General features: G+C 65.3%; 52 protein-coding genes and 2 tRNA genes. 33 read left to right on the top strand and 21 right to left on the bottom strand.

The genetic code is table 11. From position 1 onward, the window contains the following. Positions 1–631: c-type cytochrome (locus F7R19_RS25735; RefSeq protein ID WP_150982465.1), on the bottom strand; the 631-nt coding region annotated here is incomplete at its 3' end. 324 nt (positions 632–955) lie between these two features. Here F7R19_RS25735 and F7R19_RS25730 point away from each other — a divergent pair. The 5 genes from F7R19_RS25730 (at position 956) to F7R19_RS25710 (ending at position 7,419) form a co-directional block, all read left to right on the top strand. Continuing rightward, a tRNA-Arg gene (locus F7R19_RS25730) sits at positions 956–1,031 on the top strand. A gap of 182 nt (positions 1,032–1,213) precedes the next feature. Then, the gene (locus F7R19_RS25725) at positions 1,214–2,014 is read left to right on the top strand and encodes an enoyl-CoA hydratase (RefSeq protein WP_150982464.1); all 801 of its coding nucleotides are present in this window, start codon (positions 1,214–1,216) and stop codon (positions 2,012–2,014) included. A 197-nt stretch (positions 2,015–2,211) separates the two neighbouring features. Then, a complete protein-coding gene (locus tag F7R19_RS25720) occupies positions 2,212–3,603 on the top strand; it encodes an FAD-binding oxidoreductase (RefSeq protein WP_150982463.1) in 1,392 nt (463 codons plus the stop codon). Between the two features lie 49 nt (positions 3,604–3,652). Then, positions 3,653–4,057, top strand: coding sequence for an alternative ribosome rescue aminoacyl-tRNA hydrolase ArfB (gene arfB, locus F7R19_RS25715; RefSeq protein ID WP_167585401.1), 405 nt, complete (start codon positions 3,653–3,655; stop codon positions 4,055–4,057). A 167-nt stretch (positions 4,058–4,224) separates the two neighbouring features. Next, positions 4,225–7,419 (top strand): bifunctional cytochrome P450/NADPH--P450 reductase, encoded by a 3,195-nt coding sequence (locus F7R19_RS25710; protein ID WP_150982462.1) that lies wholly within the window; start codon positions 4,225–4,227, stop codon positions 7,417–7,419. A 46-nt stretch (positions 7,420–7,465) separates the two neighbouring features. On the opposite strand, the gene htpX is transcribed toward F7R19_RS25710, so the two are convergent. Then, the gene (gene htpX / locus F7R19_RS25705; protein WP_061953468.1) at positions 7,466–8,344 is read right to left on the bottom strand and encodes a protease HtpX; all 879 of its coding nucleotides are present in this window, start codon (positions 8,342–8,344) and stop codon (positions 7,466–7,468) included. Between the two features lie 112 nt (positions 8,345–8,456). Then, positions 8,457–8,882 (bottom strand): hypothetical protein, encoded by a 426-nt coding sequence (locus F7R19_RS25700; RefSeq protein ID WP_223505866.1) that lies wholly within the window; start codon positions 8,880–8,882, stop codon positions 8,457–8,459. Between the two features lie 251 nt (positions 8,883–9,133). On the opposite strand from F7R19_RS25700, the gene F7R19_RS25695 reads away from it, so the two are divergent. The 3 genes from F7R19_RS25695 (at position 9,134) to F7R19_RS25685 (ending at position 11,081) form a co-directional block, all read left to right on the top strand. Next, on the top strand, positions 9,134–9,568 hold the full coding sequence (locus F7R19_RS25695) for a Cd(II)/Pb(II)-responsive transcriptional regulator (protein ID WP_061953472.1): 435 nt from the start codon (positions 9,134–9,136) through the stop codon (positions 9,566–9,568). A 444-nt stretch (positions 9,569–10,012) separates the two neighbouring features. Further along, on the top strand, positions 10,013–10,426 hold the full coding sequence (gene rnk / locus F7R19_RS25690; RefSeq protein WP_061953589.1) for a nucleoside diphosphate kinase regulator: 414 nt from the start codon (positions 10,013–10,015) through the stop codon (positions 10,424–10,426). A 310-nt stretch (positions 10,427–10,736) separates the two neighbouring features. Then, positions 10,737–11,081 carry a hypothetical protein gene (locus F7R19_RS25685; RefSeq protein ID WP_061953474.1) on the top strand — a complete coding sequence of 115 codons (345 nt, stop codon included), beginning with the start codon at positions 10,737–10,739 and terminating at the stop codon, positions 11,079–11,081. A 198-nt stretch (positions 11,082–11,279) separates the two neighbouring features. On the opposite strand, the gene ypfJ is transcribed toward F7R19_RS25685, so the two are convergent. The 6 genes from ypfJ to gcl form a co-directional block, all read right to left on the bottom strand. Next, positions 11,280–12,173, bottom strand: a complete 894-nt coding sequence (gene ypfJ, locus F7R19_RS25680) for a KPN_02809 family neutral zinc metallopeptidase (RefSeq protein ID WP_061953476.1) — start codon at positions 12,171–12,173, stop codon at positions 11,280–11,282. Between the two features lie 222 nt (positions 12,174–12,395). Then, positions 12,396–13,862, bottom strand: coding sequence for a pyruvate kinase (gene pyk, locus F7R19_RS25675; protein ID WP_061953591.1), 1,467 nt, complete (start codon positions 13,860–13,862; stop codon positions 12,396–12,398). A 50-nt stretch (positions 13,863–13,912) separates the two neighbouring features. Beyond that, on the bottom strand, positions 13,913–15,244 hold the full coding sequence (locus F7R19_RS25670; RefSeq protein WP_150982461.1) for a glycerate kinase type-2 family protein: 1,332 nt from the start codon (positions 15,242–15,244) through the stop codon (positions 13,913–13,915). A gap of 149 nt (positions 15,245–15,393) precedes the next feature. Then, entirely contained in the window at positions 15,394–16,317 is a 924-nt protein-coding gene (gene glxR / locus F7R19_RS25665) for a 2-hydroxy-3-oxopropionate reductase (RefSeq protein WP_061953480.1), read from the bottom strand. A 116-nt stretch (positions 16,318–16,433) separates the two neighbouring features. Then, a complete protein-coding gene (gene hyi / locus F7R19_RS25660) occupies positions 16,434–17,213 on the bottom strand; it encodes a hydroxypyruvate isomerase (RefSeq protein WP_150982460.1) in 780 nt (259 codons plus the stop codon). 103 nt (positions 17,214–17,316) lie between these two features. After that, on the bottom strand, positions 17,317–19,101 hold the full coding sequence (gcl, locus tag F7R19_RS25655) for a glyoxylate carboligase (protein WP_150982459.1): 1,785 nt from the start codon (positions 19,099–19,101) through the stop codon (positions 17,317–17,319). Between the two features lie 391 nt (positions 19,102–19,492). Here gcl and F7R19_RS25650 point away from each other — a divergent pair, with 391 nt between their 5' ends. Both F7R19_RS25650 and F7R19_RS25645 read left to right on the top strand, forming a co-directional pair. Continuing rightward, entirely contained in the window at positions 19,493–20,140 is a 648-nt protein-coding gene (locus F7R19_RS25650; RefSeq protein WP_317851312.1) for a hypothetical protein, read from the top strand. A gap of 115 nt (positions 20,141–20,255) precedes the next feature. Further along, entirely contained in the window at positions 20,256–21,212 is a 957-nt protein-coding gene (locus tag F7R19_RS25645; RefSeq protein WP_150982457.1) for a LysR family transcriptional regulator, read from the top strand. Between the two features lie 198 nt (positions 21,213–21,410). Here F7R19_RS25645 and F7R19_RS25640 read toward each other — a convergent pair whose 3' ends face one another. Then, complete coding sequence (locus F7R19_RS25640; RefSeq protein ID WP_150982456.1) at positions 21,411–22,103, bottom strand: GntR family transcriptional regulator; 693 nt, start codon at positions 22,101–22,103, stop codon at positions 21,411–21,413. 52 nt (positions 22,104–22,155) lie between these two features. After that, on the bottom strand, positions 22,156–23,559 hold the full coding sequence (locus tag F7R19_RS25635) for a C4-dicarboxylate transporter DctA (protein WP_061953593.1): 1,404 nt from the start codon (positions 23,557–23,559) through the stop codon (positions 22,156–22,158). Positions 23,560–23,958: 399 nt separating this feature from the next. Here F7R19_RS25635 and F7R19_RS25630 point away from each other — a divergent pair, with 399 nt between their 5' ends. Together F7R19_RS25630 and F7R19_RS25625 are read left to right on the top strand one after the other, a co-directional pair. Continuing rightward, positions 23,959–25,215, top strand: coding sequence for an allantoate amidohydrolase (locus F7R19_RS25630; RefSeq protein WP_061953493.1), 1,257 nt, complete (start codon positions 23,959–23,961; stop codon positions 25,213–25,215). A gap of 64 nt (positions 25,216–25,279) precedes the next feature. Continuing rightward, positions 25,280–26,530, top strand: coding sequence for a M20/M25/M40 family metallo-hydrolase (locus tag F7R19_RS25625; protein ID WP_407648849.1), 1,251 nt, complete (start codon positions 25,280–25,282; stop codon positions 26,528–26,530). A gap of 139 nt (positions 26,531–26,669) precedes the next feature. Here F7R19_RS25625 and F7R19_RS25620 read toward each other — a convergent pair whose 3' ends face one another. Next, positions 26,670–27,185, bottom strand: coding sequence for a MarR family winged helix-turn-helix transcriptional regulator (locus F7R19_RS25620; protein ID WP_150982454.1), 516 nt, complete (start codon positions 27,183–27,185; stop codon positions 26,670–26,672). 59 nt (positions 27,186–27,244) lie between these two features. On the opposite strand from F7R19_RS25620, the gene F7R19_RS25615 reads away from it, so the two are divergent. From F7R19_RS25615 to F7R19_RS25605, 3 genes are read left to right on the top strand one after another with little or no spacing between them, the layout of a single operon-like run. Next, the gene (locus F7R19_RS25615) at positions 27,245–27,706 is read left to right on the top strand and encodes a carboxymuconolactone decarboxylase family protein (RefSeq protein ID WP_150982453.1); all 462 of its coding nucleotides are present in this window, start codon (positions 27,245–27,247) and stop codon (positions 27,704–27,706) included. Beyond that, on the top strand, positions 27,706–28,155 hold the full coding sequence (locus F7R19_RS25610; protein ID WP_061953501.1) for a GNAT family N-acetyltransferase: 450 nt from the start codon (positions 27,706–27,708) through the stop codon (positions 28,153–28,155). Before F7R19_RS25615 ends, F7R19_RS25610 begins: the two co-directional genes overlap by 1 nt. Positions 28,156–28,170: 15 nt before the next feature. After that, on the top strand, positions 28,171–28,794 hold the full coding sequence (locus F7R19_RS25605) for an FMN-dependent NADH-azoreductase (RefSeq protein WP_150982452.1): 624 nt from the start codon (positions 28,171–28,173) through the stop codon (positions 28,792–28,794). On the opposite strand, the gene F7R19_RS25600 is transcribed toward F7R19_RS25605, so the two are convergent. After that, positions 28,783–29,409, bottom strand: a complete 627-nt coding sequence (locus F7R19_RS25600) for a GNAT family N-acetyltransferase (RefSeq protein WP_223505864.1) — start codon at positions 29,407–29,409, stop codon at positions 28,783–28,785. The genes F7R19_RS25605 and F7R19_RS25600 overlap by 12 nt on opposite strands. A 278-nt stretch (positions 29,410–29,687) precedes the next feature. Here F7R19_RS25600 and arsC point away from each other — a divergent pair, with 278 nt between their 5' ends. After that, a complete protein-coding gene (gene arsC, locus F7R19_RS25595; RefSeq protein WP_150982451.1) occupies positions 29,688–30,047 on the top strand; it encodes an arsenate reductase (glutaredoxin) in 360 nt (119 codons plus the stop codon). Between the two features lie 102 nt (positions 30,048–30,149). On the opposite strand, the gene F7R19_RS25590 is transcribed toward arsC, so the two are convergent. From F7R19_RS25590 to F7R19_RS25580, 3 genes are all read right to left on the bottom strand, one after another. Further along, complete coding sequence (locus F7R19_RS25590; protein WP_061953509.1) at positions 30,150–30,380, bottom strand: hypothetical protein; 231 nt, start codon at positions 30,378–30,380, stop codon at positions 30,150–30,152. A 178-nt stretch (positions 30,381–30,558) separates the two neighbouring features. Beyond that, on the bottom strand, positions 30,559–31,203 hold the full coding sequence (locus F7R19_RS25585; protein WP_061953511.1) for a 3'-5' exonuclease family protein: 645 nt from the start codon (positions 31,201–31,203) through the stop codon (positions 30,559–30,561). A gap of 4 nt (positions 31,204–31,207) precedes the next feature. Continuing rightward, a complete protein-coding gene (locus F7R19_RS25580; protein WP_150982450.1) occupies positions 31,208–31,858 on the bottom strand; it encodes an MBL fold metallo-hydrolase in 651 nt (216 codons plus the stop codon). Between the two features lie 284 nt (positions 31,859–32,142). On the opposite strand from F7R19_RS25580, the gene F7R19_RS25575 reads away from it, so the two are divergent. After that, positions 32,143–32,919 carry a septal ring lytic transglycosylase RlpA family protein gene (locus F7R19_RS25575; RefSeq protein WP_211922793.1) on the top strand — a complete coding sequence of 259 codons (777 nt, stop codon included), beginning with the start codon at positions 32,143–32,145 and terminating at the stop codon, positions 32,917–32,919. A 121-nt stretch (positions 32,920–33,040) separates the two neighbouring features. Here the strand turns inward: F7R19_RS25575 and rsmI are convergent, their stop codons facing one another. Continuing rightward, positions 33,041–33,964, bottom strand: a complete 924-nt coding sequence (gene rsmI, locus F7R19_RS25570) for a 16S rRNA (cytidine(1402)-2'-O)-methyltransferase (RefSeq protein WP_061953513.1) — start codon at positions 33,962–33,964, stop codon at positions 33,041–33,043. Between the two features lie 15 nt (positions 33,965–33,979). On the opposite strand from rsmI, the gene F7R19_RS25565 reads away from it, so the two are divergent. From F7R19_RS25565 to F7R19_RS25490, 16 genes are all read left to right on the top strand, one after another. Next, positions 33,980–34,387: a YraN family protein gene (locus F7R19_RS25565; RefSeq protein WP_061953515.1), complete on the top strand. Its 408-nt coding sequence runs from the start codon at positions 33,980–33,982 to the stop codon at positions 34,385–34,387. 30 nt (positions 34,388–34,417) lie between these two features. Continuing rightward, positions 34,418–35,005 carry a phosphoheptose isomerase gene (locus tag F7R19_RS25560; RefSeq protein ID WP_061953517.1) on the top strand — a complete coding sequence of 196 codons (588 nt, stop codon included), beginning with the start codon at positions 34,418–34,420 and terminating at the stop codon, positions 35,003–35,005. 190 nt (positions 35,006–35,195) lie between these two features. Beyond that, complete coding sequence (locus F7R19_RS25555; RefSeq protein ID WP_061953519.1) at positions 35,196–36,041, top strand: BON domain-containing protein; 846 nt, start codon at positions 35,196–35,198, stop codon at positions 36,039–36,041. Between the two features lie 22 nt (positions 36,042–36,063). Then, a complete protein-coding gene (locus tag F7R19_RS25550) occupies positions 36,064–36,462 on the top strand; it encodes a c-type cytochrome (protein ID WP_084003811.1) in 399 nt (132 codons plus the stop codon). 7 nt (positions 36,463–36,469) lie between these two features. After that, positions 36,470–37,744, top strand: coding sequence for an NAD(P)/FAD-dependent oxidoreductase (locus F7R19_RS25545; RefSeq protein WP_150982449.1), 1,275 nt, complete (start codon positions 36,470–36,472; stop codon positions 37,742–37,744). Between the two features lie 249 nt (positions 37,745–37,993). Next, on the top strand, positions 37,994–38,887 hold the full coding sequence (locus F7R19_RS25540) for an EamA family transporter (RefSeq protein ID WP_150982448.1): 894 nt from the start codon (positions 37,994–37,996) through the stop codon (positions 38,885–38,887). A 286-nt stretch (positions 38,888–39,173) separates the two neighbouring features. Further along, complete coding sequence (locus F7R19_RS25535) at positions 39,174–39,500, top strand: c-type cytochrome (protein ID WP_061953525.1); 327 nt, start codon at positions 39,174–39,176, stop codon at positions 39,498–39,500. A 158-nt stretch (positions 39,501–39,658) separates the two neighbouring features. Further along, on the top strand, positions 39,659–40,114 hold the full coding sequence (gene soxY, locus F7R19_RS25530) for a thiosulfate oxidation carrier protein SoxY (RefSeq protein ID WP_061953527.1): 456 nt from the start codon (positions 39,659–39,661) through the stop codon (positions 40,112–40,114). Between the two features lie 64 nt (positions 40,115–40,178). Next, a complete protein-coding gene (gene soxZ / locus F7R19_RS25525; RefSeq protein ID WP_061953529.1) occupies positions 40,179–40,490 on the top strand; it encodes a thiosulfate oxidation carrier complex protein SoxZ in 312 nt (103 codons plus the stop codon). 22 nt (positions 40,491–40,512) lie between these two features. Further along, entirely contained in the window at positions 40,513–40,971 is a 459-nt protein-coding gene (locus F7R19_RS25520; RefSeq protein ID WP_061953531.1) for a DsrE family protein, read from the top strand. A gap of 132 nt (positions 40,972–41,103) precedes the next feature. Further along, positions 41,104–41,970 carry a sulfur oxidation c-type cytochrome SoxA gene (soxA, locus tag F7R19_RS25515; RefSeq protein ID WP_211922792.1) on the top strand — a complete coding sequence of 289 codons (867 nt, stop codon included), beginning with the start codon at positions 41,104–41,106 and terminating at the stop codon, positions 41,968–41,970. 16 nt (positions 41,971–41,986) lie between these two features. Next, the gene (soxX, locus tag F7R19_RS25510) at positions 41,987–42,631 is read left to right on the top strand and encodes a sulfur oxidation c-type cytochrome SoxX (protein WP_061953533.1); all 645 of its coding nucleotides are present in this window, start codon (positions 41,987–41,989) and stop codon (positions 42,629–42,631) included. Positions 42,632–42,637: 6 nt separating this feature from the next. After that, positions 42,638–43,159 (top strand): TlpA disulfide reductase family protein, encoded by a 522-nt coding sequence (locus tag F7R19_RS25505; RefSeq protein WP_150982447.1) that lies wholly within the window; start codon positions 42,638–42,640, stop codon positions 43,157–43,159. A 31-nt stretch (positions 43,160–43,190) separates the two neighbouring features. Further along, positions 43,191–44,915, top strand: coding sequence for a thiosulfohydrolase SoxB (soxB, locus tag F7R19_RS25500; protein ID WP_150982446.1), 1,725 nt, complete (start codon positions 43,191–43,193; stop codon positions 44,913–44,915). Positions 44,916–44,982: 67 nt separating this feature from the next. Next, a tRNA-Ala gene (locus tag F7R19_RS25495) sits at positions 44,983–45,058 on the top strand. Positions 45,059–45,320: 262 nt separating this feature from the next. Next, positions 45,321–46,304: a cation diffusion facilitator family transporter gene (locus tag F7R19_RS25490; RefSeq protein ID WP_150982445.1), complete on the top strand. Its 984-nt coding sequence runs from the start codon at positions 45,321–45,323 to the stop codon at positions 46,302–46,304. Here F7R19_RS25490 and F7R19_RS25485 read toward each other — a convergent pair. From F7R19_RS25485 to F7R19_RS30535, 4 genes are all read right to left on the bottom strand, one after another. Then, positions 46,296–46,925 carry a LysE family translocator gene (locus F7R19_RS25485; RefSeq protein ID WP_150982444.1) on the bottom strand — a complete coding sequence of 210 codons (630 nt, stop codon included), beginning with the start codon at positions 46,923–46,925 and terminating at the stop codon, positions 46,296–46,298. The genes F7R19_RS25490 and F7R19_RS25485 overlap by 9 nt on opposite strands. A 450-nt stretch (positions 46,926–47,375) precedes the next feature. Next, on the bottom strand, positions 47,376–47,999 hold the full coding sequence (locus F7R19_RS25480; protein WP_061953551.1) for a DNA-3-methyladenine glycosylase I: 624 nt from the start codon (positions 47,997–47,999) through the stop codon (positions 47,376–47,378). A 124-nt stretch (positions 48,000–48,123) separates the two neighbouring features. After that, a complete protein-coding gene (locus F7R19_RS25475) occupies positions 48,124–49,920 on the bottom strand; it encodes a carbohydrate-binding protein (protein ID WP_150982443.1) in 1,797 nt (598 codons plus the stop codon). 250 nt (positions 49,921–50,170) lie between these two features. Continuing rightward, a complete protein-coding gene (locus F7R19_RS30535; RefSeq protein WP_150982442.1) occupies positions 50,171–51,904 on the bottom strand; it encodes a zinc-dependent metalloprotease family protein in 1,734 nt (577 codons plus the stop codon). Positions 51,905–51,924 lie beyond the last annotated feature (20 nt).

The raw sequence follows: 51,924 nt of genomic DNA, 5'->3' as shown, positions 1-51,924 counted from the left end.
CGGGTGCCGGAGCCGGTGCTGCAGCGGCCACAGGCGCTGCTGGCGCGGCGGCAGCCGCAGCGGCCGCTTCAGGCGCTGCCGGAGCCGAGGCCGCGGCCTGCGTGGCTGCGCCAGCCGCCGGGGCGGGCGGTTCGGGGAACTTGGCGCCGCCGGCGTCGGCCATGTAGACCACCGCGCGACCGAGTTCGTAGTCGCTCAGATCGTCCGGCGACGTGCCGGCGCGCGCGGGCATTGCGCCCTTGCCGTTCAGCACCGACTTCATCAGCCCGTCGAAACCCTGGCCGATCCGTGCCGTCCAGTCAGCAGCCGTGCCGTATTTCGGCGCACCGGCCGCGCCCGTGGCGTGGCATGCCGCGCAAACTTCCTTGTACACCTGCTCGCCCGTCTTGAAGACGCGCGGCGCGTTGGGATCCTTGATTTCGAGCGAGGCCACCGGCGCGATGCGCGTGTTGACCGCTTCCAGCGACTGGGTTGAGCCGGCGCCCTCGCGGCTGCCGTGTCCGACAAAATTGACCAGCAGGATAATGACGATGATCGGCACCAGAAAGGCGGCGATCACTACGGCGATCAGTTGCTTCGGGGTCTTGATTGGCGACTCGTGGTGGTCGTTTTCTTGATGGACGTCACTCATACAGAACTCTCGATTTTGCGGGAAACCTTATGCACAGCACGTGGGGGCGGCTTGCTTGTCTGGCCCTGTTTCGGGGGTGAATTTCTGTCGGTCTCTGCGCCCGGGGCTGTCTCCTGCCCGGCTACGTCTCTGTTACGGCGCAAATAGCTGCCGATTATAGACCCAACACCCGCCCAGAGGGACTAAAAGCGACGGTTCAGAGACCCGTACTAACCCCGGCCCGAGGCGCTTCGGCGCAACCCGCATGGACGGGCCCGCGCAAACCGGGTATCCTATGCGACTTTCCGGCGACGGCGTCCGTCCGTTGCCAGTCAGCCTCACATCGCGCCCGTAGCTCAATGGATAGAGTACTGCCCTCCGAAGGCAGGGGTTGCTGGTTCGATCCCAGCCGGGCGCGCCAATCGCCATAACGGTTTCCCGCTTTTCCCACCACCGCCGCGAAGGGCGACTTCCGACGACCGAGCCACGCCGGCCGCGTCGATCCCGTCCCCGCATCCGGACCCCAATTCGCCCCCCGCGCAGCGCCAAACCATCGCCGGAACGCGCGATGATTGCGGTCACACGCCACTACGGAGCGCCGCCATGACGATGGAATCCAATAGCCATACCGAACCGCCGCTGGTCTTGCGCGAGTCGCGCGATGGGGTGGTCACGTTGTGCCTGAACCGGCCGGCGCAGTTCAACGCGCTGTCCGAAGCGATGCTTGGCGCGTTGCACGAAGCGCTGCAACAGGTTGCCGCCGATGAGGCTGTGCGGTGCGTGATCCTGGCCGGCGCGGGCAAGGCGTTTTGCGCGGGGCATGATCTGCGCGAGATGCGCGGTCATCCCGATCTGGCCTACTACCGGTCGCTGTTTGCGCAGTGCAGTGTCGTCATGCAGGCGATCCAGGCATTGCCAGTACCGGTGATCGCGCGGGTTCACGGCATCGCCACGGCCGCTGGCTGCCAACTGGTGGCCAGCTGTGATCTTGCGATGGCCTCCACGGTGGCGAAATTTGCGGTGTCCGGCATCAACGTCGGATTGTTTTGCGCAACGCCGTCGGTCGCACTGTCGCGCAACGTCTCGGCCAAACGCGCCTTCGACCTGCTCGTGACCGGTCGATTCATCGACGCGGCCACGGCGGCCGACTGGGGGCTGGTCAATGAAGCCGTGCCCGATGCGGAACTGGACGCCGCCATCGCGCGCAAGGTCGACGCGATCCGCGCCAAGAGTCGCGTCGCAATCCGGTATGGCAAGTCGATGTTCTACCGCCAGCGGCAGATGGAACTGGCCAGCGCCTATGCCTACGCGGGCGATGTCATGGCGCGCAACATGATGGAAGAAGACGCCGGTGAGGGCATCGACGCATTCCTGCAGAAACGCACGCCGCGCTGGCAGTCGTAAGTGTTGCGACCTGCACGCAGGCGCGATGTCTGCGCTGCGCCGCCTCAGCAATGAAACCGATCGTAGCGCCGCGGGATGGCCGGATAGGCGCATCGCCGCCGCGAGCCGCGTCGCGGCGCGGTCTGCGGGCGTTGGCGCGTGCTTTGCATGGTCAATGACTCCGGAATCCGCATCCGATGCGGAAGGGAGGATTCATCATGACCACGCTTGCTGCCGATCACATCGACATGTTGCGCAAATCGGTGCGCGGCAGGGTGCTGTTGCCGGCCGATGCCGGGTACGACGTCGCGCGCACGGTCTGGAACGCCACCGTGGACCGCAAGCCGGCGGTCATCGTGCAATGCACGGGGACGGCCGATGTGATGCAGGCCGTCAACTTCGCGCGCGATCATCGCCTGGTGCTGGCCGTGCGAGGCGGCGGTCACAATATCGCGGGCAGCGCGATCTGCAATGCCGGGCTGGTGATCGACCTTTCGGCGCTGCGCGGCGTGCATGTCGATCCGCACGATCATGTGGCGTGGGTGAGTCCGGGTGCCACGCTTGGCGATTTCGATCACGAAGCCCAGGCGCTGGGACTGGCCACGCCGCTGGGCATCAATTCGACCACCGGCGTCGCTGGCCTGACGCTGGGCGGCGGCTTTGGGTGGCTCACGCGCCAGTACGGCATGACGGTCGATAACCTGCTCGGCTGCGAAGTGGTGACCGCCGACGGTCAGCGACATTGGGCCGATGCCCAGCATGAGCCGGAACTGTTCTGGGCGTTGCGCGGCGGCGGCGGAAATTTCGGGGTGGTCACGCTGTTCCAGTTCCGCCTGCATCCGGTCGGCCCGATGGTCACCGCCGGTCTGCTGGTGTTTCCAGGCGTGGAAGCCAAGTCGGTGCTGCGCCAGTATCGTGCTTTCACCGAAACCGCGATGCCTGACGATCTCAACGTGTGGGCCGTGCTGCGCCGCGCACCGCCGTTGCCGTTCCTGCCGGCGTCGGCGCACGGCACCAATGTGGTGGTGCTGGCAGCGTTCAGCACGGCTGATGCGGCCGCGGCCGAACGTGCGATCGACCCGTTGCGGTCTTTTGGCCAGACCGTTGGCGAACATGTCGGCCTGCTGCCATACACGGCATGGCAGCAGGCGTTCGATCCGCTGCTGACGCCGGGTGCGCGCAACTATTGGAAGTCCCACAATTTTTCCCGGCTCGACGACGCGGCGATCGACATGATGGTGGATTACGCGGCGCGCGGGCCGTCGGCGCATGCCGAGATCTTTGTCGGTCAAGTCGGCGGCGTCGCCAATCGCGTGCCGCCCGACGCGACGGCATACAGCCATCGCGATGCGCGTTACGTCGTCAACGTGCATTCGCGTTGGGACCGCGCCGACGAGGACGCCGCCTGCATCGCCTGGGCGCGCGATTTCTTCAACGCAGCGGCGCCCTACGCCACGGGCGGCGTCTATGTGAACTTCATGACCGAGGACGAATCTGCGCGAGTGGGCGCCGCATACGGCCCGAACTACGATCGCCTGGCGCGCGCCAAGCGCACCTACGATCCGCAGAATCTGTTCTGCACCAACCAGAACATCGCACCGGCCCCGTAGCGTGCTGGCGATGCCCCTCGGAACGCCATGCGTTGCTATGATGCGGCGCATGGCCGACGACCTGTTCATCCCCCATTACGAATACGAGATCACCGCGATCCGCGCCCAGGGTGCGGGCGGTCAGAACATCAACAAGGTGTCCAACGCGGTGCATCTGCGCTACGACGTGCGCGCATCGTCGCTCGCGCCCGATCACAAGGAACGGCTGCTGGCGCTGCACGACCATCGCATCACGCGCGACGGCGTGGTGGTGATCAAGGCGCAGCAGCATCGCAGCCTGGAACTCAACCGCGAAGAAGCGGTGCGCCGTCTGCACGAACTGGTCCAGAGCGTGGCCACGCCGCCGCGCGTGCGCCGGCCCACCCGCCCGACGCGCGCGTCGCGTACCCGCCGGCTGGAAGCCAAGACGCAGCGCGGGCAGGTCAAGGCGCTGCGCGGCAAAGTGGTCGACTAGCCGCGCATCTTTGGTCCGAACAAACATTTCAAACGCTCGGATCAGGGATGGGACAACGCGGCCGTTGGCAGGCATGCTCTGGTGTCCCGCATTGACTTTGCCGATCCCATGCCCGGCCGCGCCGGCATGGGCCGGCGGTCCACCATAACCACAGGCGCCCTCCATCCATGTCATCCGCCATTCCTGCCGCTGTCCTCGAGCCGATTCCGCGCGATCCGGGCTGGCCTATCGTCGGCAACCTGTTCCAGATCACCCCGGGAGAAGTTGGTCAGCATCTGCTGGCGCGCAGCCGCCATCACGACGGCATTTTCGAACTCGACTTCGCTGGCCGGCGCGTGCCGTTTGTGTCGTCGGTGGCGCTGGCGGCCGAGGTGTGCGATCCGGCGCGCTTCCGCAAGATCATCGGCCCGCCGCTGTCCTATTTGCGCGACATGGCGGGCGACGGCCTGTTCACCGCGCACAGCGACGAACCGAACTGGGGTTGCGCGCATCGCATCCTGATGCCCGCCTTCAGCCAGCGCGCGATGAAAGGTTATTTCGACGTCATGCTGCGCGTGGCCAACCGCCTGGTCGATAAATGGGATCGCAACGGCCCCGACGCCGATATTGCCGTGGCCGACGACATGACGCGCCTGACGCTGGATACGATCGCGCTGGCCGGCTTCGGCTACGATTTCGAATCGTTCGCCAGCGATCAGCTCGATCCGTTTATCACGGCGATGGTCGGCGCGCTCGAGGAAGCCATGCGCAAGCTCACGCGGCTGCCGATCCAGGACCGCTTCATGGGCCGTGCTCACCGGCAGTTTGCCGACGATGTGGCCTATATGCGCAATCTGGTCGACGACGTGATTCGCAAACGCCGCGCCGCGCCCACGCAGGGCATGGATCTGCTGAACCTCATGCTCGACGCGCGCGATCCGGAAACCGACCAGCGCCTCGATGACGCCAACATCCGCAACCAGGTCATCACGTTCCTGATCGCGGGCCACGAAACCACTAGCGGACTGCTGACGTTCACGTTGTACGAACTGCTACGCAATCCCGGCGTGCTGGCGCAGGCCTATGCCGAAGTGGACGCGGTGCTGCCCGGCGACGCGCCGCCGGTGTATGCCGATCTGGCGCGCATGCCGGTGCTCGATCGCGTGCTCAAGGAAACGCTGCGGCTGTGGCCCACCGCGCCGGCCTTCGCGGTCGCGCCGTTCGACGATGTGGTGATCGGCGGCCGCTATCGGCTGCGCAAGAATCGCCGGATTTCGGTGGTGCTGACCGCATTGCATCGCGATCCGAAGGTGTGGGCCCATCCCGAGCGTTTCGACATCGATCGCTTTCTGCCCGAGAACGAAGCAAAGCTGCCGGCGCACGCCTATATGCCGTTCGGTCATGGCGAGCGCGCCTGCATCGGCCGCCAGTTCGCGCTCACCGAGGCCAAGCTGGCCCTGGCGTTGATGCTGCGGAACTTTGCCTTTCATGATCCGTTCGACTACCAGTTCCGGCTCAAGGAAACGCTGACCATCAAGCCCGATAACTTCGTGCTGCGCGCGCGGCGTCGACGCCCGCATGAACGGCTGCTTGCCCAAGCGGCCGCGCCGGCGGCGCTCGATAGCGCGCAGGCCGAGGTGCGCGGACATGGCCAGGCGATGACGGTGCTGTGCGCTTCGAGTCTTGGCACGGCGCGCGAACTGGCCGAGCAGATCCATGCGGGCGCCGTGGGCGCGGGTTTCGACGCCAGACTTGCGGATCTCGACGACAGCATCGACGCGCTGCCGACATCGGGCCTGTTGGTGGTGGTGGCGGCAACCTACAACGGGCGCGCGCCCGATTCGGGACGCAAGTTCGAAGCGATGCTGGACGCCGGCGGTGCACACGGCTATCGCGCCGACGGCCTGAGGCTGGCGCTGCTGGGCTGCGGCAATTCGCAATGGGCTACCTATCAGGCGTTCCCACGGCGTGTGTTCGACTTCTTCACCGCGGCGGGTGCGGTCCCCTTGCTGCCGCGTGGCGAAGCCGACGGCAATGCCGATTTCGACCAGGCCGCGGAGCGCTGGCTGGCGCAATTGTGGCAGGCGTTGCAGGCCGACGGCGCCAGCGAGCGCGGCCTAGGCGTCGACGTGCAATTGCGCAGCGTCGATGCGATGCGCGCGCAAACGTTGCCGGCCGGCACGCAGTCGTTCTCGGTGATCGCCAACGAGGAACTGGTGGCCGATCCCACCGGCCTGTGGGATTTTTCGATCGAGGCGCCGCGCACCTCCACGCGGGCGATCCGGTTGCAGTTGCCGCCCGGTGTCACATACCAGACCGGCGACCACCTCGCGGTGTGGCCACGCAACGAGCCGCGCCTGGTTGGCGACCTGTGCGAGCGGCTCGACCTCGATGCTGGCGCGATGGTCACGCTGAGTGCGCCACACGGCGCGGGCCGCGGCCTGCCCATAGGCGAGGCATTGCCGCTGCGCGAGCTGTTGACCCATTTCGTCGAACTGCAGGATGTGGTGTCGCGCCAGACCTTGCGCGCGCTGGCGCAAACGACGCGCTGTCCGTTCACGCGGCAGTCGCTCGAAACCATGGCATCGGACGATGCGCAGCACGGTTATGCCACGCAGGTGGCGGCGCGCCGGCTGGGCGTGCTCGATGTACTGGCGGCCTATCCGGCGCTCGCGCCGACGCTGCAGCAACTATTGGCATGCACGGTGCCGATGCGCCCGCGTTTCTATTCGATTGCGTCCTCGCCGCGGGTGGCGCCCGATGTGGCGACGCTGCTGGTGGGGACCGTCTGGGCACCGGCGTTGTCGGGTCGCGGCCAGTTCCGTGGCGTGGCGTCGACGTGGCTGCAGGCGCTGGCGCCAGGCGCGCGCGTATCGGCGTCGATCCGCACCCCGAATCCATCGTTCGCGCCCGTAGTCGACGCGACGGCGCCGATGCTGCTAATCGGACCGGGCACCGGCATCGCGCCATTCCGTGGCTTTATCGAGGAACGCGCGGCTCAGCGCGCAGCCGGACAGGCAGTGACGCCGGTGCAGCTGTACTTCGGCTGTCGCCATCCGCAGCATGACTGGTTGTTCCACGACGACTTTGCCCGCTGGGCGCAAGCCGGCGTGGTGGCGCTTCACACCGCGTTCTCCGTGCTGCCCGACACGCCCCGCTATGTGCAGGATCTGCTGTGGCAGCGCCGCGCACACGTCTGGTCGCTGTTGCAGGCGGGCGCAACCGTCTATGTGTGCGGCGACGGGCGCCGCATGGCGCCAGCGGTGCGTCAGACGCTGATCGACATCGCCGCGGAGCAGGGCGGGATGACGGCCGACGCGGCTTCGGACTGGTTCGCCGGTCTGATGGCCGCCGCAAGGTATCGACAGGACGTCTTCAACTGATCGTGCCGATGCCGCGCGGCGTCTGGGCCGGAAGCCGGGGCAGGTTTCAGCGCGCGCCCTGTAAGGCGGCGATGCGCGATTCGATCGGCGGGTGGCTGGAGAACAGCGCCAGCCACGACTTGCCGCCCGAAATCCCCATCGCCTGCATGTTCTGCGGCAAGCCGTCGGCGTCCAGGCCGCCCAGGCGGCGCAACGCGGCGACCATCGGCGTGGGCGTACCCATCAATCCGGCCGCGCCTGCATCGGCGCGATATTCGCGATGGCGCGAGAACGCGGCGACGATGATGCTGGCCAGGATGCCGAACACGATTTCGCAAACGACCACCGTGATCATGTAGCCGATGCCTGGGCCGCTCGACTCCTCGTCGTTGCGACGCAGCCAGGAATCGACGAAGTAGCCGACCACGCGGGCCATAAAGATCACGAACGTGTTGACCACGCCCTGGATCAGCGTCAGCGTGACCATGTCGCCATTGGCAATGTGCGCCACTTCGTGCGCCAGCACGGCTTCGACTTCGTCGTGCGACATCGATTGCAGCAAACCGGTAGAGACCGCCACCAGCGAGTTTTTCTTCGACGCTCCCGTGGCAAACGCGTTGGGCTCGCCGTCGTAGATCGCCACTTCGGGCATCGGCAGGCCAGCGCGCGTGGCCAGCTTCTGCACCGTCTGCACCAGCCAAAGTTCTGTGCTGGTGCTCGGATGCGTGATGACCTGCGCGCCAGTGGACCATTTCGCAATGGTCTTGGACATCAGCAGCGAGATGAACGAACCGCCAAAACCCATCAGCGCCGCAAACGCCAGTAGCGTACCGAGGTTCAGCCCGTTGGCGGTAAGGAAGCGATTCACGCCCAGCAGGCTGGCCGTAAAGCTGAGGACGAGCATGACGGCGAGGTTGGTCGCCAGGAACAGAAAGATACGTTTCATGGTTGTGGGACAAGACTTGAAAAGACGCGGACAAGCCGCAAGCGCGCGCGACACGATCAGACGTGCCGGGCGACAGGGGGACGTGCGAAATCACTTCCGCACGAATCGGGGATCAGCCGCGTGGAGGACGCGGCAGTAAAGGCAGATGAGGGTCCGGCAGCGCGGCGACGGCGTAGTGGGGCACCACACTGGGCGCCACGGCAATCGACACGCGCGGCATTGGCGCGGGAAGCAGCTGTTCGGCGAAATCGGCGCCGGGGGACGAGGGGTCCGCGCTGTCGCAGGGGTGCGACGAATCCGACGCCGGCAGCGACGGCGTGGCGAAATCGGCCTGATCGGCCGCCAACCCGACATGACGCTGTGCGCCGATCCGGCTATCGCCTTGCGCCGCGAGCGGGCTATCGGACGCCTGCGCCTTGTCCATCTGTGCCGCCTGGAGCGGACCGGCCACCGACGCGGACGTGTTGAAGCCGGCCCATGCCTGGAAAGGCAGGAAGGCCAGCAAAACCACCATCAGCAGGAACCGGATTGGGAGCACGGGGCGCGCGACGCAAGGGTCAAAAACGATGGCAACGATTCTACAGGATGGCGTCCGCCGGCGTTGTCAGCCTACTGCACTATCCGATTATTCTCACTGCATTGGCGATGGACAGGCCGACCGGCCGCGCGCCCTCGGATCGCAACATGGCCGCATCCCGCTTCCGGCAGGATTCGCCCGATTGGACTACACTTCGCTTTAACCCTGTAATGACTACAGGGATTTGTTGCCCAATCACGGAGGCCACGACCATGCGTATCGGCGAACTCTCGCGCCATAGCGGCTGCGATGTGGAAACCATCCGATATTACGAACGCGAGGGGCTGCTCGATGCGCCCCAGCGCGAGGACAACGGCTATCGCCGATATGGCGATGGCCATCTCGTCCAACTCAATTTCGTGCGGCATTGCCGTTCGCTTGGCATGAGCCTGGCCGATGTGCGCAGGTTGCGCGATTTTCAGCGCAATCCGTTGCTGGCGTGCGACGATATCGACACGCTGCTGGACCGCCAGATCGAACAGATTCACGCGCAGCGCGTGGCGCTGGAAGCGCTGGAAGGGCAGTTGCGGGCGCTGCGGCACACCTGCGGGAAACCCAATCCCCATCCGGCCAGCGAATGCGGCATCCTGCAGAACCTGCAGCAGGCCGCCGAAGGCGCGGCTTGCGAATGCCATCCGAAGCACTGAACTCGCCACTGCGGCCGCGTGCCCACGGCGCCGCGCGGACGGCGGCCAGTTGCGCGCCGTGTGCTAGCATCACCGTTCGCGTCCCACCCGACGCGCTTTTTCACCGGATTTCCTTTGACGATGTCTCGCTACCTTGCCCTCGCCGTCCTTGCCATGGTTCGCCCCGCGCGACCGGCACGCGCGCGCATGGTGGCGCCGACCATTCCCGCCAGCCGCCGGATCAACGCCCCGCTTGATCCCGCCCGGTTCCCGGCCTGACCGACCCCCACTCCTGAGCAGCACGGGTCCGGCGCCGAACCGGGCCTGAGGCACCACGCTTTTTTCGCTGTAGCACGCCCGGCATGTCTGATCGCGCCGGCCCCCAATCGATTTCCCTGGCTGCCGTCCCGGCGTCGCACCAACGTGTCGACGCTCGCGGCCGCCGCTTTTGCGAAAGGCAACGCCATGGCAAAGACCAAGAACCCAACCCTGTATCTGACCGAACTCGACGTGACGCGGCTCGAGGCGATTGCCAGCCGCGCCGGTACCGCCGAGCTGGACGAAATGCTCGACGCGCTGCTCGAACGCGCGGCCATCGTCATGCCAAGTGCCATTCCGAAAGACGTGGTGACGATGAACTCGCGCGTGGTCTGCGCGCTGGAAGGCGAAGCCGCGCCCCGTGAGTGGACACTGGCTTACCCGGACGAGGCCGACCTCTCGGCGGGCCGCCTGTCGGTGCTGTCGCCAATCGGCCAGGCATTGCTGGGCGCCCGTGCGGGCAAGACGGTCGATTACCGGCTGCCCAACGGCGCCGCGCAGCGCGTGACCATCGTCGATATTGCGTTTCAGCCTGAGGCCAACGGCCAGTACACGCTCTGATCCAGTTGCGGCATCGCGCCGCCTGAGGCTTCTACGCGCCCAGTCATCGGCCCTGCCGTACCGCAGGGTAGGTGACTGGTTCCGCTCTGCAGCATTCCCTCCTGGCTGCCATTCGGCGGCCGATCTGCGCCATTCATCCACAGACCCAGCGTTTCACGGCGTGCAACGCACCATTCGTCGCAGCGGTATTTCTCGTAGATCTACTACCCACTAACCTTCAGTCCGTGCTCGCATCGCTACGAAGATGGCGCATCGGGCAGCTGTCAGCTGTATCCAAAAAAAGGTTGTGAATCAGTTGAAGGAGTCCCAGATGAACGCCAGACGTATCCTTGGCGGTGCCCTCGTGCTCGCCGCGTTTGCCGCGTCGGCAGCGATTGCCGCACCGGCCGCGACCAAAAAGGTCGGCAAGTTCGACGTGTATGCCGATGCCGCGCGCACAGGCAAGTTCGACACCTATAGTGAAGGCTCGAAGATGGGGAAGTACGACACCTTTACCGATGGCGCCCGTCAGGGCAAGTTCGACACGTTCAGTGAAGGTTCGCGCACCGGCAAGTTCGACAGCTTCAGCGAAGGCTCGCGCGCATTTGGCGGCGAGATCTCCGCCTCGGCGCTCGACAACTCGCGCAACGGCGATCTGTACGGCTACAAGGTCTGATAGCCCGCAGAACGCCAATCGGCGGCCGATGGATCCACCGGCCGCCGATCTCGTTTCAGTTTCTCTCCCACCTGCGCGACCGACCTCCTCCTTCTCTCTCCGTCGCGCAGGTGATTTTTCCCCGCAGAATTCCGTTCCGTTTCCTGTCGCTTCCTGGCTTTGGCAGTTGCCGCTGCGTGCCGTGATGAGACACGCCGGCTAGAGTTGCCGCGCGGCAAATGTATCGCACTTGCGCATATCGCCGGTCGTCAGGCCCTGGCGCAGCCATCGCACGCGCTGTTCACTGGTGCCATGCGTGAACGCCTCGGGCACCACGTAGCCTTGCGATTGCTTTTGCAGACGATCGTCGCCAATCGCGGCCGCTGCTTTGAGCCCTTGCTCGACGTCACCCGGTTCCAGCAGTTGCTGGTTCATCTTGCCGGCCGTGGCGGCCCACACACCGGCCAGACAATCGGCCTGCAATTCCATCCGCACCGACAGCTGATTGGCCTGCGCCTCGCTCATGCGGCGGCGCGCCGCATCGACCTTGTTCGATACGCCCAGCAGATTCTGGACGTGATGGCCGACTTCGTGCGCGATCACATACGCCTGCGCAAAATCGCCGCCTGCGCCAAAACGCTGGCGCAGTTCGTCATAAAACGACAGGTCGATATAAACCTTCTGGTCGCCGGGGCAATAGAACGGGCCCATCGCCGACTGGCCTGTGCCACATGCGGTGGGCGTCGCACCCGAGAACATCACCAGCGTGGGCGGCGCATAGCGGCGGTTCAGGTCGGTCTCAAAGATGTGTTCCCACGTGCGCTCGGTGTTGCCGAGCACCTTGCGTGTGAAAACCGAGAGCTGGTCGTTGGCGGCCGGACGATGCGCCTGCGATTGCGGCGCCGGCTGCTGCTGGCCCTGGATCACCGAAGCGCCCTGGAAAATCAGCGAGGGGTCGATGCCAAAAAAGTACGATGCGGCCAGTGCGATGATGACCGTGCCGATGCCGATGGATTTTCCGCCGATCGGCAGGCCGAATCCGCCGCCTCCGCCGTAGCCATCGCCGCGGCGATCTTCTACGTTCTGGCTTTCGGCTTCGTCATCGAGACGCATGTTGGGGGCTCCGTCGGGGATTCTGATATGCCGATGGAGTATAGCAACGGCGCTTGACGCCCAGTGACGCGTGCGCAATTGGTTACCTTGTGCCGCACCCGCCCCGGCGCAAAAAGGAGCCGTCCGCGACACCGGGCTGGTGGGTGCGGACGGCCGGCAGGGCAGGGGGTCAACCTGCTCTGCCTCAGGAAATGCAACGCGCGGGCGGCAACGCCGCCGGCCTCAGACGGCCTCGGCGGCGGGCAGCTTGCCGATCTGCAGGCCGCCAACTTCGGTGCCCACTTCGGCCACGCGCAGAAGGTTGGTGGTGCCGCCCTGGCCGAACGGCATGCCGGCTGCGATCGTGATCTGGTCGCCCGGCGCGGCGTAGCCTTCCACCAGCGCGGCGCGCGCGGCTGCCTCGACCATTTCGTCGACGCTTTGCACATCCGGGCTGACCGTCGAATGCACGCCCCAGGCGATGGCCAGGCGCCGCGCGATATCGAGGTTCGGCGTGATGCTGACGATCGGCGCGCACGGCCGCTCGCGCGCCGCGCGCAGCGCCGTGGCGCCCGACGACGTGTAGGTGACCGTCGCCTTGGCGCCGATGATGTGGGTGACCTCGCGCAGGGCCGCGCAGATGGCGTCCTGGCGCGTGGAAAGCGGCGCCTCGTGCTGCGCGTCGAGCATGTTGCGATAGAGCGGATCGCGTTCCACCTCGTTGATGATGCGGTCCATCATCGATACGGCCGGCACCGGATGACGTCCATTGGCGGACTCGGCCGACAGCATCACCGCGTCGGCGCCGTCGTAGATCGCGCTTGCCACGTCGGACGCCTCGGCGCGCGTCGGCACCGGCGAGTCGATCATCGATTCCAGCATCTGCGTGGCGATCACGATCGGCTTGCCCAGCTGGCGGCAGATGCGCAGGATGCGCTTCTGCACGCCGGGCACGCGCTCCGGCGGCAGTTCCACGCCAAGGTCGCCGCGCGCCACCATCACTGCATCGGACACGCGCACGATCTCTTCCAGCTGCTGCAGCGCGGCCGGCTTTTCGATCTTCGACAGCACGCCGGCACGCGTGCCGATGATCTCGCGCGCTTCGACGATATCGGAGGCACGCTGCACGAATGACAGCGCGATCCAGTCCGCGCCCAACTCCAACGCGAAGTCGAGGTCCTTGCGGTCCTTCTCGGTCAGGGCCGGGATCGGAATCACCGCGTCGGGCACGTTCACGCCCTTGCGGTCCGACAGCGTGCCGTGGTTGGCCACGCGCGTGGTGATGCTGCCGCTGGAAACGGATTCGATATTGAGGCGCACCTTGCCGTCGTCGATCAGCAAAGACTGGCCCGCGTTGGCGGCCTTGAACAGTTCCGGGTGCGGCAGGTACACGCGCGTGCCGTCGCCGGGCGTCGGGTCGCTGTCGAGCACGAACACGTCGCCCGCGCGCACCGCCACCTTGCCGGCGGCGAACGTTCCGATGCGCAGCTTCGGGCCTTGCAGATCGGCCAGGATCGCGATCGGGCGGCCCGTTTCGGCCTCCACCTGGCGCACCGCGTCGTAGCGCGCGCGATGGTCGTCATGCGTGCCGTGGCTGAAGTTCAGGCGGAACACATCGGCCCCGGCGTCGAACAATTGGCGGATGACCGCGATGTCGCTGCTTGCGGGCCCCAGGGTGGCCACGATCTTCGCTTTGCGCTGGCGTCTCATGAAAGTCTCCTTCTCCATCCTCGTTATGCTGCCGTGTCGAACCGTTCGCCTCAGGCGATCAGGATCGCGCGGAAATCGTTCACGTTGGTGCGGGTCGGGCCGGTGACGATCAGATCGTCGATGCCCGCAAAGAAACCGTACCCGTCGTTGTTGTCCAGATGGGCGCGCGCCGACAGGCCGCGTGCCGCCGCGCGCGTCAGTGTGTCGGGGTCGAGCAGCGCGCCGGCGTTGTCTTCCGATCCGTCGATGCCGTCGGTATCGCACGCAATCGCGTGCACGCCGGGCAGGCCATCGAGCGCCACCGCCAGCGACAGCAGGAATTCGGCGTTGCGGCCGCCGCGGCCGTTGCCGCGTACCGTGACCGTGGTTTCGCCGCCGGAAAGGATCACGCACGGCTTCTGGAACGGCTGGCCGTGCGCGACGATCTGCCGCGCGATCGCGGCGTGCACTTCGGCCACATCGCGCGCCTCGCCCTCGATGCTGTCGGACAGGATGTATGCGGCCAGGCCAAGCTCGCGGGCGCGCGCGGCGGCGGCCTCCAGCGATTGCTGCGCGCTGGCCAGCGTCACGCTGCGATGGCCGTCGAATCGACTGTCGCCGGGTTTGGGCGTCTCGCCCGCGCCGCTTGCCAGGTGCGCGCGCACATTGGCCGGCACGTCGATGCCGTACTTGGCGATGACCGCGAGCGCGTCGGCGCAAGTGGTGCTGTCGGGCAGCGTCGGCCCGCTGGCGATCAGCGTGGGATCGTCGCCGGGGATATCGGAAATCAGCAGCGTTTCCACGCGGGCCGGCGCGCACAGCAACGCCAGGCGCCCGCCCTTGAGCGCCGACAGATGCTTGCGCACGCAGTTCATCTCGCCGATGCTGGCGCCGCTGCGCAGCAGCGCCTTGTTCACGGCCTGCTTGTCGGCCAGTGAGATGCCCGGCGCGGGCGCGGCCAGCAGCGCCGACCCGCCGCCCGATATCAGGCACAGCACGAGATCGTCGGCGGTCAACCCCTGCACCAGCTCCACCATGCGCTGCGCGGCCTGCTGGCCGGCTGCGTCGGGCACCGGATGCGCGGCCTCGACGACTTCGATGCGCTGGCACGGCGCGCCGTGCCCGTAGCGCGTCACCACCAGCCCCGACAGTTCGCCTTGCCAGTGCGCTTCCACGGCCTGCGCCATGGCCGCGGCGGCCTTGCCCGCGCCGATCACCACGGTGCGGCCCCGCGGCGGCTGCGGCAAATGCGGCGGCAGGCAATGCGCGGCGCTGACGGCAGCCACCGCCGTATCGAACAGGTCGCGCAACAACTCGCGCGCCTGCGCGGGGTTGCGGCAATCGGGTGCGCCGGCCTTGCGCTGGGGCGACAGCAGGACGGCAGTGGCGTCGGTGGCGAACATGAAAATCCTGTTGAAAATACGGAATACCGAAAAAACGGAATGCAAGCAGCGGGCGGTGAATTCACCGGGCGTCGGGCGCGGCGCATGCAGCGCGCGCCACGCCGCCGCCTTCGCAGGCCGGAAGGCCGGAAGGCGGCCCGATCGCGCAGTTACTTCGCGGCCTTGGCGATGTCGTGGTTCGACATGATCTCGATCGCGCGGCACAGCGCCGAGTGATCGAGCTTGCCGAAGCCGTTGGCGGCGCAGGCGTTGAACAGTTCCTGCGCGGTGGCCGTGTTCGGCAGCGACACGCCCAGCGCCTTCGCGCCCTGCAGCGCCAGGTTCAGATCCTTCTGATGGAGTTCGATGCGGAAGCCCGGATCGAACGTGCGCTTGACCATGCGCTCGCCGTGCACTTCCAGAATGCGCGACGCGGCAAATCCGCCCATCAGCGCCTGGCGCACCTTGGCCGGATCGGCGCCGGCCTTGGAGGCAAACAGCAGCGCTTCCGACACGGCCTGGATGTTCAGGGCCACGATGATCTGGTTGGCCACCTTGGTGGTCTGCCCGTCGCCGTTGCCGCCGACCAGCGTGATGTTCTTGCCCATCAGGTCGAACAACGGCTTGACCTCGTCGAACGCTTCGGACGGGCCGCCCACCATGATCGTCAGCGACGCCGCCTTGGCGCCAACTTCGCCGCCCGAGACCGGCGCATCGAGGTAGGAAGCGCCCAGCTTGTTGATGCGCGCGGCGAAATCCTTGGTGGCGATCGGCGAAATCGAGCTCATGTCGACCACGATCTTGCCGTACGTGGCTTCCTTGCCGGCGCTCTTGTAGGCCGCTGCGACGCCCTTTTCGCCGAACAGCACGGCTTCGACGTGCGGGGTGTCCGGCACCATGACGATCACGATGTCGGCGCGCTTGGCCACTTCCTCGGCGCTGGTGCAGACCGTGACGCCGGCATCGACCAGCACCTGCGGAGCAGGGTTGACGTCGTGTACGAACAGCGTGTGTCCGGCCGCGCGCAGATGTCCGGCCATCGGCGCACCCATGATGCCCAGGCCGATAAAGCCGACGTTACGTTGATTTGCCATGATGATGTCTCCAGTCGTTTGGAATGATGTCGATGATGTGTGGGCCGAAGTCGGCACGCTGCCGCGGCGTCAGTACGCTGGCGCGGGCGTATCGCTTCGGCACGAAGGGCGGGGCGTCAGACGCCGTGGGCGGCGCGCCAGCCCAGGCCTTCCTCGGTCGTCGTCCTGGGCTTGTATTCGCAGCCGATCCAGCCCTGGTAGCCGATCTCGTCGAGCAGGCCGAACAGGTAGCGGTAGTTGATCTCGCCCGTACCCGGTTCGTTGCGGCCAGGGTTGTCGGCCAGCTGCACGTGGCGGATCTTCGGAAGATTCGCCTTGATCGTGTTGGCGATTTCGCCTTCCATGCGCTGCATGTGATAGATGTCGTACTGCACGTACAGATTGGGCGCGTTGACCTGTCCGATCAGGTCGATCGCCTGCTGCGTGCGCGACAGGAAAAAGCCCGGAATGTCGAACGTGTTGATCGGCTCGATCAGCAGGTCGATCTGCTCGCCGGCCAGCGCGTTGGCTGCGAAGCGCAGGTTTTCCACCAGGGTTTCGTTGGCCTGCTCGGGCCGGACGTTCTGCGGCAGGATGCCAACCAGGCAGTTGAGCTGGCGCACGCCCAGGACTTTCGCGTACTTGATCGCCTCGCCCACGCCGTCCTGGAATTCACCGACGCGGTCGGGATGGCAGGCGATCCCGCGCTCACCGGCATCCCACTTGCCCGCGGGCAGGTTGTGAAGCACCAGGTCCAGTTGGAAGCGATTCAGGCGATCGGCAATCTGGTCGGCATGAAATGCGTAGGGGAACAGGAATTCCACGCCGCGAAAGCCGGCGCGTGCGGCGGCTTCGAAGCGGTCCAGAAAACCCACCTCGTTGAACAGCATCGTCAGATTGGCTGCGAGCTTTGGCATTGTGATGTCTCTCTCGGTGTTGGGGAAAACCGGCCACGCCCGCCGCGCCGGCGCGCGCGGGGTGGCCTGTCCGCGGACGTGCCGCGGGACTCTCGCGAAGTGATCAGGCGGTGACGGTTTCTTCAACCAGAATGGCCTGCTCGGCGTCGTCCAGGTCCTCGATCGGCTCGAACTCGTTGATGTTGTCGATCTCGGTGCCCATCGCGATGTTGGTCACGCGCTCCAGAATCACCTCGACCACCACCGGCACCGAGAACTCGGCCATCAGGTCGCGCGCTTCGGCAAACGCCGGGGCGATGTCTTCGGGCTTGAACACGCGGATCGCCTTGCAGCCCAGGCCTTCCACCACCTTGACGTGGTCCACGCCATAGCCTTCCAGCTCCGGCGCGTTGACGTTGTCGAACGCCAGCTGCACGCAGTAGTCCATCTCGAAATTGCGCTGCGCCTGGCGGATCAGCCCGAGGTACGAGTTGTTTACCACAACGTGGATATACGGCACCTTGAACTGCGCGGCCACGGCCAGCTCTTCGATCATGAACTGGAAGTCGTAGTCGCCCGAAATGGCCACCACGTCCGATTGCGGCGATGCGGTTTTCACGCCGATCGCGGCGGGAATCGTCCAGCCCAGCGGGCCGGCCTGGCCGCAGTTGATCCAGTGGCGCGGCTGGTTCACCGACAGGAATTGCGCCGCGGCGATCTGCGACAGGCCGATGGTGGTGACGTAGCGGACATCGCGCGGGAAGTACTGGTTCATCTCGCGATACACGCGCTGCGGCTTGACCGGCACGTTGTCGAAATCGCTCTTGCGCTTCATGGTGCGGCGGCGCTTCTGCACATCGGCCACCCACGCCTTGCGGCATGGCAAGCGGCCCGCCATCTTCATTTCGCGCGCCACTTCGACGAACAGTTCCAGCGCCGCGCGGGCGTCGGAAACGATGCCGAGGTCCGGGCCGAACACGCGGCCGATCTGCGTTGGCTCGATATCGACGTGCACGAACTTGCGGCCCTTGGTGTACACGTCGACGCTGCCGGTGTGTCGATTGGCCCAGCGATTGCCGATGCCCATCACGAAGTCGGACGCCAGCAGCGTGGCATTGCCATAGCGATGCGAGGTCTGCAGCCCCACCATGCCTGCCTGCAGCGGATGGTCGTCGGCCAGCACGCCCCAGCCCATCAGCGTCGGCACCACCGGCACGTTCACCAGTTCGGCGAATTCCACCAGCAGCTCATTGGCGTTGGCGTTGATCACGCCGCCGCCGCAGACGATCAGCGGACGCTCGGCCTGGTTCAGCATCGCGATGGCCTTTTCGATCTGCGCGCGCGACGCCGCCGGCTTGTACGGCTGCAGCGGCTGGTACGTTTCCGGATCGAATTCGATCTCTGCCACTTGTACGTCGAACGGCAGGTCGATCAGCACCGGACCGGGGCGGCCCGAGCGCATCAGGTGAAACGCCTGCTGGAACACCTGCGGCACCAGCGCGGGCTCGCGCACGGTCACGGCCCACTTGGTAACGGGCTTGGCGATCGATTCGATATCGACGGCCTGGAAATCCTCCTTGTAGAGGCGCGCGCGCGGCGCCTGGCCCGTGACGCACAGGATGGGAATCGAATCGGCCCAGGCCGAGTACAGGCCCGTGATCATGTCCGTGCCGGCCGGCCCGGAGGTGCCCACGCACAGACCGATGTTGCCCGGCTCTGCGCGGGTGTAGCCCTCGGCCATGTGCGAGGCGCCTTCCACGTGGCGCGCCAGCAGGTGACGGATCGAGCCGGCCTTGCGCATCGCTGAATAGAACGGGTTGATCGCGGCGCCGGGCACGCCAAACGCGGTGGTGATGCCTTCCTTTTCCAGCACGGCGATGGCCGCGTCGACTGCTCTCATCTTCGGCATGTCTGTCTCCAATACGCTCAAAAACAATGGGTGGGATTTGTTCTGGCGTTGATGCTATGCCTGCATCGGGTATGGATAAACAGAAGCGCGATCAGTTGATTCGATACCTGGGGTTTGCAATGGCGCAGAAAATGCGCGGGAAATGTGCGCGTGGGGATATATGGCGCCGGCGCTGCGAGCGCGATATTCGGGCGCCGGATGCGTGCCGGCTTCTGGCCTGCATTCTTCCCGGCGCGCGGCGCTGGTGCACCGCTGAATCCGTCGACGCGGGCGCTGCGATCAAACGGCGGCGTTTTTCCTATCGGCAGCAGCCACGGTGGGGCCACAATAGCGGGTTTCGAAACGCCATTGCCTTGCCATGTACACGCGGCTGCCGACAAATCTCGAATTGATGGAAGCATTGCAGACGGCGCCGGCCGAAAAGGCGCGGGACAGCCGTCTGGTGACGGTGCTATGGGGCGGATTCGTGCTTGCGCTGGTGCCGACGCTGGCGGTCGGCGCGGGTCTGGTGTGGTGGCATCAGGTCCTGAAGCAGGCGCCGCCGGCGTGGCTGCCGGACGTTTTTCACGTGCTGCTGGGCGTGAGCGCGCTGTTCTACGTGGCGGCTTGGCTGACGCGGATGCTGGGCAGGCGCGATGCACTGCGGCACCCGATGCACTGGCTCGCGCAGCGTATCGACGCGCAACTGGCCGTGGAAAATGCGCTGCTGCTGCGTCTGGGCCGGATTCCCGCGCTGCAGTTGCGCGCCCGGCAGCGCCGCATCGAGTTGCAGGCGCGCTTATGGGAAGGCGGCGCGCGCACGGTGGCGGTGATCCTGGCTATCGGCCCGGCGGCAGCCGTACTCGCGCATGGCTTGCCGGCGACGACGTCCGGACAGGCGCCCATTCTGGTGGCGATCTACGGCGCGGTGGTGGTCATCGGCGGCGCGTTCGCGCTGTTCGCCCAGTGGCAGTGCAGTGCGCCGCTGCGACGGCTGGCGCATGTCCTGAGCGAGGCAGCGGAGATTAACGAAGCGCTGGCCCGGCGTCAGCAACCGTAGCGGCGGCGCCATGGCGCGGCGCGCTGCATGCGCCGCATAGCGTTCCGGAGATGCGCGGCAAGCCTTCCATGCCTCACAATGCGACGGCAGGAGACAATCGGCTTAGCTGGCCCCTATGGACAAACTCAAACAGATAGAAGCGTTTATCGCCGTGGTCGAGCACGGCAGCATGGCCGCGGCGGCCCTGACGCAGGGCGTCACGCCGGTCATGATCGGCAGGCGCATCAACGCGCTGGAAGCACGCATCGGCGTCAAGCTGCTGCATCGGTCGACACGCAGAATCGTCGTGACCGAACAGGGCGCGGCGTTTATGGAGCAGTGCAAAAAGGCGCTGGCCGATCTCGATCGCGCGGAAATGCTGATCGCCGAAGGCAAACACAAGGCCACCGGCCATTTGATCGTGTCGGCGCCGGCCGCGTTCGGCCGCAAGCATGTTGCGCCGCACGCGCCAGCGTTCCTGGCCGCCAATCCCGAAGTCCAGATCTCGTTCAACCTGACCGACCGCGTGGTCGATTTGGTGCGCGAGGGCTACGACGTGGGGATCCGCATTGGCGGTGCGATCGATCCCAACTTTGTCGCCATCAAGCTGGCCACCAACAAACGCGTGGTGTGCGGCACGCCTGCATATTTCGCCAGGCACGGCGTGCCGCACACGCTCGAAGATCTGGAAAAACACAACTGCCTCGCGTTCAACCTGCAGGGCGGACAACAGCGCGGCTGGTATTTCCAGCAGAACGGCAAGACCGTGACGGTGCGCGTCAACGGCAACCTCGATTGCAACGACGGCGAGCTGCTGCATCGCTGGACCGGAGAAAGCCTGGGACTTGGCTGGCGGTCCACATGGGAAATTCTTCCGCAGCTGGAAAGCGGCGAGCTGATTACCGTGCTGGACGAATACGCGCTGCCGGACTACGACATCCTGGCCGTGTATCCGCAGCAGCGTCCGGTGCCGGCCAAGATCCGCTTCTTTATCGAGCATCTGAAACAGGCTTACACCAAGCCCGGCTACTGGACCGAGCGCAGCAGCAGTTGGACGACTGCGGCGACTGCAGCGGCCACGGCGGCCGGGTAAGGCAGGCCGGTAAGGCCAGCCGGCGCACAAATGAAAAACAAATGAAAAAGCCCGCAGCCGTTGCGGTCTGCGGGCAGCCCTTCTTGCGAAGGGCGGGGAGAGCTCATGAAGTGCGCCCCCGCAACTCCATGGCGAGACGAATCATGCGCCTCGCACCCCGTCCCCGTCCTTGATAGCGATCAAGCGCAAAGCAAAGGATCAGGCCAGCAACGCGGCAACCAAGTCCTTGCCGCGCGTCGCAGCGGGAATTTCGTCGAAGTGCAACGCGCTTTCGACGTGGTTCAGGTGTTCCACCATCAGGCTGACCGCCAGATCCGCATCGCCGGCCTTGGCCGCGTCGATGAACGCGCGGTGTTCGTCGGACGAGCAGGTGGCGTCGCGACGGCTCTGGTAGAGCATCGTGATCACCGCGCTGCGCATCGACAGCTCGCGCATGATTTCCGTCAGCACATTGTTGCCAGCCACTTCCGCCAGCACGATATGGAAATCGCCAAGCAGGCGCGTGCGCGTCTGCGCGTCGCTGCCGCTCAGCGACTTGCGTTCGGCCGAAAGATGCTTCTCGATGCGCTTGTAGTCCGCCGCCGTCGCCTTGGCGACGAATTCGCGCGCCAGCGCCGCCTCCAGGATGCGGCGCACGGCAAAGACCTCGCGTGCTTCCTCGGCACTTGGCTTGGCCACGAACGCGCCCTTGTCCGGCACGATCTGGATGACCTTGTCTTTGGATAGCATCAGGAGCGCCGCGCGGACCTTGGTGCGGCTGACGCGATAGACGCTCGCCAGCGCCTCCTCGCGCAGCTTGGTGCCCGGCGGCAGCCGGTGCGAGACGATGGCGGCGACGATGTCGTCGGCAATCGCCTCGGAGGTCATGTCTGGATCGATGTGCTCGGGCATGGTGTCGCGCGACTGTTGCCTGCTCCGCGCGTGGAAATGGGATGGCGTGATTCTAGCGCCCCGAGGCCACACCGGGCAGCGATGCCGGCACAGGGACTTCCCCGGGGGTTTGCGCCGCTGCCGACAGGCCCTCGTCGAGGTCGCCCGCGGGGATGGCGCCGTCGAGTACCGCGTGCGCCCGCTCGCGGTCGATATCGCGCTCCCAGGCTGCCACGACCACCGTCGCCACGCAGTTGCCGATCAGGTTGCCCACCGCGCGCGCGATGCCGATGAACCAGTCCACCGACAGCACCAGCACCAGACCAATCGCCGGAATGGCCGGATGTGCCGAAAGCGTGGCGGCAAGAATCACAATGGCCGAGCCCGGAATGCCATGCGCACCCTTCGAGGTAACCAGCGCCACGGCCAGAATGCCGAGCAGGTCGCCCATCGCCAGCGGCGTATTGGTGGCCTGCGCGATAAATACCGCGGCCAGCGTCAGGTAGATCGAGAATGCGTCGAGGTTGAACGAATACCCGGTAGGAATCACCAGGCCGACCACGGACTTCCTGATGCCCATGAATTCGAGCTTCCTCATGACCTGCGGCAGCACGCTGTCCGATGATGCGGTGCCAAGCACCACCAGCAATTCGGCGCGCAGATAGCGGATCAGCTTGAGCACCGAAAAACCGCACAGTCGCATGATGATGCCAAGTACGCCCAGCACGAACACCAGCACCGCGCCATAGAACAGGATCACCAGAAAACCGAGTTGCTTGAGCGATCCGATACCGTACTTGCCCACCGTGAATGCCACCGCACCCAGCACGCCCAGCGGCGCCAACTTGATGATGAATCCCATCATCTTGAAAAGCGTCTGCGAGAAGTTGTCGATCAGCCTGACCAGGGGCCGGCCGGGCTCGCCGACCAGCGACAGCGCGCAACCGAACAGCACCGACACCAGCAGCACCTGCAGCACGTCGCCGCTGGAAAACGCGCCCATGATGGTGTTCGGAATCAGCTTGAGCAGGAAATCGACCATGCCCGCGCTTTTCACCTTGTCGGCCGATTCCACATACGCGGCCATGGCGGAAGCGTCGAGATTGTGCGGATTGACGTTCATGCCCGCGCCGGGCTGGAACACATAGGCCAGCACCACGCCAAGCGCCAGCGCGATGGTGGTCACGACCTCGAAATACACCACGGCCTTGATGCCGACACGGCCTACTTTCTTCAACTCGCCAGCGCCGCAGATGCCGGCGACCACCACGCAGAACACCACCGGTCCGATCAGCATTTTGATCAGTTTGATGAAGCCGTCGCCAAGCGGCTTGAGCTTGGCCGCGAATTCGGGAAACGCAAGCCCCAGCAGCGTGCCCAGCGCCAGGGCGATCAGCACCTGGCCGAACAGGGAACGAGTGAAGCGAGTGTGCAGGCGTGCACCGGCGGCGCGCTGCGTGGGTACGGCATGCTGCATTGTTGTCTCCATGCCGGGCCTGGTCCGTGGCGCTGTCGGTGATCGATGCGCCATCGGCCGGCCCTGATCTGATTCAGGAATGCCGTCGCACCGGTCAGCAAAGACAACGCTGATGCGGCGTGCGGCGTGGCATCACCGTGACAATCGGCCCGCAGGCCCTTGTCCGGCGCGGAAAGCCCCCCTGTTGAGGCGGAATCCACGCAATCCACTTGTCCGGACTGGATTGTCCGCGGCGGATTGTCGGTGCGTGGAGGCCAATATAGTGCATATCATTTTTGTATGCAATTTTTGAATTCACTGTGCTAACATGAATCGCACAGAATAGAGCCACGGCTTTCGGGCGCCCGCCCGGGGCAGACACTACCGGGCTCACGCACCGCCAGCAGGAGAGACAAACACATGGCAGCAATCACCACGCCGTTGTCCGCCGACATCGGCACCCGCATCATGGCCTGGGCCGACGCCCTGGCCGTTCATACCGACCAGCCCGGCATTCTTACCCGCACCTATCTGACCGACGCGCATCACGGCGCGGCCGCGCAACTGACCGAATGGATGCAGGCGGCCGGCATGACGGTGCGCCGCGACGCCGCGGGCAACGTGATCGGCCGCTACGAAGGCGCGCAGGCCAACGCGCCTGCGCTGCTCACCGGATCGCACTTCGACACCGTGCGCGACGCCGGCCGCTACGACGGCAACCTGGGCGTGATCCTGCCGATCGCCTGCGTGGCCGAATGGCACCGGCAAGGCAAGCGTTTCCCGTTCGCGATCGAAGTGATCGGGTTTGCCGAGGAAGAGGGCGTGCGTTTCAAGGCGACGCTGCTGGGCAGCCGCGCGATCGCCGGGACGTTCGACCACAACGTGCTCGACAACGTCGACGATGCCGGCCGCACGATGCGCGACGTGATGCGCGCGGCCGGCTTCGACGCCGCGCAACTGCCTGCCGCCAGGCATGACCGCGAGAAGGTGCTGGCCTTCGTCGAAGTCCATATCGAACAGGGCCCGGTGCTGCTCAACGAAGGGCTGCCGGTGGGCGTCGTCACGGCGATCTCGGGCGCCACGCGCTTTATCGTCGAACTCGAAGGCCTGGCCGGACACGCCGGCACCGTGCCGATGGACATGCGTCGCGACGCGGCGATGGCCGGCGCGGAAATCGGCCTGTTCATCGAAAAGCGCTGCGGCGGCAAGCCGGGCCTGGTGGGCACGGTAGGCCAGTTCAATGTGCCGAACGGCGCCACCAACGTAGTGCCCGGGCGCGCCGTGTTCTCCATCGACATTCGCGCGGGCGTGGACGCCGAGCGCGAGGCTGCCGTCAATGACGTGCTGGCCGAAATCGAACGTGTCTGCGCGCGCCGCAATGTGCGCGTGCACATCCGTAAGACGCACGAAGCGGCCAGCGTGCCGTGCGCGCCGTGGCTGCAGTCGCAATGGGCCGCCGCGGTGCAGCGCCAGGGCGTGCCCGTGCGTCATCTGCCCTCCGGCGCCGGCCATGACGCCATGGCCATCGCCGCCATTGCCGATGTGGCCATGCTGTTTGTCCGCTGCGGCAACGGCGGCATCAGCCACCATCCCACCGAGACCATGACCGCGGAAGACGCCGAAATCGCGGCGCGCGTGTTTGCCGATTTCGTCGAGCACTTCCAACGTACCCAATAAGCGCGCCGCACGCACGGCGCCCCTCCCAACACTCCAGAGCTAGACGATGACCGCACGAGACAACATGAATCCCATCGAATCCACGCTGATCCAGTACATCGACGCGCACCGCCCGCAGCAGGAAGCTTTCCTGGCCGAGCTGGTGAAAGTGCCGTCGGACAACCCGCCGGGCGACTGCGACGCACATGGCAAGCGCGCGCGTGAACTGCTGGAAGGGCTGGGCTTCAAGGTGGAAGCGCACAAGGTGCCGGAAGACAAGGTCAAGGCGGCCGGCATGATCAGCGCCACCAATCTGCTGGTGCGCAAGACGTTTGGCAACGGCGGTCCGGTGATCGCGATGAACGCGCACGGCGACGTGGTGCCCCCGGGCCTGGGCTGGACCAAGGATCCGTACGGCGGCGAAATCGCCGACAGCGAGCACGGCCCGGTCATGTACGGCCGCGGCGTGGCGGTGTCGAAGTCGGATTTCGCCACCTACGCCTACGCCGTGCTGGCGCTGATCGAAGCCGAGAAGCAGGGCGCCAAGATCAACGGCACCGTGGAGCTGCAATTCACGTACGACGAGGAAACCGGCGGCGACATCGGCCCGAAGTTCCTGCTCGACGAAGGTCTGACCAAGCCCGACTATGCGATTTCGGCCGGCTTCTCGTACGGCATCACGTCGGCGCACAACGGCTGCCTGCACGTGGAAGTCACGGTCAAGGGCAAGCAGGGCCACGCCGCGATGCCGCACACCGGCGTCGATGCCATCGAGGCCGCCACGCACATCCTGCAATCGATTTACGGCCTGCGCGCCGAACTGGCAACGCGCAAGAGCAAGGTGCCGGGCATTGACACCGCAACGCTCAACGTCGGCCTGATCAAGGGCGGAATCAACACCAACGTGGTGCCCGACCTGGTGACGTTCCGCGTGGACCGCCGCATGATTCCCGAGGAAATCGGCTTCGACGCGGAAGGCGAACTGCGCGCCGTGGTGGAGAAGGCCGCTCGCGAGCGTCCGGGCATCGAGGTCAAGGTCGAGCGCATCATCCTGGCCGAGCCGCTGTCGGAACTGCCGGGCGTGGACAAGCTGATCGGCGCGCTCAAGCAACGCGCCGAAGCCGTGTTCGGCGTGGAAATTCCGGTGCAGGGCGTGCCGCTCTACACCGACGCGCGCCACTACACGAGCCGCGGCATCCCGACCGTGCTGTACGGCGCCGGTCCGCGCCCGCTGATGGAAGCGCGCGGCCATAATTCCGACGAGAACCTGCGTCTGAACGACCTGAACCGCGCGACCAAGGTGGTGGCGCTGGCGCTGTCGGACCTGATGCGCTGAGTCCGCGAAGTGCGCCGGCGGTTTTCCGCACCGCTGGCGCCGCAATGAATCCGTAGTTGTGATGCGATGATGGCCCGCGTGACGCAAGTCGGCGGGCCTTTTTTTCATGCCGCGCGCGGGCCTTGTTTCCTGCCGCGCCTTACGCCGTCAGATCGCTGTCCGGCGCGGCCAGGCTGACCAGCCAGCGCCGCACGATCTGTTCTTCTTCCGGGCTGAGCCCGGCGCGCAGTTGCTTGTCCACCTCGGCGGCGCGGACCTTGCACTGCGCCAGCAGCGCGCGCCCCGCATCGCTGAGGGCGACGGTCTGGATGCGGCCGTGAACCGGATGCGGCTGGCGCGCGATCGCGCCCATCTTCTCCAGATTGTTCATGATCACGCTGACCGTCTGCGGCGTCAGCAATGCCAACCGTGCGATGTCCGCGCCCGATGCGCCCGGATACGCGCCGAGCATCGTCAGCACAAAAAACTGCGGCAGCGTCACGCCGAGATCGGCCAGCGCGCGCTCCATCTGCAGGCGATTGGCCGCGCTGGCCTGCCGCAACAGATACGCCAGATAGCCGCTTTCGCCACGCTTGCCTTCGCCGGGTGCGGGAATCCGCGTGGTCTCGGCAGCAAGCCCGGCGCTTTTCCCCTTCGACGACAGGGTCTTCCTCATAATGTCAGAGCTCTTATATTAATCTTCGAACTCTGACATCTTACCCGAAGGAGTCGAAGATGGATTTCCAGGCTTTCACACGGACGGCCCCCGATGTGTACGCGGCCCTGAGCGGCGTTAGCAAGGCGGTCACGACGGCCGGCATGGACCCCGCGCTGACCGAGCTCGTGAAGCTGCGCGTCTCGCAAATCAACGGCTGCGCGTTCTGCCTGCAGTTTCACCTGAACATCGCGCGCAAGCTCGACATCGATCCGCGCAAGTTCGATCTGCTGGCCGGCTGGCGTGACGCGGGCATCTACACGGCGCGCGAAACGGCGGCACTGGACTGGGCCGAGGCGCTCACCCGCATGAGCGATGGGCCCGCCCGCGACACCGCGCTGGCAGACGCGCGCGCCGTCTTCAGCGACGACGAACTGGTGTTCCTGGCCGCCACGGTTGCGTCGATCAACGCCTGGAACCGTATCGCCGTGGGACTGCACTTTCCGCCGCCGCCCGCCGATGCGCCGGCCGGAGCGCGCTGATGCAAATCGCCGCCGCGCAGCAAAATCAGATTCGTCGCATCGACACGCCGGCCGACGTCGCGGCATCCTTTGCGCTGATGCACCAGCTTCGTCCGCATCTGGCCAACGCGGAAGAATTCGTCGCGCGCTGGCAACGCCAGACGCTGGACGGCTACCGGCTGGTCGGGATGTGGCAGGACAACCAGTGGGTGGCGCTGGCCGGCTATCGCCTTGCCGAGAATCTGGTCTACGGCAAGTACTGTTATGTCGACGACCTCGTGACCGATGCCGGCGCGCGCAGTGGCGGCCACGGGCATCAGCTGATGAACTGGCTCAAGGCGGAAACCGCTGCCCAGGGCTGCCGTCAGCTTGTGCTCGACACCCCGCTGACAAACGTGCTGGGCCATCGCTTCTATTACCGCAACGGCCTGCTGGCCCGGGCGCTGCGCTTCAACCATATGATCGACTGATTAGGTCGCAAGACAATGGCAACACTGCTACACCTGAACGTCAGCCCGCGCGGCGATAGGTCCACCAGCCGCCGCGCGGGCGAGATCGTTCGCGCGCAACTGTCGGCGCAGCACGGGCCGCTCGTCGTGATCGAGCGCGACCTGGCTGCCAATCCGCTGCCGCCGATCGGCGCCGCATTCACCGATGCCAATCTGGCGGTGGCCGCAAAGCGCGAAGCGGCCGATCCCTCCGCGCTGGCGTTGTCGGAAGCGCTGATTGCCGAACTCGAAGCGGCGGACATCGTCTTGATCACCACGCCGATGCACAACTTCACACTGCCGGCATCGCTGAAGACCTGGATCGACCTGGTGGTGCGCCCCGAACGCACCTTCGCGGGGACGCCGCAGGGCAAGCAGGGGCTATTGCGCGATCGCGCGGTCCTGGCCGTGGTGTCGTGCGGTGGACGGTTCTCGGATGACGCCGCCAGCCAGAAGGACTTCTTCACGCCGTACCTGAAATACGTGCTGGGCACGATTGGGCTGGCGCGCGTCGAAGTGATGCGCCTGGAAAGCATGACGCGCGGCCCAGACCACGTTGCGCGCGCTTACGACAACCTGCGCGCCTGGTGTGACACCGCCGTGCCGGCCTTACTGGCGTAGTTCGTCAGGGTGGGGAACCGTGGCGTTGCCTGCGCCGAGCGGTCGCTGCATCAGCAAGGTATCGATCCATTCGCCGTGCTTGAGGCCGACCGATTCCAGCCGGCCAACGGTGCGAAAGCCCAGACGCTCGTGCACGGCGACGGACCCGGCACCCTCGCCAGTGGAAGTCATCGCCACGACCGCCACCATCTGGCGCCAGGGGCCCTCTTCGCAGCGCGTGATCAACTCCGCGAGCAGCGCACGACCCAGTCCTTCGCCGGTGTGGCGATGGTCGATGTAGATCGAATCCTCGATGGCGAAGCGATAGGCGCTGCGCGCGCGGTAGCTCGATGCATAGGCATAGCCGAGGATCCTGCCGTCGCGTTCGGCCACGATATAAGGCAGCCCTTTGCGGAGGACTTCGGCAAAGCGCAACTGCATGTCGTCCACGGTTGGCGCGACTTCTTCAAACGATGCGCGTCCGTGCTGGACGTGGTGAGCGTAAATCGCCTGGATCGCGGGGACATCGGCAGGGGTTGCGTCGCGCAGCCGGTACGGCGCGCGGGTGGCAGGTGAAGAAGAATCGGACACGTTATGTTCGGCAGAAAGCGGTTCCGGCACGATGCCGGCCACCATGGTGAATGGACAGCCACGCTACGCACGATACATGCCCGCTTCGCCTGTGCCAATCCACCGCCGAAAAGGGGATATTGACGATGAGTGGCGGACTTGACTGCCGAGCGACCTCATTAACGCGCCAGAGCGACGGCCCTGACTACGCCCCCTGGCAGGCGGACATAGCGACGGGTCCGACCTGGGGTCCTTGCCGCGTTTTCCGCCGCGCGGCCTCGTCAGAGCCGGCGAGCCGTTGTATATAGTGCCGGGATATCTAACGCAGGCAGGAGGAAGCCGTCATGATCACGATTTACCACAATCCCCGATGCTCGAAATCGCGTGAGGCGCTGGCGCTTGTCGAAGCCGCTGCGCCGCGCCTGGGCGAAACCGTGGAGATCGTCGAATATCTGAAGACGCCGCCGACGCTGTCGACGCTGCGGCAACTTCACACCCTGCTGGGCGTGCCCGTGCGGGAAATGATCCGGGACGGCGAGACGGCTTACAAGGAACTCGATCTGGCGGACCCTGGGCTGACCGACGCCGAGCTGCTTGCCGCCGTGGCGGACAATCCCATCCTGCTGCAGCGTCCCGTGGTCGTGCGCGACCATCGCGCGGTGATCGGGCGCCCGCCAGAAAACGTCGCGCCACTGCTGGCCTGACACCTTTGCCGCACCGCAAAAAGCAACACCCAAAATAGAACCGGCCCCCCGCAAGGGAGGCCGGCCGGTCAGTCAGGCGAATCGCTTCAGGCGAGTCGTCGTTTATTCAACACCCAGCCAGTGCATGGCCTCCTGACCGAAACTGATGCCGGCCAGCACGACCAGCAACACAATCGCGGTGACGGCGCTGACATAGATGAGTGCCTTGGCGACTTCGGCGTCTTCCGATGCCGAGTGGAAATGAGCCACGACATCGGCACGTGAGGGTGGGCGGTGCGGCCAGTGAAGTCTGCTGGACAGGTCTTTCAGGTGTAGATCGGGATGGAAACGCATGGTCACACCTCCTCGGCGCACCGTCGCGCGGGGTTTCGAACGGACCTACGCCGTCAATTTCACGATTCCACTATAGGAGAGCGTGCGAAAAATTGTGGTGTTGCTGTCGCGCGGGCGCATGTGGCGTGCCGCACGGACGGCCGTCCCTCACGCAGCCCCGGATCCCGGCGCCAAGGGCTCACTCCGGCGCCGCAGCGTTGCCCGGGGCGCCGGATGCGTCTGAAAGGTTTGCCAGCCGGCCCTCGCGGGCGCGCAACTCGGCCAGCATGTTGCAGAACAACGCCCCCTGTTCCAGTGCGTCGTCCAGCGCGACATGGGTATGCGGCAGCGGATCGTGCCAATGCGGCGGAAATGCGGCTTTCACGGACTTGCGATAGGGGCGTCCCGTCAGGGCAAAACCGAGCGTCTTGATATCGAGCGCGGCCCAGCCAAACGGCGACCGGCCCGCGAAACGCATCATGTACCAGAACATCCAGGTGAAATCGAAGCCGGCCGGAAACGCGACGAACACGGGCTTGCCAGGAAGACTCTCCACCCATTCGACATAGCGCGGCATGACGTCTTCCGGCCGTTCCAGATCCCGACGGCAGGCGGCCCAGGCGTCCGGCTGCGTTTTCCACCATTGCATCTGCACCGGATGTCCCGCCGCGCCGGGCAGTGTTTCCAGATTGGCCGAAAACGTCGCCACCACGGTCTTGTCCGCCAGCATTGCGGCCGATGCAAACGACAGCATCGAATGCGGGCCCGGAATCGGTCCGTCGGCCTCCACATCGGTACTGACGTAAATTTCCGGCCGGGTGTCGGGCGCTTGCTTCTTTGCCATCGCTTTAGGCTGCGTCGATCAGGTGGTCGGCCACGAAAGGATTGCTGCGACGTTCGTCGCCAAACGTGGACACCGGGCCGTGGCCGGGCACGAATGTCACATCTTCGCCAAGCGGCCACAAACGCGTGCGGATGGAGCGGATCAGGTCCGCATGGTTGCCGCGCGGAAAGTCGGTGCGGCCGATCGACCCGGCAAACAGCACGTCTCCCACGATTGCCAGCCGGTTTGCGCGCGAAAAAAACACCACGTGCCCCGGCGTGTGGCCCGGGCAGTGGTAGACCTCGAGCGTTTCATTGCCGAACGTCACCGTGTCACCGTTGTCGAGCCAGCGGTTCGGCTCGAACACTTCCGCATGACCAAAACCGAAGCGGCGCGTCTGCTCGGGCAGTTGCTCGATCCAGAAGCGCTCGTCCTCGTGCGGGCCCTCGATCGGCACGTCGAACTGCCGTGCCAGCGCCGCCGCACCCGCGCAGTGGTCCACATGACCATGCGTCAGAAAGATCTTTTCGAGCGTGACGCCGTTTTCTTCCAGCGCGGCGGTGATGCGGTTCAGGTCGCCGCCGGGATCGCACACCGCGGCGCGTTGCGTGGTCTCGTCGATCAACAGCGAGCAGTTTTGCTGGAAGGGCGTGACGGGGATGAGGATGACTTTCATTTGCGGCTCAATCTGCATTTTTCGCGTCGGTTCCGGCGGGGAACGCGGTGCGCCGTGGGTGGGCCATTGTAGCCCTCGATGCTGCGCCTACTCGGCCGCGAAACGTTTGAATCGTGCGTGAGAAGAATCTGAAAGTTAAGTATCCGCCGCACCTCAGCGATGGCAGGGTAATCGGCGCAATCCCTTGTGTAGCGGTGGATTGCGGGGAATTCGTCGCCGTTTCTTTAGATTTCGTAACAAAATCAAGGCACTAGCTTAAAACGACCGATGATAGACTGCGCGCCATGCTCAGTCTGCCCCTATTCCGTCCCGGGGCCGCGCGCGAGATGGCGCCCGGCTCCAACCGCTTCCTTCGTCAGTGCGCGATCATCGTGTCTGCGCTGGCTTTGGCCGCGTGCGCGACGCCCCCGGGCAGCGACACCGAGACCGCATCGACTAGCGGCGCTATTTCCACCAAGTCCACCCGGGCGCTGACGGGCAAGGCTGCCACGCCGGCCGACCGCACCGACGATCGCGGCAACTGGAATCTTTTCGGCTGGCAAGACGACAACACGCCGACCCAGCCGTCCATCGACGGTCTGCGCGCTGACATGGGTACGTTCGAGCAGCGCGGCACGGCATCGTGGTACGGCAAGGGCTTCCACGGGCGCAAGACCGCCAACGGCGAGCGCTTCGACATGCGCGCCATGACGGCCGCCCATCCGACGCTGCCGCTCGATAGCTGGGTGCTGGTGCGCAACCTGCGCAACAACAAGGTGGCGGTGGTCCGCATCAATGACCGCGGCCCGTATCACGGCAACCGGATCCTCGATCTGTCCTACGCGGCGGCAAAGCGCCTGAGCTTTGTCGACCACGGCGCCACGCAGGTGGAAATCCGCCGTCTCTCGCGTACGGAAGTCGCCGCGCTTGGCCCGAACATCGAGGCCGGCGGGGCGGAAGCCGGTGACGGCAGCGGCGCCGACGACGTCAGCCTGCCCGATACCGCCAACTCGCTGGTGCCGGCCAAGTCCAAGGCAAGGTCGAAGGCTGGCAAGTCCACCACCAAGTACAAGCGCAAGTAAGGCGATGCGGCCAGGTCAGATCCGATTTCTCGACCTCGCCTGTCCCAGCCAGCAACGTCTCTTCCTGATAAGAATTTTCTCAAGCGGCATGATCACGAGCGTGGTCATGCCGTTTTTGTTTTCAGTCGTGGTCCGCGTCCGCCTCGCCGTCCGTGCGTTGCGCCAGCGCCAGCTTGTAGAGCGCATCGGTCTTGGCGCCCGTGATGGCCGACGCCAGCTTCGCGGCGCGCTTGGCTGGCAGTTCGGCCAGCAGCAGCTTCAGCACGCGCGCCGCCTCGGCGTCGGGCGCGTCGGCGTCGCTGCCCTCGGCGCGGCTCGCCCCTTCGATGACAAGCACGAATTCACCTTTGCCGCGCGTCGGCTCCGCCGCCAGCCACGCCGGCGCGTCGGCCACGCGCATCACCGGCGTTTCCTCGAACAGCTTGGTCAGTTCGCGTCCGATCAGGATCCGCCGCGATTCGGGCAACGCTTCGGCCAGCGCCGCCAGCGTGTCCGCAATGCGATGCGGCGCTTCGTAAAGGATCCAGGCGTGATCGAGCGCGGCGCAGTGCGCGATCGCGTCGTTGCGCGCCTTGGCCTTGCCGGGCAGAAACCCGACGAAGGTAAAACGCCCGCCGCCAGCCTCGAGCATGTCGCCCGCCACGGAAAGCGCCGTGACGGCCGCGCTGGGCCCGGGCAGCGGCGTCACGCGCAAGCCGGCTGCGCGCACCGCCTCCACCAGCCGCGCACCGGGGTCGGAAATGCCCGGCGTGCCCGCGTCCGATACATAGGCAATGCGCTCGCCCGCAGCCAGCCGTTCGACGATCCGGACGGCAGCCTCGCGCTCGTTGTGTTCGTGAACCGCCACCAGTGGACGTTGCACGCCCACGCGGCTCAGCAACTGGCCGGTGTTGCGCGTGTCCTCGCATGCGATGGCATCGACCAGACCCAGTACATGCAGCGCCCGCAGCGAAAGGTCCGCGACGTTGCCGATTGGCGTGGCCACCACGTACAGCGTGGCGGGCGGATAGGTCTGGCCGGTGGCCAACTGGGTCCAGTCACTCATGCTTGAGAACTTCCATTGAATCGCTCATTCAAAACCACCACGCCAACCACTACGGCAAAGGGCGCGCTGGCCGAGGACCGGGCGCTGGCCTACCTGAAGCGGCAGGGCCTGGCGCCGGTCGTGCGCAATTATCGCTGCAAAGGCGGCGAGATCGACCTGATCATGCGCGCGCGGGACCAGACGCTGGTATTTGTCGAAGTGCGCCAGCGCCGCGGTCGCGGGTTTGGCGGGGCCGCGCAAAGCATCACGCCGGCCAAGCAGCGGCGCGTGCTCCATGCGGCCGCGCATTACCTGGCCTCGCTCGATCACGTGCCGCCGTGCCGCGTGGATGTCGTGGCGCTGGAGCCGGGCCGGCTGGAGTGGCTGCCCAACGCATTCGACCTGACGTCGATGCACAACGACGCGCCGGACGCTGCGTCATAATGCGCGGGATTGTGCAGATGTCACCTGACCATGAGTATTGAAAGTATCGAACAACATTTCCTGGACAGCGCCGACACCAAGCGGCTGGCCGCTTCGCTGATGGCGCCGCATATCGATGCGGCGGTCGAGCGGATGGTGGCTGCGTTGACCAGCGGGAACAAGATCCTGGTGTGCGGCAACGGCGGCTCCGCGGCCGACGCGCAGCATTTTGCGGCAGAACTGATCGGCCGCTTCGAACGCGAACGCCCCGGACTGGCGGCCATCGCGCTGACCACCGACAGCTCGATCCTGACCGCGATCGGCAACGATTACGATTTTTCCGTGGTGTTCTCCAAACAGGTGGAGGCGCTCGGCCAGCCGGGCGATATCCTGCTGGCGCTGTCCACTTCGGGCAATTCCGCCAACGTCATCACGGCCATCGAGGCCGCGCACCAGCGTGACATGGGCGTGGTGGCCCTGACCGGCAAGGGCGGCGGCAAGATCGCCGCGCTGCTCAGCGAATTCGACATCCACCTGTGCGCGCCGAGCGACCGGACCGCGCGCATTCAGGAAGTGCACTTGCTGACGCTCCATTGCCTCTGCGATGGCATCGACGAGGCGCTTTTAGGCACCGCATGACCGCCACGCTTACATCGCGCCCGAAGTTATCCCGGGTTATCCACATGGCTACCCACAAGCTATGCACAGGTTTCGCGATGTATTCCACAGCGATATCCACAGGCGCTGCGGCGGGCGAGGTAAATCCGCTTGCATTGCAGTCCGTTTCCCGCATCATTTCCGCCATCCATCCGAACAACCAAGACACCGCATGACGAACGTGACCCATCAGAACAAGACTTCGCCGGCCCGCATCGCGCGTACTGCCATTACCGTGGCCGCCCTGGTGGTTTCGGCTACCCAACTGGCCGGCTGCTTTCCAGTACTGGCCGGCGCGGTCGGCACGGGCGTGGTCATGGCGACCGACCGCCGCCCGACCGGCACGCAGACCATCGATCGCGGCCTGCAAGTGGAAATCGACAGCACCTTGAGCTCGCGCTACAACGACAGCCAGGCGCGCGTCAGCACTTCGGTGTTCAACCGCAAGGTGCTGTTGACCGGTGAAGCCGCCAGTGCGGATATCAAGCAGCAGATCGAAAAATACGTGCGCGGTCTGCCCAACACGCGGGAAGTGGTCAACGAGATCGAAATCACCGCTTCGCCTGGCTTCATGACGCGCAGCAATGACGCCTATCTGACCAGCAAGGTGAAAACACTGCTGGTGACGGCCGACGGCGTGCCGGCCAACTCGATCAAGGTGACGACCGACAAGAGCGTGGTGTACCTGATGGGCGTGGTCACCAGCGTCGAAGGCGACAAGGCGACCGACGTGGCGCGCAATGCCAGCGGCGTGCAGAAGGTCGTCAAGGTGTTCGACTACGTAAGCGAAGCAGAGCGCGCGCGCCTGGACCAGGCCACGACTTCGCAGAACGGCAATACCGGCAACGAGGCGGTCGGCACGCCGGCGCCGGTGCAATCGGTGCCGGGTAGCCAGCCGAATGCGCCGGTCACGTCCGATGCGCCGGCATCGATGGGCACGTCGGGCGCCACGACCAGTCCGGTCGCCGCGCCGGTGTCGTCGCCGGTGGCGCTGCCGCCGGGACGCAATCTCCCCTGAGACTGAAACAAAAGGAAGCCACATGAAAGCCCCATTGCGATTGCCGTTGTCCCCCCGCTGGATGGTTGCTCTCGCCGTGGGGCTATGCGCCGCGCCGTTGCTTGCGCAGCCCGCCGCGTCCGGCCCCGTCACGGCCGGTCCGGCGGATTCCGGAAAGCTGACGATCGAAGCCCAGCGCGCGCGGGTGGAGCAGGCGCGCAATCAGGCCGCATCGTGCGCGGTCTGCCACGGCCCCGACGGTCGCCCGCCTGCTGGCAGTCCCGTGCCGCGTCTGGCCGGCCGGTCGCAGGCCGATCTGGTCGAGCTGATGCTCGATTACAAGCTTGGCAAGCGCCCGGGCACCGTGATGCCGCAGATCGCCAAGGGCTACAGCGATACGGAAATCATCGGCATGGCCGCGTGGTTCGCGGATCAGAAGTAGATTCCGCATGCATCGGAGATCCGTACTCAAGGCGGGACTGGCCGCCACGGCGATGGGCTGTCTGTCGCCGCGTCTGGCGCGCGCCGCGGCGCCGGCCCGGGTGGTGGTGGTGGGCGGTGGCTACGGCGGTGCCACGGCGGCGCGCTACCTGCGCTTCTGGAGCCGCGGCGCGGTCGATGTGACGCTGGTCGAGCCCGACGCCGCATTCGTGTCCTGTCCGTTATCGAATCTGGTGGTGGCCGGTTACCGGCGGATGGCCGATATCACGCTGCCGTACGACGCCCTGGCGCGACAGCACGGCGTCCGTCATGTGCGCGACACCGTTGCGGCCATCGATACGGACCGGCGCACGGTGCGGCTTGCGAACGGCGCGACGCTGCCCTACGACCGGCTGGTCCTGTCGCCCGGCGTGGAAATGCAGACCAGCGCGATGCCGGGTCTGGCCCAGGCTGGCCCGGGCGACGACCGGATCGTTCACGCCTGGAAAGCCGGCCCGCAGACGGAAATACTGCGCCGTCAGCTTGCCGCGATGCCCGACGGCGGGGTCTTCGCCATCGCGATTCCCCTTGCGCCGTATCGCTGCCCGCCGGGGCCGTATGAGCGCGCCTGTCTGGTCGCGGACTATCTGAAGCAACACAAGCCGCGCAGCAAGGTGCTGATCTTCGATGCCAATCCGGACATCACGTCCAAAGGCGCGCTGTTCCGCCAGGTGTGGAACACGCGCTACAAGGGGATGATCGACTATCGCCCGCAACACGAAGCCATCGACGTAGATCCCGCCACGCGCACGATCAGATTCGACGTGCAGGACGACGAAAAGGCCGATGTGGTGAATCTGTTGCCGCCGCAGCGTGCGGGGGCCATCGCCGTGTCCGCCGGATTGGCAACGGCCAACGGACGCTGGTGCGAAGTGGACTTCCTCACCATGGCGTCCCATGTGGCGCCGGACATCCACGTACTGGGCGACGCGGTGCAGATCGCGCCGCTGATGCCCAAGTCCGGCACCATGGCCAACCAGCACGGCAAGGTGGCGGCGGCCGCGATCCTGCAACTGCTGGCCGGCCGGCAGCCCGACCCGGCGCCGGTGTACACCAATACCTGCTACAGCTTTACGTCGGCGACGGAGGCGATCCATATTGCCAGCGTGCATCGCTACGATGCGGCACAGAAAACGATGCTGACCGTGCCAGGCTCGGGCGGGTTATCGACGGAGCCAAGCGCCGTGGAAGGCGCCTACGGCATGGCGTGGGCGCGAAGTATCTGGGCCGACATGCTGAGCTGAACTGGGCTGAGCCGGCCGGGCGGGTTTCGGCGGCTTCATGGCCTGTACGATGGCCGCGCCGCGCCGGGCGGCCATTCCCGCAGCACCGGGCGCGCCGCCGCCGGGTCCCCCGCCGACGCGAGGACCGCCAGGCGCATGGAGACTTCGCAACAAAACCGCAAGATCGTGCAACGCGCGGGCGGGGTCGGCTGCTACCCTAGCCATGCCTGACGTCCCGCCCCCGGGGATGTCGGCGCTCCCTTATCGATCATGCAAGCCAAAGACCGTCTTCTTGCCCTCGCCATCATTCTGGTCTGGGGCGTCAATTTCGTAGTGATCAAAGTTGGCCTGGCCGGAGTGCCGCCGATGTTGCTCGGTACGCTGCGCTTCTGCCTGGTGGCGTTTCCCGCCGTCTTTTTCATTCCACGCCCGCGCATTCCGCTGCGCATGCTGGTCGCATATGGCGCTTCGATCAGCCTCGGCCAGTTCGCCTTTCTGTTTTATGCGATGGCGGTCGGCATGCCGGCTGGAATTGCGTCGCTGGTGCTGCAATCGCAAGTGTTCTTCACGGTGGCGATTGCAGCGCTGTGGCTTGGCGAACCGCTGCGCTGGCATAACCTGGCCGGCATGGCGATTGCCGCCGGCGGCCTGGCGCTGATCGGCAGCGGCGCGGCGCATGGCCCGGGCGGCATGACGGCGGCTGGTTTCCTGCTGACGCTCTGCGCTGCGCTGTGCTGGGCCACCGGCAATATCGTCAGCAAGAAGATCGGGGCGGTCGACCTGCTGGGGCTCGTGGTGTGGGGCGCGCTGGTGCCGATCGTGCCATTTGCACTGCTGTCGTTGTGGTTCGAGGGACCCGCGCGCATCGCGCAGGCGCTCACCCATGTCTCGGGCATGGGCGTCTTCGCGGTCTGCTATCTGGCGTTTGTCGCCACGCTGTTCGGCTACACGATGTGGGGCCGCCTGCTGACCCGATACGCCGCCAGCAAGGTGGCGCCGCTGACGCTGCTGGTGCCGGTGATCGGCCTGCTGTCGGCGCACGCGTTGCTTGGCGAGGACCTGGCGATCGTGCAATGGATCGGCGCCGTGGTCGTCATGGCCGGATTGCTGCTCAACGTCTTCGGCAACCGCCTGGGGACCGGCCGGGCGCTGGCGGGCCGCTGATTCCACATGTGAATCATTTGCCGGAAAATATCGGGTTTACCCTTGGGTTGACGCAGATATCCCGGCAATTTCTGCATATGGATATCACTGTCGCGTCTCGTATACCTGCCACTTCTTGAGGCAAAATAGCGGACTGGCCGCATATGCCCCGAAGACCCTCACCGATCACCGCAGAGGCCTTCCGAGAAGCCCGCCCCAACGGCGGCCAGCGCGCGCCGCGCCGCGGAGATCGTCCGAGCGCGGCGATTTGCCGTCCCCACGGCTCAATCCGTTTGGAGCACAACACATGAAGCAGTTTGTCATCGCCGCCGCGCTGCTGGCAGCCGCCGCGTCCGCGCACGCCGTCGACGCAGCCAAGGCGCAGGAGATCGCCAACAAGAACGCCTGCATGGGCTGCCACCAGGTCGACAAGAAGCTGGTCGGCCCGGCCTACAAGGACGTTGCCGCCAAGTACAAGGGCGACAAGGGTGCACTGGCCAAGCTGTCGGCCAAGGTGAAGAACGGCGGCTCGGGCGTCTGGGGCCCGGTGCCGATGCCGGCCAACGCGGCCGTCAGCGACGCCGACATCAAGACCGTGGTCGAGTGGATCCTGGCAGGCGCACCGGCCAAGTAAGCGTTCGCATTGCCCCACGCGGGCCGGCCGGCACTGACGACGGCCCGCGATGATCGAAATCGAACGGCTCCCCCAAGCAGCAAACAGATCGCCGGCGACGCACCGGCACAACACGGGTCGACACAAAACCGGTACGCAAGTACGGGGTACACAGCAAGATGAACGCAAAACGACGAGATGTACTGCGGATGACCGCCGTGCTGTCGCTGATGGCTGCCACCGGCCTGATCAGCGAAGCGCAGGCCGCGGAATGGAACAAGACCGCTTTCGACGGCAAGAGTGTGGCCGACGTCATCAAGGCGCTGGGCGGCAGCGGCACGGAGAAGAGCACCGCCATTAGTTTCAACGCTCCCGACATCGCCGAGAACGGCGCCGTGGTGCCCGTGTCGGTCACCAGCAATATCGCCGATACCGAGCAGATCGCCATCCTGGTGGAAAAGAATCCGAACACGCTGGCGGCCGATTTCACCATTCCGCCGGGCACCGAGCCGTTCGTTTCCACGCGCGTGAAGATGGGCCAGACGTCCGTGGTGCACGCAGCGGTCAAGGCGGGCGGCAAGTGGTACGTGGCATCGAAGGAAATCAAGGTCACGCTGGGCGGCTGCGGCGGCTGATTGCTGCCACGGTCGAATCGATCCGAGACCTGATTTTTCCGATTACTGCTGACAGGAGAAGCACATGGCAGACCCGATGCGCGTTCGCGCCACCGAAAACGGCGGCGTCGTTGACGTCAAGATCTTGATGAAGCACGACATGGAAACCGGCCAGCGCAAGGATTCGGCCGGCAAGACGATTCCGGCCTGGCATATCCAGACCGTGATTGCATCGTACAAGGGCAAGGAAGTATTCAACGCCCAGTTTGGCCCGGCCGTCTCCAAGGACCCGTTCCTGAACTTCAAGTTCAAGGGCGGCGCAAAGGGCGACAAGGTTACCGTCACGTGGGTCGACAACCGTGGCGACCGTCGTACCGACGAGGCCACCATCGCCTGATCCCGGCAAACAAGGAAGCATCATGCGGCGAGCATTCATTCGCGCCACGGCGGCGCTGGCGGCCATCGGCCTTTCGGCCAGGGCCGCGGCCCAGCAGGCACCCGCGCAGGCGGCGTCCGGCAAGGGACGCGTCAAGGTGGTCTATCAACTCTCCGAAGGCATCGACCAGGCGGTGCGGGCGATGTCCAACCTGCGCAATCACCTGAACGGCGCGCCCGACACGAAGATCGTGGTGGTGGCGTTCGGCTACGGCGTGGATTTCCTGCTGGAAGGTGCCAAGGATGGCCGCGGCAACACCTTCGAGGCCGCGGTGGCTGCGCTTGCATCGTCGGGCGTCGAGTTTCGCGCGTGCCGCAACACGCTGACCGCGCGCAAGATTTCCGAACAGAGTCTGCTGATGGATGCCAAGGTGGTGCCGGCCGGCGTGGTCGAAATCGCCCGCCTGCAGTTCGACGAAGGCTACGCCTATATCAAGCCGTGATGCAGTCGATGGCGCGGGCGCCGGGCTAGCCGTCGCCGCGCTTCGATCAATACTTGCCGGTGAGCCGCCGGCGATGACAATACAGCCGTCCGCCTCCAGACCATGCGGCGCGATGGCGAGGAGAACGCCCCCATGGTTACCGTGCGCAAGACCCGCCACACCATCCGTCGCCTGCCGCGCGCCGTGGCGCCCGCGCTTGTGGCGCTGACCGCTGCGGCCGCGGCCGTTGCGGCCACGCTGTCCGGCCCCGCGCTGGCGCAGGACAAGACGGCCGAGGAAATCGCCAAGTATCGCCAGATGCTGGCCGAAGGTAATCCCGCCGAACTCTGGGAAGCTGCCGGCGAGGAGCTGTGGAAAAAGCCGGCCGGCCCGCGCAACGTATCGCTCGAACAATGCGATCTGGGCAAGGGCCCGGGCGTGACCAAGGGCGCCTACGCGGAACTGCCGCGTTACTTCAAGGACGCCAACAAGGTCATGGATCTGGAGCAGCGCCTCGCGTATTGCCGCGTGACGCTTCAGGGCCTGACGCAGCAAGAGGCCACCAGGCAACCGTTTTCGTCGCAAGGCCAGCCGTCCGATATCGAGCGGCTGGCGGCCTTCGTCACCGGCGAATCGCGCGGTGTGAAGATGAACGTGCAACTGGCGCATCCTGAGGAAAAGCGCGTCTATGCGCTGGGCCAGAAGATGTTCTTCTATCGCGGCGGCGCCTACGATTTCGCGTGCGCCACGTGCCATGCCGTCGACGGCCAGCGCATCCGCCTGCAGGACCTGCCGAATCTGATGACCGAGAAGGGCGCACAGGCCGCGTACACCACCTGGCCGGCCTATCGCGTATCGCAGGGCGAGGTCCGCACGATGCAGCATCGGCTTTACGACTGCCTGCGCCAGCAGCGCTTCCCCGAACCGGCCTATGGATCCGACGCCATTACCGCGCTGACGATGTATCTGGCGCGCAACGCGAACGGCGGCACGTACGACGGCCCGAACATGAAGCGCTGAGCAGGGGGACAACAATATGAAAACACTGCATACGATGGCGCTGATGTCGCTGTTGCTGCTGGCCGGCACCGGCGCACAGGCGCAAACCGCAGCCAAGGCCAAGAGCGTGAAAGTGACCGACGCCGATGTGCGTCAGATGATCGAATCGTCGTTCACATCGAAGGGCCCGGCGACGGTGGAGGGCGTGGTGAACCAGGACGCCACGCAGAAGGCTTGCAGCCAGTATCCGGATCGCACCAAGGTGCCGGCAGCGCTGGCGAAGAAGGTGGAAGCGGCCGAGTTGAAGCTGGTGAAATATCCGGCCGACAACAACTTTATCGGCGACTGGAAGGAAGGCGAGCGCATCGCGCAAAACGGCCGCGGCATGCAGTTTTCCGATCAGGTGGGCGCGCCCAACGGCGCCAACTGCTATGCCTGCCACCAACTGACCAAGGCCGAGATCTCGTTCGGCAATATCGGTCCGTCGCTCTACAACTACGGCAAGCTGCGCGGCAACTCGCAGGACGTGATTCGCTACACCTGGGGCAAGATCTGGGACTCGAACGCGTATAGCGCGTGCTCCAACATGCCGCGGTTTGGCCACAAGGGCATCCTGACCGAGCAGCAGATTCGCGATGTGATGGCGCTGTTGCTCGATCCGGCATCGCCGGTCAACCAGTAGGCGACGATGCGCGCGCGCCGAATTGCGCTGGCGTGGCTGCTGGCCGCGTCCGCCGTGGTCGGTCTGTTCGGCATGCCCGGCGTGCCCGGCATACGCCACGCGCAGGCGGCCGAAGTGGGCGACACGATCCGCCTGCCCGATATGACGCTGCTCGACGGACGGCGCGTCGATGCGTCGCAGTGGGCCGGCAAGCCGGTGGTCATCGAGTTCTGGGCGTCGTGGTGCCCGTTCTGCGCGCTGCAGAATCCGCGTTTGCAGGCGCTTTACGACAAGACGCGCGGCACTCGGCTGCAGGTGCTGACGATCAGCATCGACCGCCAGTCACAGGACGCCATCGCATACCTGAAGCAGCGCGGCTATACCTTCCCGGCGACGATGGATTCCGACGCGCTGCGCCGGCAGTTCGGCGCGCGCAAGGGCCTGCCCGAACTCTATGTGCTGGACGGCCACGGCCGCGTGGTGCAGAAGGAAGTCGGCGAGATGCTCGACGACGACGTCGCGGCGCTGGCGCGCTACGCCAGGCCGTGAAGCGGCCCCCACTTTTGCAACGGAAATCCGCATGAATCGACGCGAGTTTCTGCAGGTGCTGGCCGTGGCCGGCGCCGGCGGCATGACTTTCCCAGGCGGCGACGCGCAGGCCGCGCAAGCCGCCCAGCAGCTCTACGACGTGCCGCGCTTCGGCAACGTTCATCTGCTGCATTTCACCGATTGCCACGCGCAGCTGCGTCCCGTGCATTTCCGTGAACCAAGCATGAACCTGGGCGTGGCCGAATGGGCCGGACGTCCGCCGCATCTGGTGGGCGATGCGTTCCTGCGCGAATACGGCATCGCACCGGGCAGCGCCGCCGCGCACGCGTTCACGTATCTCGATTTCACGGCTGCCGCGCAGCGTTACGGCAAGGTCGGCGGGTTTGCCCATTTGTCCACGCTGATCCAGCGCGTCAAGGCCAGCCGGCCCGGCGCGCTGCTGCTCGACGGCGGCGATACGTGGCAGGGATCGGCGACCGCACTGTGGACCAAGGGCCAGGATATGGTGGACGCCGCGCTGCAGCTGGGCGTCGACGTGATGACGCCGCACTGGGAAATGACACTCGGCACGGAGCGCGTCAAACAGATCGTCGACGGCGATTTCAAGGGGCGCGTCGCGTTCCTGGCTCAGAACATCAAGACCAACGACTTCGGCGATCCGGTGTTCGACCCGTACCTCATTCGGGAAATGAATGGTGTGCCGGTGGCCATCATCGGCCAGGCCTTTCCCTATACGCCGATTGCCAATCCGCGCTATCTGGTGCCGGACTGGACCTTCGGCATCCAGGAAGAGAACCTGCAGCAGACAATCGACGAGGCGCGCGCCAAAGGCGCCAAGGTTGTCGTGCTGCTGTCGCATAACGGCATGGACGTCGACCTGAAACTCGCGTCCCGGGTGCGCGGGCTCGATGCCATCCTGGGCGGCCATACCCACGACGGCGTACCCGCGCCGGTGCCGGTCAGGAACGCAGGCGGCATCACGCTGGTCACCAATGCCGGATCGAACGGCAAGTTCCTGGGCGTGCTCGATTTCGACGTTCGCCACGGCAAGGTCAGCGATTTCCGCTACAAGCTGTTGCCAGTCTTCGCCAACTTCCTGCCGGCCGATCCTGCAATGGACGCATTGATCCGCAAGGTCCGCGCCCCGTACGAAGCCAAGCTCGGCGAGGTGCTGGCCGTGAACCGCGGCCTGTTGTACCGGCGCGGCAACTTCAACGGTACCTTCGACCAGTTGATCCTGGACGGCCTGATGGCGGTGCAGGACGCCGAAATCGCGTTTTCGCCGGGCTTCCGCTGGGGCACGACGCTGCTGCCTGGCGAGAACATCACGATGGAGGCGCTGATGGACCAGACCGCCATCACGTATCCGTACACGACCGTCACCGCGATGTCCGGCGAAACCATCAAGACGATCCTTGAAGACGTCGCCGACAACCTGTTCAATCCCGATCCCTACTACCAGCAGGGCGGCGACATGGTCCGCGTGGGCGGCCTGCAATACACGATCGCCCCCAACCAGCCAATCGGCAAGCGCATCACCAACATGCGCCTGGCCGGACAGCCCATCGATGCGTACAAGTCCTACAAGGTGGCCGGCTGGGCGCCCGTCGCGGAAGCATCCCGCAACGCTGGCGGCGCGCCGATCTGGGACGTGATGGCGCAATGGCTGCGCACGACCCGGGAAGTCGACGCCCGTCCGCTGAACCTGCCAACAATCGAAGGCATGCGCGGCAACCCTGGCATGGATGCGTCGTGAATCCGCCAAAGTGTTGGGCCGAAGCAATTGAAAGGCCGCCAAAGGTTCGGCTACAATCGTCCGCTACGGGCCGATAGCTCAGCTGGGAGAGCGCTGCGTTCGCAATGCAGAGGTCGGGAGTTCGATCCTCCTTCGGTCCACCAAATACGCCAAGGCATTAAATTCAAAGGGCTCGGAAATCATTCCGGGCCCTTTTTGCATTGGCGCGGCAGCACCGCCGCACAACGATTCGGCGGCGATGCGATGCGCCGCGTACGGTTCGGACAGGACTGGCATGGGGCCGGCTGAACGCCTCGTCGCGGCCAGCCCGTCACAACTGCGCCCCGGCTGTCGCGTCCCGCCAAAAATGCTACCTTACGCTTCACAATTCCGGCCCCGCGACCGCGGGCGCAAATTTACCGAGCGATGAAAAGTCAGCGCGAGAGCGAATCCGATACCGATCACTTCAGCCCTGGCGTCGGCAATGGCGCAGAGGCGTCGAGCAGCGCCGACGAGCGGCACGCGGCGGGGCGGCGGAGCACGCTGGTCAGCGTGTTCGTCAATATCGGACTGACCGTCGCGCAGGGGGTGATCGGCGTGATCGCCGGATCGCAGGCGTTGGTGGCGGATTCGCTGCATTCGCTGTCCGATCTGGTGTCCGATTTCGTGGTGCTGTTTGCGGGGCACCATAGCCGCAAGGGCGCCGACAGCGATCATCCGTACGGGCATCAGCGTTTCGAGACCGCGGCGTCGCTGGCGCTTGGGGCGTTGTTGCTGGCCGTCGGGGTCGGCATGCTGTGGGCGGCGGTGGGCAAGATCCAGCATCCGTCCGGCGCGCAGCCGGTTCAGACCGTGGCGCTGTGGGTGGCGCTTATCGCGCTGGCGGCCAAGGAACTGCTGTTCCGCTACATGTTGCGCATCGCCGAGCGCGTGCGCTCCAGCATGCTGGTGGCCAACGCCTGGCATGCGCGATCCGATGCGGCGTCGTCCCTGGTGGTGGCGCTCGGTATCGGCGGCAATCTGCTCGGCTATCACGTACTCGATCCCGTGGCAGCGATCGTGGTGGGATTGATGGTGTCGCGCATGGGGCTGCGATTCGGCTGGGACGCCATGAACGACCTGATGGATCGCGCCGCCGATGACGATGTCGTCGCGGCGCTGCGCGAGGCCATGCTGCAGACGCCGGGCGTGCTCGGCCTGCACGATCTCAAGACGCGCAAGATGGGCGACATGGTGCTGGTCGACGTCCATCTGGAGATCCAGGCAGACCTGACCGTCGAGCAGGGGCACGCGATCGCCAGTGAGGCGCGGCGCCGGGCGATGGCGCGCGACGACGTGCTGAACGTCATGACGCACGTCGACCCTGTCAGGGTGCCGCGCACCGACGCGCCGGCGCGGGCGTCAGCGTAAGTCGCTACGGCGATACAGGCTCAGGCCTACTGCCAGGAACGCAAGCATTCCGGCGCAGCCACGGTTGATCCATTGCACGGCCCGCGCGGACAACGTGCGCATGGCGTGCCGCCCGCCGAAAGCGTAGATCGACATCATCACGATATCCATCGCGGCGGCGATCAGCGCAAGGACGACGTATTGGATCGCCACCGGCTTGTCCGCATGCACGAACTGCGGCACGAATGCCGATGTAAACAAAATCGTCTTGGGATTCGATAGCGCCACCAACAGCGCGCGCAGAAACGCTGCGCGGCCGCTGGCTGACGTGGCGGCGGTCGATGCGCTCAGCGCCTGCGTGGGCGCGCGCCACATCGCTACCGCCAGATAAAGAAGATACGCCGCGCCAATCCACTTGACCGCCGTGAACAGATGCTCCGACGCCTGCAGCAGGGCGCCAAGTCCGCAGCCCACCGCGCCAATCAGGATCAGGTCTGCCAGCGCCGCGCCAGCGATACCGCAGGCGGCGACGCGCATCGGCCGGGTGGCGCCGTTGCTGAGCGCGAGCAGCATCGTCGGGCCTGGCGTGACCATGACGGCCGATACGGCGATCAGGTAAAGAAGCAGGGTTGTGGCGTCCATAACGGGCTCCGGGGGCAAGGTTGCGACAGTGTGATCCGATTCAGCGCAACACGCACGAGCGGCATGTTGTGGACATCCATTGCACAAGGCTGGGGACAACCGCATGAACAGCCTGTGGTCGGGCTGGGGGCGGCTTGTGGGATGTATACGAACAACTTGACGCGTATACGTCAATCGTCTTGCCGACCGCAAAGGTTGTGCACCGCTGTCCACCTCGGCGCAGCCCGCTTGCCAAGCGGGTTATCTTCTTTCCAACCCATTGATGCGCAAGGGTAAATTCGGGTTATCCACCGAAATACCCTAGTGTTAACCATTACTACTACTATTTATGTATACGTAAACAATATGAGTATACGTATACGGGCTGTTTCAGAATCCGCAAGCGCTGGCGGCCGGTGCGCCCCTATCCGTTCCATGTACGCGCGACGGCGCGTGCACGGTCGATCCAGTTCAGCGGGGCACCTGGAACGACTTGCGCGCGCGCAGCGCCAGCGCGCGCGTCGAGCAGCCGTCCATGTGATCGTTGACCAGCCCCATCGCCTGCATCAGCGCATACATCGTGGTCGGGCCTACGAACTTCCAGCCGCGCTTTTTCAGATCCTTCGACAATGCCGTCGATTCAGGACTGATCGCCATCGTGCGTAACACCTCGGGCGTCAGCGTTTTCGGCCGGGTCTTGGGATCGGGCTCGAACTTCCAGAAATAGGCGGCCAGCGACGATTCGGTTTCGAGCAGTTCCTGCGCGCGTTTGGCGTTATTGATGGCCGCTTCGATCTTGCCGCGATGGCGCACGATGCCGGCATCGCCGAGCAGCCGTTGCACATCGCGTTCGGTGAAGCGCGCGACCTTGTCGATCTCGAAATTGTGGAAGGCCTTGCGGAACGCCTCCCGCTTGCGCAGGATGGTCAGCCAGCTCAGGCCGGACTGGAATCCTTCCAGGCAGAGTTTCTCGAACAGCCTCCGATCGTCGTCGACCGGAAAGCCCCACTCGTTATCGTGATAGTGGCAATAGTCTTCCAGGTCGCCACACCAGCCGCAGCGTACCTGGGTCTGCGGCGCGGACTTCGTTGTCATTGGTCTGGGCTCCGTGCAAACGTGGTTTCAATGCACGACAGCATAACGGAGCCCAGGCGCCAACGATGGCAGGAGTCATGGCAGCAGGCCCAAAGATGCTGCGCCAGACTCCGGGTCGTCCCGGCTATCGCCAGGTGGCGGCGGTTCCGCGACGCTCCTCAAGCACGCGCGCGTTGTCGTGGAGGCTGTCACCGGTCGCTCGTCCCTGATAGAAGATGTTTGGCGACGACCAGTAGTTCACCCGCGGGCACTTGCCGCCAGAACTGCATTCGCCTGCCATGATGGTGCGCCACTTGCCCGGCACGATATAGCCGTACCCATAATCGAAGTACGGGTTTGTTTCTTGGCGCTCAGGGTTGTGCATGGCGCCCAGCAGATGGCCGATTTCATGGACGAAGGACAGTGTGCCGGTCGCACAGATGTTCCCCACGGTGGCAAACGCCCGTTCCGCATTCGCCTTGAGGTATGCCCGGCCGCAGAGTTCCCGCGCATTCAGCAGCAGCACGACGATGTTGGCGTTGGTGTTTGCGCGTACCGTGTGCAGGTCGTCCATATAGCCGTCGCTCTTGTCGATGGCACGGAGCAGGTCGGTCAGGTACGAACCGGTTTCGGTGTAGTTCTTGACGACGTAGGTGCCTGCCAGTTCGAAGCGGATCTTGATCTTGCTGTTCTCGAAACCCTGGTTGGATTCCGCGATGGCCACCTGTGCGAGGCCGTCCAGATCGGCGATGTTGGCCTTGGCTTCCGGCGTGGCGGTGACCAGTATCCTGAGCGTGGTCAGATCTGATGAAGGCGAAGGCGAAGGCGCCGGGGTGGGCGAAGGCGATGGCGCAGGTGCAGGCGCAGGTGCAGGCGCAGGTGCCGGAGCAGGTGCCGGAGCAGGTGCCGGAGCAGGGCTGGGCGCGCTGCACGCGCCGATATCCTTCCACGCGCCATATGGCCCGGCCTTCGAGGGGTCGTCGCCGCGCGTCCACCATTTGCTCTCATAGTTCCGATTGCCGTGCGTCACCTTGATGCCTGCGCTGGCATAAGTCTGGCTGGACGACCACGCGCCGTAACACGATGCCGCTGGTGCTGGTGCTGGTGCTGGCGATGGCGATGGCGATGGCGATGGCGATGGCGATGGCGATGGCGACGGCGACGGCGCTGGCGATGGCGATGGCGATGGTACAGGTGCCGGTGTTGGCGCAGGTGTCGGAGCCGGAGCTGGCGCACTCCCGGAGCACGGGCCCAGATCCTTCCAGGCGCCATACGGCTTGGTCGGATCCGGCGTCTCGCCGCGCGTCCACCACTTGTTCTCGAATTTGCGGCCGTTGTGGGTCACCTGCTTGCCCGGCTTGTCGTAGATCGTCGACGAGGACCACGCCGCATAGCAGGCGTCCGCGCTGTCGGTGTCCGCCTCTTCAAGCGGCGCGGCGTCGGCAGGCAGCTTGGATTCGTCGATTTCGATCACGGCGTGATCGCCGTCGGCCAGCGGCTGGATGGCGTAAAGCTTGGCGTTCAGGCGCACTGTTCCGGTCACGCGATTGCCGTTACGCACCAGAAACACCGCGTTGGCCGGATCGTCGGCCGGCGCATCCGCATCCTGGCCGGCGCGCAGCAGCTGCGGCCGGAAATTGCCGGTCCACGTCTGGGTGCCGTCGGCATTGGTTTGGAAGCGTGTGCGCCGCGCGGTGGCAACCACCCCTTTCGGAAGGTCCAGCGTGATCTGGTCGGAATCGGCGGATACGACATCGCTTTGTGCCGCCGCGACGCTGAAATCTTCGGTGGCGGGATTTTCCGTAATCTGACTGACTGCGGGCGATGCTTTCAGAAGCGTTCGCTTTACAAACAGTCGATTTTCAGCGCAATAGGCGTGGGTAGAAACAGAGAATGCAATGACGCCCGAAATCACACGTAGCCTGCCGTATTTTTTTGCCATGGAATTTCCCCTTCTGCCGCGAGGCCGTCCTCGCGATGGCATCCAGATAAGGAAAATAGCGTTTTGATTTCAAGGGTATCCATATTGGATTGGCGCATTCTGAAAAAAAGATCGTGGAGCGGAATTTATTCGTCGATAAAATAAAAGCGTCGATAACTGAAACGGGAAACAAAAAAGCCAGCGCGATGGCTGGCTTTTGCGATGTAGCGGGTAACCGCAAAGGCGCGGTTCTTATTGGTGACGCTGGCGCCTATCGCCAGGTGGCGGCGGTTTCTCGGCGTTCGTTCAGCACGCGCGCGTTGTCATGGAGGCTATCTCCGGTCGCGCGTCCTTGATAGAAGACGTTTGGCGATGACCAGAAATTGATGCGAGGGCAGCTGCCGCCGGAAGTGCACTCATACGCCATGACAGTGCGCCACTTGCCCGGCACGATGGTGCCGTACCCGTAGGGGAAGTTCGGATTTGTGCTGATCTCATTGTTGTGCGTGGCGCCCAGCAGATGGCCGATCTCGTGGGCGAACGTCAGTACGCCGGTCGCACAGTTGCGCCCGACGGTGGCAAACGCCGATGCCGCGTTCGCCTTGACGTACGCCATGCCGCAGTATTCCCGCGAGTTCAGCAGCACGACGACGATGTTGGCGCTGGTGTTTGCCCGTACCGTGTGCAGGTCATCCATATAGCCGTCGCCCTTGACGCGGGCGCGGCTCAGCTCGGTACTGTACGAACCGGTTTCGGTGTAGTTCTTGACGACATAGGTGCCTGCCAGTTCGAAGCGGATCTTGATCTTGCTGTTCTCGAAACCCTGATTGGATTCCGCGATGGCCAATTGCGCCACGCCGTCCAGATCGGCGATGTTGGCCTTGGCTTGCGGCGTGGCCGTGACCAGTATCCTGAGCGTGGTCAGATCCGACGCAGGTGCAGGTGCGGGGGTGGGCGATGGCGATGGTGCCGGTGCCGGCGCGGGGCTGGGCGCGCTACATGCGCCAATATCCTTCCACGCGCCATATGGCCCGGCCTTGGATGGGTCGTCGCCGCGCGTCCACCATTTGCTCTCATAGTTCCGATTGCCATGCGTCACCTTGAGGCCCGCGCTGGCATAGGTCTGGCTGGACGACCACGCGCCGTAACACGATGCCGCTGGTGCTGGTGCTGGTGCTGGTGCTGGTGATGGTGATGGTGATGGCGATGGCGATGGCGATGGCGATGGCGATGGCGATGGCGATGGCGATGGTACAGGTGCCGGTGTTGGCGCAGGTGTCGGAGCCGGAGCTGGCGCACTCCCGGAGCACGGGCCCAGATCCTTCCAGGCGCCATACGGCTTGGTCGGATCCGGCGTCTCGCCGCGCGTCCACCACTTGTTCTCGAATTTGCGGCCGTTGTGGGTCACCTGCTTGCCCGGCTTGTCGTAGATCGTCGACGAGGACCACGCCGCATAGCAGGCGTCCGCGCTGTCGGTGTCCGCCTCTTCAAGCGGCGCGGCGTCGGCAGGCAGCTTGGATTCGTCGATTTCGATCACGGCGTGATCGCCGTCGGCCAGCGGCTGGATGGCGTAAAGCTTGGCGTTCAGGCGCACTGTTCCGGTCACGCGATTGCCGTTACGCACCAGAAACACCGCGTTGGCCGGATCGTCGGCCGGCGCATCCGCATCCTGGCCGGCGCGCAGCAGCTGCGGCCGGAAATTGCCGGTCCACGTCTGGGTGCCGTCGGCATTGGTTTGGAAGCGTGTGCGCCGCGCGGTGGCAACCACCCCTTTCGGAAGGTCCAGCGTGATCTGGTCGGAATCGGCGGATACGACATCGCTTTGTGCCGCCGCGACGCTGAAATCTTCGGTGGCGGGATTTTCCGTAATCTGACTGACTGCGGGCGATGCTTTCAGAAGCGTTCGCTTTACAAACAGTCGATTTTCAGCGCAATAGGCGTGGGTAGAAACAGAGAATGCAATGACGCCCGAAATCACACGTAGCCTGCCGTATTTTTTTGCCATGGAATTTCCCCTTCTGCCGC

Origin of the sequence: Cupriavidus pauculus (assembly GCF_008801835.1) — a bacterium.
GTDB lineage: Bacteria > Pseudomonadota > Gammaproteobacteria > Burkholderiales > Burkholderiaceae > Cupriavidus > Cupriavidus pauculus.
Note: the sequence above shows the minus strand (reverse complement) of the source record. Positions and strands in the feature narration are given on the sequence as shown.

What these genes read in the sequence shown, in the direction of transcription:
- F7R19_RS25725 (WP_150982464.1), top strand. Translation starts at nt 1,214, where the DNA reads ATGACGATGGAATCCAATAGCCATACCGAACCGCCGCTGGTCTTGCGC.
- F7R19_RS25720 (WP_150982463.1), top strand. Translation starts at nt 2,212, where the DNA reads ATGACCACGCTTGCTGCCGATCACATCGACATGTTGCGCAAATCGGTG.
- arfB (WP_167585401.1), top strand. Translation starts at nt 3,653, where the DNA reads ATGGCCGACGACCTGTTCATCCCCCATTACGAATACGAGATCACCGCG.
- F7R19_RS25710 (WP_150982462.1), top strand. Translation starts at nt 4,225, where the DNA reads ATGTCATCCGCCATTCCTGCCGCTGTCCTCGAGCCGATTCCGCGCGAT.
- htpX (WP_061953468.1), bottom strand. Translation starts at nt 8,344, where the DNA reads ATGAAACGTATCTTTCTGTTCCTGGCGACCAACCTCGCCGTCATGCTC.
- F7R19_RS25695 (WP_061953472.1), top strand. Translation starts at nt 9,134, where the DNA reads ATGCGTATCGGCGAACTCTCGCGCCATAGCGGCTGCGATGTGGAAACC.
- rnk (WP_061953589.1), top strand. Translation starts at nt 10,013, where the DNA reads ATGGCAAAGACCAAGAACCCAACCCTGTATCTGACCGAACTCGACGTG.
- F7R19_RS25685 (WP_061953474.1), top strand. Translation starts at nt 10,737, where the DNA reads ATGAACGCCAGACGTATCCTTGGCGGTGCCCTCGTGCTCGCCGCGTTT.
- ypfJ (WP_061953476.1), bottom strand. Translation starts at nt 12,173, where the DNA reads ATGCGTCTCGATGACGAAGCCGAAAGCCAGAACGTAGAAGATCGCCGC.
- pyk (WP_061953591.1), bottom strand. Translation starts at nt 13,862, where the DNA reads ATGAGACGCCAGCGCAAAGCGAAGATCGTGGCCACCCTGGGGCCCGCA.
- F7R19_RS25670 (WP_150982461.1), bottom strand. Translation starts at nt 15,244, where the DNA reads ATGTTCGCCACCGACGCCACTGCCGTCCTGCTGTCGCCCCAGCGCAAG.
- glxR (WP_061953480.1), bottom strand. Translation starts at nt 16,317, where the DNA reads ATGGCAAATCAACGTAACGTCGGCTTTATCGGCCTGGGCATCATGGGT.
- hyi (WP_150982460.1), bottom strand. Translation starts at nt 17,213, where the DNA reads ATGCCAAAGCTCGCAGCCAATCTGACGATGCTGTTCAACGAGGTGGGT.
- gcl (WP_150982459.1), bottom strand. Translation starts at nt 19,101, where the DNA reads ATGCCGAAGATGAGAGCAGTCGACGCGGCCATCGCCGTGCTGGAAAAG.
- F7R19_RS25650 (WP_317851312.1), top strand. Translation starts at nt 19,493, where the DNA reads ATGGAAGCATTGCAGACGGCGCCGGCCGAAAAGGCGCGGGACAGCCGT.
- F7R19_RS25645 (WP_150982457.1), top strand. Translation starts at nt 20,256, where the DNA reads ATGGACAAACTCAAACAGATAGAAGCGTTTATCGCCGTGGTCGAGCAC.
- F7R19_RS25640 (WP_150982456.1), bottom strand. Translation starts at nt 22,103, where the DNA reads ATGCCCGAGCACATCGATCCAGACATGACCTCCGAGGCGATTGCCGAC.
- F7R19_RS25635 (WP_061953593.1), bottom strand. Translation starts at nt 23,559, where the DNA reads ATGCAGCATGCCGTACCCACGCAGCGCGCCGCCGGTGCACGCCTGCAC.
- F7R19_RS25630 (WP_061953493.1), top strand. Translation starts at nt 23,959, where the DNA reads ATGGCAGCAATCACCACGCCGTTGTCCGCCGACATCGGCACCCGCATC.
- F7R19_RS25625 (WP_407648849.1), top strand. Translation starts at nt 25,280, where the DNA reads ATGAATCCCATCGAATCCACGCTGATCCAGTACATCGACGCGCACCGC.
- F7R19_RS25620 (WP_150982454.1), bottom strand. Translation starts at nt 27,185, where the DNA reads ATGAGGAAGACCCTGTCGTCGAAGGGGAAAAGCGCCGGGCTTGCTGCC.
- F7R19_RS25615 (WP_150982453.1), top strand. Translation starts at nt 27,245, where the DNA reads ATGGATTTCCAGGCTTTCACACGGACGGCCCCCGATGTGTACGCGGCC.
- F7R19_RS25610 (WP_061953501.1), top strand. Translation starts at nt 27,706, where the DNA reads ATGCAAATCGCCGCCGCGCAGCAAAATCAGATTCGTCGCATCGACACG.
- F7R19_RS25605 (WP_150982452.1), top strand. Translation starts at nt 28,171, where the DNA reads ATGGCAACACTGCTACACCTGAACGTCAGCCCGCGCGGCGATAGGTCC.
- F7R19_RS25600 (WP_223505864.1), bottom strand. Translation starts at nt 29,409, where the DNA reads ATGGTGGCCGGCATCGTGCCGGAACCGCTTTCTGCCGAACATAACGTG.
- arsC (WP_150982451.1), top strand. Translation starts at nt 29,688, where the DNA reads ATGATCACGATTTACCACAATCCCCGATGCTCGAAATCGCGTGAGGCG.
- F7R19_RS25590 (WP_061953509.1), bottom strand. Translation starts at nt 30,380, where the DNA reads ATGCGTTTCCATCCCGATCTACACCTGAAAGACCTGTCCAGCAGACTT.
- F7R19_RS25585 (WP_061953511.1), bottom strand. Translation starts at nt 31,203, where the DNA reads ATGGCAAAGAAGCAAGCGCCCGACACCCGGCCGGAAATTTACGTCAGT.
- F7R19_RS25580 (WP_150982450.1), bottom strand. Translation starts at nt 31,858, where the DNA reads ATGAAAGTCATCCTCATCCCCGTCACGCCCTTCCAGCAAAACTGCTCG.
- F7R19_RS25575 (WP_211922793.1), top strand. Translation starts at nt 32,143, where the DNA reads ATGCTCAGTCTGCCCCTATTCCGTCCCGGGGCCGCGCGCGAGATGGCG.
- rsmI (WP_061953513.1), bottom strand. Translation starts at nt 33,964, where the DNA reads ATGAGTGACTGGACCCAGTTGGCCACCGGCCAGACCTATCCGCCCGCC.
- F7R19_RS25560 (WP_061953517.1), top strand. Translation starts at nt 34,418, where the DNA reads ATGAGTATTGAAAGTATCGAACAACATTTCCTGGACAGCGCCGACACC.
- F7R19_RS25555 (WP_061953519.1), top strand. Translation starts at nt 35,196, where the DNA reads ATGACGAACGTGACCCATCAGAACAAGACTTCGCCGGCCCGCATCGCG.
- F7R19_RS25550 (WP_084003811.1), top strand. Translation starts at nt 36,064, where the DNA reads ATGAAAGCCCCATTGCGATTGCCGTTGTCCCCCCGCTGGATGGTTGCT.
- F7R19_RS25545 (WP_150982449.1), top strand. Translation starts at nt 36,470, where the DNA reads ATGCATCGGAGATCCGTACTCAAGGCGGGACTGGCCGCCACGGCGATG.
- F7R19_RS25540 (WP_150982448.1), top strand. Translation starts at nt 37,994, where the DNA reads ATGCAAGCCAAAGACCGTCTTCTTGCCCTCGCCATCATTCTGGTCTGG.
- F7R19_RS25535 (WP_061953525.1), top strand. Translation starts at nt 39,174, where the DNA reads ATGAAGCAGTTTGTCATCGCCGCCGCGCTGCTGGCAGCCGCCGCGTCC.
- soxY (WP_061953527.1), top strand. Translation starts at nt 39,659, where the DNA reads ATGAACGCAAAACGACGAGATGTACTGCGGATGACCGCCGTGCTGTCG.
- soxZ (WP_061953529.1), top strand. Translation starts at nt 40,179, where the DNA reads ATGGCAGACCCGATGCGCGTTCGCGCCACCGAAAACGGCGGCGTCGTT.
- F7R19_RS25520 (WP_061953531.1), top strand. Translation starts at nt 40,513, where the DNA reads ATGCGGCGAGCATTCATTCGCGCCACGGCGGCGCTGGCGGCCATCGGC.
- soxA (WP_211922792.1), top strand. Translation starts at nt 41,104, where the DNA reads ATGGTTACCGTGCGCAAGACCCGCCACACCATCCGTCGCCTGCCGCGC.
- soxX (WP_061953533.1), top strand. Translation starts at nt 41,987, where the DNA reads ATGAAAACACTGCATACGATGGCGCTGATGTCGCTGTTGCTGCTGGCC.
- F7R19_RS25505 (WP_150982447.1), top strand. Translation starts at nt 42,638, where the DNA reads ATGCGCGCGCGCCGAATTGCGCTGGCGTGGCTGCTGGCCGCGTCCGCC.
- soxB (WP_150982446.1), top strand. Translation starts at nt 43,191, where the DNA reads ATGAATCGACGCGAGTTTCTGCAGGTGCTGGCCGTGGCCGGCGCCGGC.
- F7R19_RS25490 (WP_150982445.1), top strand. Translation starts at nt 45,321, where the DNA reads ATGAAAAGTCAGCGCGAGAGCGAATCCGATACCGATCACTTCAGCCCT.
- F7R19_RS25485 (WP_150982444.1), bottom strand. Translation starts at nt 46,925, where the DNA reads ATGGACGCCACAACCCTGCTTCTTTACCTGATCGCCGTATCGGCCGTC.
- F7R19_RS25480 (WP_061953551.1), bottom strand. Translation starts at nt 47,999, where the DNA reads ATGACAACGAAGTCCGCGCCGCAGACCCAGGTACGCTGCGGCTGGTGT.
- F7R19_RS25475 (WP_150982443.1), bottom strand. Translation starts at nt 49,920, where the DNA reads ATGGCAAAAAAATACGGCAGGCTACGTGTGATTTCGGGCGTCATTGCA.
- F7R19_RS30535 (WP_150982442.1), bottom strand. Translation starts at nt 51,904, where the DNA reads ATGGCAAAAAAATACGGCAGGCTACGTGTGATTTCGGGCGTCATTGCA.